This is a genomic window from Streptomyces sp. NPDC001222 (genome assembly GCF_042896945.1).
Classification (GTDB): Bacteria; Actinomycetota; Actinomycetes; order Streptomycetales; family Streptomycetaceae; genus Streptomyces; species Streptomyces gibsoniae.
The window spans coordinates 1-44,423 of record NZ_JBIAXT010000052.1 but is presented as its reverse complement, the minus strand read 5'-3'; the positions used below and the strand labels follow the sequence as shown (position 1 = coordinate 44,423).

The window sequence follows — 44,423 nt, the reverse complement described above, 5'->3', positions numbered from 1 at the left end:
ACGCTCGGCTTCGCTCGCGCGGGCGGTGCCCCCTCCGCCGCACCGGGCGAAACCCCACGTACCTCCAGTACGAGGGCTTCCGCCCGGCACTCCCCCGAACTCTTCGAGCAGGGGGTACCCGCAGAGCACGCACCTGACGCCGCAGGTCCGCCCTCCGGGCGACGACACGAGTTCGACGACAGACCCTAGCCGACTGCTGTCCGATACGCCGGGCGGCGTCAGGGCTGCTCCGGGGCCGCCCTGCGCAGGGCCGCGATGCAGGTACCGATGGCCGTCTGCAAGTCCTCCAGACGCTGGAGCATGTCGTCCTCGTACAGGTCGTCGAGGTCGTCCGCGTCGTCCAGGGTCAGTTCCTCGAAGACCTTCGTCGCCCGCTGCAGGCTGCCGTAGAACTTCGTACGGCGCTCCTGGCGGCGCAGCTCCGGGTCGGCCTCGACGGTCTGGACGACGAGTTCCTTCACCGTGTCGTAGGCCTCCGTGGCCCACTGTCCGGTGTCCTCGCCGTCGTCCAGCTCGTCGATGAGGGACAGATGGCGCTCGGCCTCCGCGCGGAGTTCGGCGGGCGCGTCGATCGTCTGCCCGGCGGGCGTCTTGACCTGGCCGTTCTCGACGATCTGCCGCACATAGCCGATCCGGTCGGCGGCTCGGCTCTCGGTGGCGACCGCCTTCTTCAGCTCGTCGGTGCGGGCGACGTCACGGGCCAGCTCGGTCTGCAGGACCGGGTCCTCCCTGAGCCGGTCGAGCAGCGCGGCCCGCGCGGTCCGGGCGGTCGCGGGATCGGCGAGGATGGCGGCCCGCAGCGCGGTGGGGTTCTCGGCGACCTCCAGCGCCTTGGTCGGCCGGATGCCCTCGGCCTCGGCCGCCGCGGCGATGGCGGTCCCCCGCTCGGAGGACGCGCTGGAGCGGGCGGTGTAGTACGAGTGCCACGCATCGGAGTCCGGCAGTTCGATGTCCTGGCCGGGGACCAGGATCTCGAGGTGCGGCACCAGACCGTCGTCGGCGGCCTTGTCCCACGCCTTGTAGTAGCGCATGATCCGCTCCGGCGAGCACCCCGCCAGCTCGGCGAACCGCTTGGCGGAGACCTTGGGCGTCTCCCCCGCAGGCTCGCCGCCGGGCCGTACGCTGCGCGCCACCTTCAGCGCGAACGCCCAGCCGCCGGTCCGGGCGTACACCCCGAACTCGCGGGCGTCGCGGACCACGACCTCGGCCACCTCGGGCTCCGCCGGCTCCGCCGGCTCCGGGGCCACGTCATCGGCCGCCCCGGGCTCCACCCAGAACCCCTCGCCGGCGGGGGCCGGTACGACAACCCCGGCGTCGTCGGCCGGCGTCGGGGGGACGGGCCGGTCGTCGGGCGAACCGGCCGTGTCGGACGGAGGGATCGCTACGGTCACTGGGACTCTCCCGGGCGCTCGCGGACTGTGGGGACCGAAGCGAGCAGCCTATATGAACCCGTTGCCATGGGTTTGCGCCCCGCCCCCCGTCCCCTTGAGCAGCGCCGCACCCGGTCACGACCCGCCCGCGAGGTCGAGCGCGGCGATGTACCCGAAGGTCATGGCGGGGCCGATCGTCGAGCCCGCGCCCGCGTAGCTGTGCCCCATGACGGCGGCGCTGGCGTTGCCCGCCGCGTACAGACCCGGGATCACGGAGCCGTCCGCACGCAGTACCCGTGCCCGCGCGTCGGTGCGCATTCCGCCCTTGGTGCCCAGATCACCCGGGACGATCTTGAAAGCGTAGTACGGCGGCAGCCACAGCGGCGCCAGACAGGAGTCGGGGACGACGGCGGGATCGGTGTAGTAGTGGTCGTAGGCGCTGTCCCCGCGGTGGAAGTCGAGGTCGTCGCCGCTCCGGGCGAGGGAGTTGAAGCGGCTCACGGTGGCCCGTAGCGCGGCGGCGGGCACGCCGATCTGCCCGGCGAGCGCGTCCAGCGTCCAGGCCTTGTGCGCGGCGCCGGAGTCGTACCAGGCCCCGGGGAGGGCGAGGAGGGGCGCGACGTCCTTGAAGAGGTAGCGGTTGCGGTAGTTCTGGTCGACGATCAGCCATGCCGGGATGTCCGGGTCGCTGGTGTTGCGGTCGTACATCGTGTGCACCACGTCGCTGTAGGGGGCGGCCTCGTTGACGAAACGGGCCCCGGCGGCGTTGACCAGCAGTCCGCCGGGCAGGGTGCGTTCGGCGAGACAGAAGTACGGGTCGTCCGGCAGCGGGATGGCCGGGCCCCACCAGGCGTCGTCCATCAGGTCGAGGGCGGCACCGGCCCGCTCGCCGGCCCGGATGCCGTCGCCGGTGTTCTCCCGGGCGCCCACGGTCCAGTCGGTGCCGATGGGCCCTCGCTGGTACCGCGCGCGCATGGCCGCGTTGTGCTCGAAGCCGCCGGAGCCGACGATCACACCGCGCCGGGCCCGGAGCAGTGCCGGCGCGCCGTCGCGCGTCACCACGGCGCCCGTGACCGCCCCGCCCTCCACGCTCAGATCGGTGAGCGGCGTGTTCAGCCATAGGGGCACGCCCGCGGCGAGCAGCCCGGCCCGCAGACCCGCGGCCAGCGACTGCCCCATGGTCAGGGGCTTGTGGCCGAGGAGGGCCGCCTTGGTGCCGCGGGCGAGGCATTCGGCGGCGACGGCGGCACCCTTGACGCTGACGGCGGCGAGCGTCAGCCACTTGTAGTCGGCGCTGAAGACGACCAGGCCGGCCGGGACCGCCATGTACGGCGGGTTCAGATGGGCCAGCTCGGCACCGAGGATGTTCCCGTCGAGCTGGTCGGGCTCGATGGAGCGGCCGTTCGGCAGACCGCCGGGCAGTTCGGGGTAGTAGTCGCTGTACCCCTCCATCCAGCGGAAGCGCAGCGGGCTGTGGGCCATGACGAAGGAGATCATGGCGGGGCCGTGGTCGAGGAAGGCCCGCTGCCGCTCGACGGAGACGTCGAGGCCGACGACCGCCGCGAGATAGGCGGCCGCCTTCGCCGGGGTGTCGGGGACACCGGCCGCGAGAAGGACCGGGTTGTTCGGGATCCAGACGCCGGCGCCGGAGCGCGCCGCCGAGCCGCCGAAGGTGGCCGCCTTCTCCACGACCACACAGCTCAGCCCCTGGTGGGCGGCCGTCAGCGCGGCGGTCATGCCCGCCGCGCCGGAACCGATCACGACGACGTCGTACGTGCCGAGCGGGGGCAGGTCGGCCGCGGGCGCCGCGCCGGCGGCCTGCGGCAGCCCGGCCGCGAGGGCGAGCCCGGCGCCGGTCGCGCCGAGCACCTGTCGGCGCGACGGTCCGGCCGCCGCGGGGGATGCGGTGGGTCTCGCGGGGTCCGCGCTGGTGGCCATGGCAGATCGCTCCCGGGATGACGAGGGACGGCGAGGCGTACGAACAGCCGTATCTGACGCAGTGTCAGGGAATGTGGCGCCGGGGCCCCGCGAAGTCAAGGGGCAGGACCTGCCCGGGCGCACACCCGGCGGGCGGTACGGCACCCTACTGCGCCGAGGTTCCCGCACCCGGTTGTCAGTGGCCGCCGCTACGGTGTGAGGCGACCTGGCACCTCACGAGGAATCCGGGAGTCTCCATGACAACCCTGCCGGACCGGCCGAACACGGCGCTGCTCATCATCGACGTGCAGAACGGGGTGGTGGCCGCCGCCCACAACCGCGACGACGTGATCGCGAACATCAACACCCTGATCGGCAAGGCCCGCGCGGAGGACGTGCCGGTGATCTGGGTGCAGCACTCCGACGACAACCTCGTACGGGGCAGCGAACGCTGGCAGTACGTGCCGGAGCTGGAGCGCCACGACCCGGAGCCGCTCGTCCACAAGCGGTACGGCGACTCGTTCGAGGACACGGATCTGGAGGCGCTGCTCGCCGAGCGCGGCGTGGGCCACCTCGTGGTCACGGGCGCCGCGACCGACGCATGCGTCCGCTCGACCCTGCACGGCGCCATCGCGCGGGGCTACGACGCGACACTCGTGGCCGACGCACACACCACGGAGGACCTCACCGCATACGGCGCACCGCCCCCGGCCCAGGTGATCGCCCACACCAACCTGTACTGGAAGTGGCAGACCGCACCCGGCCGCCAGGGCGGCACAGCGGCCACGGCAGAGGTGACCTTCACACCGACCGACGCGAGCTGAACGGCCCGGGTCCGCCGCCTCCGGTCTCCCGGGCGCGGCGGACCGTGTCCCCTCGGGCATGTCCCGTACCTGGGCGACGGCAAGGTGAGCCGCATGCCGGACGTCAAGGGCGAAGCACACGAAAAGGGCCCCCGCCGGCTCTCGCCCACGAAGACCCTTCGCACCGTCGGGACGACAGGATTTGAACCTGCGACCCCTTGACCCCCAGTCAAGTGCGCTACCAAGCTGCGCCACGTCCCGGTGCGCTTCCCGCGGTGGCCCGCGTGATCGCGCGGACAGAACTTTACCCCACGTCGGGGGCTGCCCCGAAGGGGACCGGCGGCGGGGGACAATCGGGGTATGGACGACGCATCGGAGGCCGGCGCGAGCCGGGCGCGGGACCGGGACGCCGAGGGACGGGCCCGCAACGCTCGGCCGCGGGACGGGCTGGGGCGGCCGCTGCCCTACGGGGCGCCGGGCGTGGCGCGACAGCCGGAGGGTGTCGTGCGCACCCCGCAGGACACCGTCGGCGAGGCCCAGGCGCTGCTGGACGCCGGACGGCCGTTCCATGCGCACGAGGTCTTCGAGGACGCCTGGAAGTCGGGGCCGGACGAGGAGCGTGCGCTGTGGCGCGGGCTCGCCCAGATGGCGGTCGGCCTCACCCACGCGGCCCGGGGCAACGCGACAGGCGGCGCCCGGCTGCTGCGACGCGGTGCCGCGGCGGTCGAGGGGTGGGCGGCCGAGACCGGCAAGGACCGGCCGTACGGCATGGACGTGACCCAACTGGTCGCCTGGGCAAGGAAGTCGGCGACGGTCGTGGAGCGGGAGGCGGCCGCGGTGGACGCGCAGGCGTGGGCGCCCCGGCTGCTCGGGGAGCAGCGGTAGGCGGACCGGGGCGGGGGGCCGCGCGGTTCCCCGGTGGCGTACGGCAGACTCGGGGGCGTGCGAACGATTCATGTCATCGGCATCGGGGCGGGCGACCCCGACCAGCTCACCCTGCAGGCGGTCAAGGCGCTGAGGAGCACGGATGTGTTCTTCGTGCTCGACAAGGGCGAGGTGAAGTCGGACCTCGTACAGCTGCGCCGTGACATTCTCGACGCACATCTGCCCGAGGGGACGTACCGGCTGACCGAGGCACGGGACCCCGAGCGCGACCGGGCCGCGGGCGGCAGCGCCTACTCCCCCGCCGTCGGTGACTGGCGCTCGGCGCGCGCCGACATCTACGAGCGGCTGATCGCCGAAGAGCTGGGCGAGGACGACACCGGCGCCTTCCTCGTCTGGGGCGACCCCGCGCTCTACGACAGCACGCTCGGCATCCTTCAGGAGATCCTGGACCGCGGCACGGTGACGTTCTCTTACGACGTCATCCCCGGGATCAGCAGCGTCTCGGCGCTCGTCGCGAAGCACCGCACGGGGCTCAACCGGGTGGCCCGGCCGGTGCAGATCACCACGGGGCGCCGGCTGGCGGAGGGCCTCCCGGAAGGCGTCGACGACGTGGTCGTCATGCTGGACGCCCACCAGACCTTCCGGCAGTACGCGGACCAGGACATCGACATCTACTGGGGCGCGTACATCGGCACGCCGGACGAGATCCTCGTCTCCGGCCCCCTCGCCGAGACGGCGGAGCGCATCGAGCGGCTGCGGGCCGAGGCCAGGGAACGCAAGGGCTGGATCATGGACACGTATCTGCTGCGCAGGAATCCTCGGGACTGAGCCGGACCCGCGGCTCAGCGAGGAGCGAGCCCCAGCCGCGCCAGTGCCGTGGGCACGTCCGGTACCGCCGTGACGCCCTCGGGCAGGGGCGGACGCCGTACGACGACCACCGGGACCCCCTGTTCCCGCGCCGCGGTGAGCTTGGCCGCCGTCGCCGCTCCCCCGCTGTCCTTCGTCACCAGCACCTCGATGCGGTGCTCGCGCAGCAGCGCGGTCTCGTCCTCGACCGTGAAGGGCCCCCGGGCGAGCAGCACATCCGTGTGCGGCGGCAGGGGCGGCCCGGGCGGCTCCACCGACCGTACGACGAAGTGGAGGTCCGTCAGCCGGGCGAAGGCGGCGAGGCCGAGCCGGCCGGTGGTGAGGAACACCCGTCGGCCGAGGGGCGGCAGCAGGGCGGCCGCGTCGTCGAGCGAGGCCGCCTCGTGCCAGTGGTCGCCGGGCCGCGCCCGCCAGCCGGGGCGGCGCAGCACCACGGCGGGGACACCGGTGTCCGCGGCGGCGCGCGCCGCGTTCGCCGTGATCCCGGCGGCGAACGGGTGCGTGGCGTCGACCAGCGCGTCCACACGGTGCTCGCGGAGCCACGCCGCCAGCCCCTGCGCACCCCCGAACCCGCCGACCCGTACATCCCCGTCCAGCGACCCCGGCCGTGACACCCGCCCGGCCAGGGAGGTGGTCACCCGCACGCCGGATCGGGCCGCGAGCGAGGCGGCCAGTTCACGTGCCTCGGCGGTACCGCCGAGGACCAGGACATGCAGGGACATGGCCATGAGGGTACGGGCTGCCCGGGCGCCCTCCGCCCGTGGCCTCACGGCGCGTGGGCGCCCGGCTCGCTAGGGTCCTGACATGGATGCAGTGCGCGCCGTCCTCATCGACATCGACGGGGTCCTCACCGTCTCGTGGCAGCCGCTGCCGGGCGCGGTCGAGGCGCTGCGGCAGATCCGCGCGTCGGGACTCGCCGTCGCCCTGGTCACCAACACGACGTCCCGCACCCGCGCGTCGGTCGCCGAGACCCTCTCGGGCGCCGGTTTCCCGGTGGCCGCGGAGGACATCCTCACCGCGCCCTCCGTCACCGCCCGGTATCTCGCCGAGCACTGTCCGGGAGCGCGGTGTGCGCTGCTCAACAGCGGTGACATCCGGGCTGACCTGGTCGGCGTCCCGGTGGTCGACGACGAGGCCGACGAGGACTCCGCCCCGGACGTCGTGCTCCTCGGCGGTGCCGGACCGGAGTTCGACTACACAGCCCTCAACCGCGCGTTCGGTCATCTCCAGCGGGGTGCGCGACTGATCGCCATGCACCGCAATCTGTACTGGCGTACGGACCAGGGGCTGCAGCTCGACTCGGGGGCGTTCCTGCTCGGGCTGGAGCGCGCCGCGGGGATCGAGGCCGAGGTCACGGGCAAGCCCTCGCCCGCGTTCTTCGAGGCGGCGCTGGCCCTCCTCGGCGTCGACGCCGGCCGGGCGCTGATGGTCGGCGACGACATCGAGAACGACGTCCTCGCGGCCCAGCGGGCCGGGATCACCGGGGTCCTCGTCCGGACCGGCAAGTACCGTCCGGAGACCCACCGGGCCGCGAGCGGCGAGCCCGACCACGTCCTCGACTCCTTCGCGGACCTTCCCGCGCTGCTGCGCTAGGGCCTGTCGTCAGACTCCCGCCTGTCCCGCGGGGCCATGCACGCTCCCCCACGCTCGGCTTCGCTCGCGCGGGCGGTGCCCCCACCGCCGCACCCGGCTCAGCTCTCCCATGACTGCGCCACCAACTCTCGGCACAGATCATTGGTCGGGCCCATCAGGGCGACCGCGCGGGCATCAGCGATCAACCGGTTGAGCCGGTGATCGACGACGTAACCGGCAGAGCCGAGCATGCCGGGCTCGGACCCGAGTACGTCCAGTACGAGAGTCCGAGCCCGGCACCCCCAAGCTCTTCGAGCAGGGGGTACCCCAGAGCACGCACCTGACGCCGCGGGGCCGCCCTCCGGGCGACGACGCGAGTTCGACGACAGGCCCTAGCCCGGCGGTCCCGCTCAGCGCAGCAGCAGTTGGGCCGCGCCCACCACGGTGGCCACGATCACCAGTTGCTCGAACAGGCGCTGGTTGATCCGGTCGAGCGCCCACCGCCCGATGAACGCGCCCGGCACCACGAACACCGCGAGCGCCGCGTCCAGCAGCAGCGAGCGGCCGTCGATCAGGCCGAGGCCCGCGCTGAAGGGCACCTTGGAGACGTTGACGATCAGGAAGAAGAAGGCCGAGGTGCCAAGGAAGCCCAGCTTCCGGAAGCCCGCGGACAGCAGGTACATCGACATCACCGGGCCGCCGGCGTTCGCGACCATCGTGGTGAAGCCGCCGAGGACGCCGTAGGAGCGGGCCTTGACCCGGCCGGCGCGGGTGGTCACCGCGTCCGGGTCCTCCTCCCGGTCGGCGGTGCGCCGGCGCCACAGCGTGACCGCGGTCATCAGCAGCAGGATCGCGCCGATCGACGTCCGTACGACCCCGTCGTCCGCCCACACCAGGAACAAGGTGCCGAGGACGACGCCCACGGCGACCGCCGGGAACAGGCGCCACAGGGTGGGCCAGTGGGCGTGCCGCCGATAGGTGAGGACCGCGAGGACATCGCCGACGATCAGCACCGGCAGCAGGACACCGGTGGAGGCACGGGCGGGCAGGACCGCGGCGAAGATCGCGAGGCTGATGGTGTTGGCGCCGCTCACGGCGGTCTTGGAGAAGCCGACGAGCATCGCCGCGCCGGCCAGCGCGACGAACCCCCAGGTCGACATGTTCCAGAGCGACATCGTGTTCATGCGGAGACCGGTCCTCCGCCCACGCATCGCCCCCTGGTGGATATCAGCGGCTCATGCCCGACAAACCGCGCCGACCGCATCAAAGGCTCCCGCCCGAAACGCCGAGCCAGCGGTCGTCCTGGAACTCAGCGGGGATCTCATCGTTCCACGGATCGATGCCACGGCTCTCCAACTCCTCGAACCACCGGTCCCGCTGCGACTCGGGGAGCCGCTGCCCGCACCAGGGACAGAAGTCGATCCCGATGCTCGACGTACCGCCGTCGTGGACGACGAGCCCGTACTCCCGGAACCGCGCGGTGAACAGAATCAACGCGTCCGGGCAGGCAAAAGCGTCGTCGTGCCGCTCGCACTCCCGGTTCACCCGGTCCGTCATCGCCGCGCAGCAGTGTCGGGTCATCGCCTCGGCTTCTCGTCGATCGTCGGTGTCGTGGCAGTAGATCACGACCGCGACGACCGCCGAGCGGGGGCCCGCGCTCTCCGTCGTCCACCGGCCCGCCGCACTGCGCCGGGCGGGGGGCAAGGGGCTACGGGCGTTCCACGAGCACCGTGCTGCCCTGACCGACCCCCACGCACATCGTGGCGAGACCGCGGGCCGCTCCGGTGCGACGCATCCGATGCAGCAGGGTCGTCAGGATGCGTGCGCCCGAGCAGCCGAGCGGGTGCCCGAGGGCGATGGCGCCGCCGTCGGGGTTGACCAGCTCCGGGTCGATGCCCAGACGGTCGACGCAGGCGAGGGTCTGGGCGGCGAACGCCTCGTTGAGCTCGGCCTCCTCGATGGAGCCGATCGTCCAGCCGACACGGGCGAGGGCCTTCTCGGTGGCGGGGACGGGCCCGATGCCCATCACGTCCGGGTGGACACCGGCCGAGGCGCCCGCGACATAGCGGCCGAGGGACTCCAGGCCCAGCTCGTCCAGGGCTTCCTCGCTGACGAGGAGAAGTCCGGCGGCACCGTCGTTCATGGGCGAGGCGTTGCCCGCGGTGACGGTGCCGTCCTCGCGGAAGACCGGCCGGAGCCTGGCGAGTTTCTCGTACGAGGTGTCCTCGCGGACGCATTCGTCGGCGGCGACCACCACCCCGTCCGGCCTGGTCACGGGCAACAGTTCGCCGTCGAACCAGCCGTTCTTGCGGGCGTCCGCGGCCCGGCGGTGGCTGCGCAGCGCGAACTCGTCCTGGCGGGCGCGCTCGATGCCGTACCGCTCCGCCACCTCCTCAGCGGTCTCCCCCATGGACAGCAGTCCGTGGAGGTCCTTCATCGCGGGGTTGACCAGGCGCCAGCCGAGACGGGTGTCGGCGGTCTCCATACGGTGCGGCAGGACCTCGTCGGGGCGGGGCAGCACGAAGGGAGCGCGGCTCATGGACTCGGAGCCGCCCGCGAGCACGATGTCCGCCTCGCCCGCCGCGATCGTGCGGGCGGCGGCCGTCACCGCCTCCAGGCCGGAGGCGCACAGCCGGTTGACCGTGGCGCCCGGGACGGATGCGGGCAACCCGGCGAGGAGGACGGCCATGCGGGCGACGTTGCGGTTGTCCTCGCCGGACTGGTTGGCGGCGCCCCAGTAGACGTCGTCGACACGGCCCGGGTCGAGGCCGGGCACCTGCGCGACCAGGTCGCGGATCACGGCCGCGGCCAGGTCGTCGGGCCGTACGGAGGACAGCGCGCCGCGCAGCTTGCCGATGGGGGTGCGGCGGGCTGCCGCGAAGTGGACGGTACGCACGACGGGACTCCTGACCGGCCTCAACCATTAATTAGCACCGCTAGTTTTGAACTATAGACCGCGGACGGCCCGCCGGGAAGTTCCCCGATCCGTTCCCGGGCGTGCCCGCACCGGGTTTCACCCCATCCGCCTCGGGCACCCGGGCGGCCATGGAGTGGTTGCGGCACGCGGCATGCGTGGGCGAGGACCCCGACCTGTTCTTCCCGGTGGGGTCCTCAGGGCCCGCACTGGAGGAGACCGCCGCCGCCAAGCGCGTCTGCCGTCGCTGCCCGGTGATCGGCGAGTGCCTGGACTGGGCGCTGCGCAGCGGGCAGACGGCGGGCGTCTGGGGCGGCACGGGTGAGCAGGAACGCGACGAGCTGCTCCGGACCGCGAAAGACCGCACGCCGAGTACACAGAGGACAAGGAGAAGCGCGCGATGACCGTGGTGCACGGCACGCTGACCGAACCCGCACGCCGGGTCACGGGGGACGCCCTGCAGGAGACCCTGGTGGATCTGCTGGGGTTGTCGCTCGTCGGAAAGCAGGCCCACTGGAACATCGTCGGACCGAGGTTCCGTTCGATCCACCTCCAGCTGGACGAGGTGGTGGCCACGGCACGCTCGTACGCCGACACGGTGGCCGAGCGGGCCGCCGCGCTGGGCGTCCCGCCGGACGGGCGGCCGGAGACCGTCGCGTCCGCCTTCGGTCTGCCGGGCGTGAAGGACGGCCGGCTGCGGGACACGGACGTCGTACGACTGATGGCGGAGTCGCTGCAGACGGCGATCGGACGGCTGCGCACCCGGATCGACGCCACGGAGAAGGCCGATCCGGTCACCCAGGACCTGCTGATCGGTCTCACCGCGGAGCTGGAGAAGCAGCGCTGGATGTTCGACGCCGAGAACTGGCCGCGGGAGGACTGAACCGGAGCGGCCGGGCCCGTCCCTCCGGGGACGGACAGGGCCCCGCCACCGAGGGCGGAGAGGAGTACGCCATGACCGACGCCCTGGAGATGGACGCGCTGTGGGCCGAGTTCCACCGCGTGGTGAACATGACGTCCCAGGAACTCGCGGCCTGGCTGCGGGTCCGGGACGCGGGCGAGGACACCGAGCCGCTGCCCGAGCGGGCGGGCCCGCCGACGGGGCGGCATGTCCTCGCGATCCTGCAGAAGCGGCGCACGGATCTGACCGACGACGACGTCGAGGTGATGCGCGAGGTCGTGGACACCGTGACGGACGGGCAGGACCTGGAGAACGAGCCCGAGGTGGTGGACGACGAGCGGCGCCACCGGTTGATGACGATCGGCCACGACCCGCTCAGGCCGGGGCGGTGAGACCCCGTGCCTCGCCAGGACAAGGCGGACCGTGTCGTCGCGGAACTGCTCGGCGAGCACGGTCACACGTATGCCGAGGAGGCCGGCATCCCGCTGAAGGACACCCCGCAGCCGCTCTATCGGCTGCTGCTGATGTCCCTGCTGCTCAGCGCCCGCATCCGCACCTCGATCGCCCTCGAGACGGTGCGGGCGCTGCAGGAGGCGGGTCTGCGGGATCCGCGGCGCATGGCCGGGGCCGACTGGCAGGAGCGCGTGGACGCGCTGGGGCGCGGCGGCTACCGGCGCTACGACGAGCGCACGGCGACCCAGCTCGGCGACGGCGCCGAGCTGTTGACGGAGCGTTGGGGTGGCGATCTGCGGCGGATGCGGAAGGAGGCGCACGGGGACGTTCCTGAGCTGCGCCGGTTGCTCCAGGAGATACCGGGGATGGGGCCGGCGGGGGCCGACATCTTTCTGCGGGAGGTGCAGCGGGTCTGGCCGGAGGTGGGGCCCTATCTGGACGCCAAGGCCCTGTCCGGGGCGGAGCGGCTCGGTCTGCCCAAGGACCCGCAGCGGCTGGTGCGGCTCGCCGGGGACACCGAACCGGCCGTGCTGTCGGCCGCGTTGGTGCGTGCGGCTCTGGACAAGAACGTGGCGCAGGAGGTCCTGGAACACGCGGCCTAGGGTCGTCGTCGACGCTGGGGCGACCGTTGGGTGAAGTCTTGCCCGAAGCGGCAGAAAGCGCATTCCCTCACAGCTTCGGCCGCTACGTTGGCCGCTGCGTTTTGGCATGCGCGCAACATCCCCCTCGTCACCCCAGGAGCCGTACCCCCATGCGCAGACTCCTCGCCACCCTCGCGGCGACGGCCGCCGTGTTCGGTGGACTCACCACCGCCGCACCCGCCGCTCAGGCGGCCGACTCGGGCACGTTCCGCGTGCTCAGCTACAACGTCGCGGGCCTCCCCGAAGGCCTCTCCAGCGCCCCGACGCCCCGTCAGTCGAGCACGACGACGATCGGCGGGCGGCTCGGCCCGTACGACATCGTCCATGTGCAGGAGGACTTCAACTACCACTCCTACCTGTACGCCTCCGACACACACCCCTACCGCACGCCCACCAGCGGCGGGGCCGGCATCGGCAGCGGCCTCAACACCCTGTCCGACCTGCCGTACGACACCGATGACTTCGAGCGCGTCCACTGGAACTCGTGCCAGTACGACTCGGGCGACTGCCTCACCCCCAAGGGCTTCACGTTCATGCGGGAGCGGCTCGCCGAGGGCGTGTACGTCGACTTCTACAACCTGCACACCAACGCGGGGACGAACGCCGGCGACCTGGCCTCGCGCGCGGACAACCTCAGCCAGCTGACGGACTTCATCCGCACCCACTCCGCGGGCGACGCCGTCGTGGTGATGGGCGACACCAACACCCGCTACACCCGCTCCGGTGACACCATCGCGGAGTTCGCCGCGGCCAACGGCCTCACCGACGCCTGGGTCCAGCTCATACGCGGCGGCACCCCGCCCGCCAAGGGCAGCGACGCGCTGGTCTGCGACGAGAACGCGGCCACGAACAGCTGCGAGGTCGTCGACAAGGTCCTCTACCGGGGCAGCACGCTCGTCTCACTGAACGCCACCTCGTACAACAACGAGCACGCGAAGTTCCTCACCGACGACGGGCTCATGCTCTCCGACCACGACCCGATCACCGCGACGTTCGGCTGGTCGCGCAACTCCGCCTTCCAGCTCAGTGACCAGTTCGGCGGGCCGCACGGGGACTACTTCGACGACATCGACAGCGTCCCGGCGGGCGCGCGCGCCACGAGCATCACCCTGCGCAGCGGCTCCCGCGTCGACCGCATCGGCCTGACACTGAGCAACGGCACCACGCTCGCCCACGGCGGCACCGGCGGCACGGCCTCGTCCCTCACCCTGGGCAGCGGCGAGTACGTGACGAGCGCGCAGCTGTGCGAGGGCCAGTACGACGGCCACACGAGGATCTTCTACGCCAAGTTCACGACCAATCTCGGAAACAGCCTGGCGGGCGGCACCACGACCTCCGACTGCGTGACACGCACGGCGCCCAGCGGCTGGCAGATCGCCGGATTCCACGGCCGCTCCGGCGACGAGGTCGACAAGACCGGCTTCATCTACACCCGGCGCTGACACGGCACGTCGTAGAGCAGAAGGGCCGCTGCAGGATCCGGCAGTGGCCCTTCCGTATGGCACATCCCAGGGCTCGGGTTAACCTTGCCGCCGTACCGGACACGGGGTGCCCCGCCAGGGGCTGAGATCACACCCGTCGAACCTGAACCAGTTCGTACTGGCGGAGGGATGTCTTTCATGCCTTTGGCGCATGTTCCCGGCGGGCTGCCCGCCGACAGCCGGCGAGCCGTCTTCGACGGCCGGATGCCCAGCGCTCCCGGCGATCTCCGGATCGAGGGGCACGGCATCGAACCGGTCCCCGAGACCCATCGCTACGGCGGCGCGGGCCGGCTGTTCACCGTGTGGTTCGCACCCAATCTGACCATGACCGGTGTGTTCACCGGCACCATAGGCATCGCGCTCGGCCTTGACTTCACCACCGCGCTCGCCGCCGTCGTCCTCGGCACACTGATCGGCGCGGTGCCCACCGCCTATCTGAGCACCTGGGGCAGTCGCACCGGCGCGGGGCAGCTCCCCCTCGCCCGGCTCGCGTTCGGGCGTGCGGTCGCGCTGCCCGGTGTGCTGCAGTGGCTGTCGTCGGTCGCCTGGGACGCCCTGATCGGGCTCTTCGGCGGGGACGCGCTGGCGCGGCTGTGCGGCTGGCCGTTCTGGCTGGGTGTCCTCGTCATCATGCTGGCGCAGGGGGCCCTGGGCGTCCTCGGCTACGAGGCCATCCACCGCCTCCAGATCGTCATGACCTTCGTGCTCGCGGCCGCCTTCACGCTGATCGCCCTGCGGATGTCCGGCAGCGTCCAGGTGGCCGCGACGGGCAGCGCACACGGCGCCGACCGGGCGGGCGCGTTCGTGCTGACCAGCACCATCGCCCTCAGTCTGGCCCTGTCCTGGGCCCCGTACGCCAGCGACTTCAGCCGCTATCTGCCGCGTGCCACGTCCCGCTCCCGGATGTTCTGGTGCACGCTGCTCGGGCTCGTGGTGTCCTACGTGGCCGTCCAGGCCCTCGGGCTGTGGGGCGCGTCCGCGCTGACCGACCAGACGGCCACAGGGGTGGACACGCTGCTGGGCGGCGGCACGGCGGGCGCCTTCGGACTGCTGGCCGTGGCGCTCGCGGCCCTGTGCAGCAACGCGATGAACGACTACAGCGGCTCCCTGGCGCTGCAGACCGTGGGCGTGCGCATACCGCGCCCGGCGGCGGCCGCGCTCGCCGTGCTGCTCGGCTTCCCACTGGTGCTGTGGATGCACGCGGCCGACACGACGGCCCGCTTCCAGAACGTCCTGCTGTTCGTGAGCTACTGGATCCCCGGGTTCGTGGCGATCGTGGTCGTGGACTGGCTCGCCCGGCGCGGCAGCCGCATCGATCTCGCCGCCGAGGCGGCCCGGCCCCGGCCGGCCTGGCTCCCGGTGCTGGCGTTCGCCGTCGCCTTCGCCGCGGCGGTGCCGTTCATGGACACCGGACTGTACGTGGGCCCAGTCGCCCACACACTGCACGGCGCCGACATCTCGTACTACGTGGCGTTCGTGGTGGCGCTCGCGGTGTACGCGCCGCTGCGCGCCCGGCAGGCCCGGGAGCACCGAGAGACCACCCAGACCCGAGAGGAGGGTCGCGCATGACCGCGCCGTCCCGTGTGCTCACGATCGCCGGATCCGACTCCGGCGGCGGTGCCGGGATCCAGGCCGACCTCAAGACGATGCTGGCGCTCGGCGCCCATGGCATGAGCGTGATCACCGCGGTCACGGCGCAGAACTCCGTCGGGGTGCAGGGCGCCTGGGAACTGCCCGCGGAGGCGGTCCGCGCGCAGTACCGCAGCGTCGTCGACGACATCGGCGTCCAGGCGGTCAAGACCGGCATGCTCGCCTCGCCCACGCTGGTCACGACGGTGGCCGATCTGCTCACCGATGAGGCGGCCCCGGTCGTCGTGGACCCGGTCAGCGTCTCCAAGCACGGGGACCGGCTGCTCGCCGACGACGCGCTGGACGCCGTACGCACCCGGCTGCTGCCGCTCGCCACGGTCACCACGCCCAATCTGGACGAGGTCGCGGAGCTGACCGGGCTGCGGGTGACCGACGAGCCGGGGATGCGCCGCGCGGCCGAGCACCTGCTGTCGTACGGGCCCCGATGGGTCCTGGTCAAGGGCGGGCATCTGCCCGGGGCGGCCGTGGACCTGCTGACGGACGGCCGAGAGGAGCACTGGCTGCGCGCCGAGCGCCACGACAACCGGCACACCCACGGCACGGGCTGCACGCTCGCCTCGGCCGTCGCGGTCGGGCTCGCCCAGGGCCTAACGGTGCCCGACGCGGTCCGCCGGGCCAAGGAGTACGTCACGGCGGCCATCGCGGCGGGGTTCGCACTGGGCGCCGGCATCGGGCCGGTGGACCACGGGTGGCGGCTGCGGGAGCAGGGAGGACGGTGACGGCGGTGGCGCGCGGATACCCGCGGGCACCTTCCGCCGAGTCACGCTGACCGGCCTGCCGCGCCGAAGCCGACCCACCGCACTGGCGCCCCGGAGCCGACCCACCGGCCTCGCGTGGCCGCGCCCGGCCGTCCGGCCCGGCGTGCCGCAGCCGGCCGTCGAGCCTGGTGTGATGGACCGTGAACGGCCTGGTGTGATGGAAGGGCAGCACCGGCCCGCTCAAGGCCCCGCCCCCGCTCAAGGTAAGGACCGCACCCTGAACACCCCGCTCGCCGAGGCCCTCTCCGTCCTTCTGCTCATCGCAGTGCTGGCCGGCGCGGTGATCCGTCCCTTCGGGCTGCCGGAGGCGGTCGTGGCGGTTCCCGCCGCCGGGATCGTGGTGGCGACCGGCGCACTCTCGCTGGACCACGCGCGGGCCGAGGCCGAGCGCCTGGGGCCGGTGGTCGGGTTTCTGGCCGCCGTTCTGGTGGTGGCGCACTTCTGCGACGCGGAGGGGCTGTTCCGGGCCTGCGGCGCATGGATGGCGCGCTGGGCGGCGGGCCGTCCCGGCCGGCTGCTGACGGCCGTCTTCGCGCTCGCCTCGGTGATCACCGCCGTGCTCAGCCTGGACGCCACGATCGTGCTGCTCACCCCCGTGGTGTTCGCGACGGCGGCCCGGATGGGCGCGCGCCCGAAGCCGCATCTGTACGCCTGCACTCATCTGTCGAACACGGCCTCGCTGCTGCTGCCCGTCTCCAACCTCACCAATCTGCTCGCGTTCGGCGCGGCCGGGCTGAGCTTCACCCGCTTCGCCGCCCTGATGGCCCTGCCGTGGCTGGTGGCCATCGCGGCGGAGTACGTCGTCTTCCGGCGCTTCTTCCGCCGTGACCTCGCGGCCGCTGCCACGGCCGAGGAGCCCGGCGAACCGCCGCACCTGCCGCTGTTCGCGCTGGTGACCGTCGCCTGCACGCTCGCCGGGTTCGTGGTCGCCTCGGCGGTCGGCATCGACCCGGCGTGGTCGGCGCTGGGCGGAGCGCTGGTCCTCGCCGGCCGGGCGCTCGTCCGGCGCCGGGCCACCCCGCTCACGGTGGCGCGGGCGGCGGCGCCGTCCTTCCTGGCGTTCGTGCTGGCCCTGGGCATCGTGGTGCGCGCGGTCGTCGACAACGGCCTCTCGGACGCCCTCGGCCGGCTGATCCCGGGCGGCACCGGACTGCCCGCCCTGCTGGGGATCGCGGCGCTGGCGGCCCTGCTGGCCAACGTGATCAACAACCTGCCTGCGGTCCTGGTCCTGCTGCCGCTGGCCGTCCCGTCCGGGCCCGGCGCGGTGCTCGCCGTGCTGCTCGGCGTGAACATCGGCCCCAATCTCACCTACGCCGGGTCGCTGGCCACGCTGCTGTGGCGGCGCATCGTCCATCAGCACAGCCATGGCGTGGACCTCAGGGAGTTCACCCGGCTCGCGGCGATCACGGTGCCGACCGCCCTGGCGGCGGCGGTGGTCGCGCTGTGGGCCTCCCTCCATGTCGTCGGGACGTGAGCACCGCATTCGCCCCGCGGCCGACGCGGCCTTCCTCCAGATCCCGCCCCTGCGGTGAGCAACCGGTGCCCCCTCGTCCGTACTTGACCGGTACAGCGGCACAAGCCGTACGGAGCGACATCCGCCGCACCCGCCGGACACGCGGGCCGGGGCGGATCCGGACCCAAGGAGCACAGCATGCAGGCGACCGCCCAGATCGGCGTCACCGGACTCGCGGTGATGGGCCGCAACCTGGCCCGGAACTTCGCCCGGCACGGGTACACCGTCGCCGTGCACAACCGCACCCCGACCAGAACCAAGGCACTGGTCGAGGAGTTCGGGCACGAGGGCGCGTTCGTGGCCGCCGCGACGGCCGAGGACTTCGTGGCGGCGCTGGAGCGCCCCCGCCGCCTCATGATCATGGTGCAGGCGGGCGCGGCCACCGACGCGGTGATCGAGGAGTTCGCCCCGCTCCTGGAGCCCGGTGACATGATCATCGACGGTGGCAACGCGCACTTCGCGGACACCCGGCGCCGTGAGCGGTCCCTGCGCGACCGCGGTGTCCACTTCGTCGGCGCGGGTGTCTCCGGCGGCGAGGAGGGCGCGCTCAACGGGCCGAGCGTCATGCCCGGCGGGTCACCGGAGTCGTACGCCGCGCTCGGTCCGATGTTCGAGAAGATCAGCGCGAAGGTCGACGGCGAGCCGTGCACGACGCATGTCGGCACGGACGGCGCCGGACACTTCGTGAAGATGGTGCACAACGGGATCGAGTACGCCGACATGCAGCTCATCGGGGAGGCCTACGACCTGCTGCGCCAGGTCGCCGGATTCTCTCCCGCGGAGATCGCCGAGATCTTCCGAGAGTGGAACAAGGGGCGCCTGGACTCCTATCTGATCGAGATCACGGCCGAGGTGCTGTCCCACGTGGACGCGACGACCGGCAAGCCGTTCGTGGACGTGGTCGCCGACGCCGCCGGGCAGAAGGGCACCGGGCGCTGGACCGTGCAGACCGCGCTGGAGCTGGGCTCCCCGGTGACCGCCATCGCCCAGGCCACCTTCGCCCGCGCCGCCTCCGGCCAGTCCGCGCTGCGGGACGCCTACCGCGGACTGCCCGGCGGCTCCGGCTCGGACCTCACCCCGTACGAGGCCGAGCGCTTCACCGCGCAGGTGGAGCAGGCCCTGTACGCGTCGAAGCTGATCGCCTACGACCAGGGCTGGAAGATGATCCTGGACGCCGCACAGGAGTTCGGCTGGACCATCGACCTCGGCGCGGTCGCCAGGATCTGGCGCGGGGGCTGCATCATCCGGGCCGCCTTCCTGGACCGTATCCGCGCCGCCTACGCCGCGGACCCGGGCCTGGTCAGTCTGCTGTCCGACGAGGGCTTCGCGGCGGAGATCACGGACGCGCAGGTGCCGTGGCGCGAGGTGATCGCCGTCGCGGCCCGTCGGGGCGTGCCCGTGCCGGCGTTCTCGGCGGCGCTGTCGTACTACGACTCCCTGCGCGCCGAGCGCCTGCCGGCCGCGCTCACCCAGGGGCAGCGCGACTACTTCGGCGCCCACACCTACCGGCGTGTCGACCGCGAGGGCAGCTTCCACACGCTGTGGGGCACGACCGACCGCGCCGAGACCCGGTCCTGACCCGGACCCCGCGCGACGGCTCGCCCCGACCCGCAGGCCCGGCCCCCGCCCGGGCCTGCGGTCGCCGTCAGGGCACCACTGTTCCCTCCGCGATGTGCGGCATCCCCTCGCCCGACGCGTTCCAGCTGCACATGTACACCTGGTAGTGGTGGCCAGGGGTCAGGCCGGTGATGCGGCGCAGCGGGCTCACCGTCGGGGCGTAGCCGTAGACCTTGGCGAAGACGAACGGGGTGTCCGTGTCGTAGACGTAGACGGCGTAGCGGGTGAGGGAGTCGTCGTGGACCGGGGTCCAGCTGACGTCGATTCCCCCCGGCTCCGCGGCGTGGGCGGTCACCTCGTCCGGCGGCTTGGGCGTGGTCGGGTGGGCGATGCCCGAAACCGGCTGCGACCAGGCCGACTTCAGGTCGTCGGCGTCGCCCGCGACCTCGCGCACCCGCACCTCGTAGCGGTGGCCGTCGACCGGCTGGAAGCTGAACTGCCAGGGCAGATCCCACCGGTTGAACTGGGCCGACGGGACGGCGTCCTCCCAGGGTTTCTCCGCGCCGTCGACCACCTCCCGCCACTGCACGTCGTAACTGTGCGCGCCGACGATCTTGTCCCAGGTCACGGTGACACCCTGCTGGCTGCCGTCGAACACCAGGTTGGTGGGTGCGGTCACCTGCCGGTCGGGAACGCTCGCCGGGGCCTGGGGCGCCGCCGTGCCGATGCCGAACGCGTCGTGCAGGGCGGTGCCGAAGGCGGCCGCGAGGCGGTACTCGCCCAGTGGGTTGGGGTGGAGGCCGTCGTAGGCGGTGGCACAGGTCTTGGAGGACGGGTCGCAGCCCATCGCCTTGTCGATGTCGGCGATCACGACCGGTGAGTCCGGGGTGGACCAGTCGGGTGCCGCCTGGGCGAGGGCGGCGTCGTAGTCCCTTGTGCGCTGCGGGAGTTGCGGGTTGGCGTCGCCGAGTGTGGTGCGCTGCGGGACGTTGGCCAGCACGATCTTCACATGCGGGTTGGCGTTGCGGGCGTTGTCCACGAACTTCTTCATGGTGTCGACCAGGCCGGCACCGGCGCCCTGCCAGCCGATGTCGTTGAAGCCGAGCTCGACCAGGAGCACGTCGGGCAGATGCCCCTGGGCGCCCTGGGCGGCCATGACCAGCTCGATGGTGCCCACGTCCTGCCCCAGGGCGCGGCCCCACATCGCGTAGTGGCCCGAATCGCCCTGGACGAAGCCCGGGGCGTCGCTCTGGGCGTAGGCGCCGGTGAACTGCGACGGGTCGGGCTGCGCCGGTGGCGGGTCAGCGGCGTCCTCCACCAGCGGCGGCGGCTCCGGCGGGTGCGCCGCGTTCTGCTTCTCGGTCCCGGTCAGCGGTCCGACGAAACGGGCCTGCCAGTTCTGGTCCTGGGCCCACTCCCACAGCCGGTACCGCCATGTGCTGTCGCCCTCGTACCCGTTGCTGATCGAGTCGCCGACGACCATCACGTTGCACGTCGTGCCGTCCGCCGCGCCGCACTGCTCGCTGGAGGTGGAGACGTCCGACTTCCTCAGCCCTGTCTCGAAGTTGCAGACGTCGTTGTACGGTTCCGGCCGTCCCGGCGAGTAGCCGCCCTGGTAGTTGTAGACCTGGATGAGGTACGGCCGTCTGTCACCGCTGTGGAGGAACCACGCGATGAGCCTGTCGGTATGGTTCACGTGGTAGCTGGGCTCATTGGGACCGCTGTCATCGGGTTCGATCGAATACTGGTACCCGTGGGCGTTGGGATCCACCTTGGAGTCCCGCTTCCCGAACCAGGGCTCACCTCCGATGTACGCCCAGCCGCCCAGCAGATAGCTCCAGCTGTCCTCCCCCGCCTCGTCGTAGTGCCGCCACCTGAAGCCTTCTTCGATGTCCTGCTCGTCGAACGGGACGCAGGCCAGCGCGGCTTTGTTGTGCAGGTGCACCTGACTCCTGCAGGTACCGCCCCACCACCACGCGTTCCAGTACAGCGTCTCGTGGGCGAGGTCACCCGCGTCGATCTCCCAGATGCACTTGACCTTGCCGCGGTTCTCCAGCTCGGGCAGCTCGCGGGTCTCCCAGGTGTTGCCCTTGCGTACGCACTTGCCCTTGATCACCCACGCCTGATCGGAGGTCTGCCGGGCGTATTCGGCCGAGGCGAAGCGCCAGATCTCCTTGGCGTTGTTGTCCGGGGTGTCGAACGGCGGCATTTTGAGACCCGCGTCGGCGAGGCGCATCTCCAGCGTCTTCTGGCCACGCAGCTTCGCGTACTTCTCGGTCAGCGGTTTGACACTGTCGGCCTCGCTCTGGCACGAGCCCATCCGCCCGGTCCAGAACAGGTTGCTGCCCGGCGCGCTCACCAGCGCCGCCCGCACCTGGTCCTGCGTGGGGATGCCGTCCGCGCTCGCGTGGGGGGCCAGAGCGGTCTGCCCGAGACCGAGCAGGGCGCCGACCAGCATGAGAGTCAGCCATCTTCGCCATTCGAGCCGCGGGCGGCTGTCTCGCCGCCGGGGATGCACGGTCAGCACCCGAAGCACCCCGCTCCCGGCCGGCTGGGCACGAACGCACGCTGAAGCACCGCCGTCCGTAAGGGGCGTGTGGCCCGCCCTGACGCGCCTGAGAACGCGTCTGGGGTGGTGAATGCAGTCAAGGCAACTCCTCGGTGTGGGTGACCGCAAGGGGGGTAGAGACGACGCGCATTATTGCCGCCCCGCCGGCCCCGTGCCGGGCAATGACGGAGTGCTTGTCGCGGCGTGGGACCGCGCCTGCAGTGTTCAAGTGCCGTTGGTAATGGGGACCCTGGACGTTCAGGAGACGATGCGGGATCCCTCGGCGCAGAGGATATGGGCCTTTCGCACTTGACACACGAAAGGCCATACGTCAGAGAATGCCGCGAAAACGCCGGTTTTCCACTGCGCCCCACAGCCGGTCTGATTCGTCGTCGTGCCCTGCAGAATGACCTTTATGCCCGGGGAGCCCGGGGTGCGGAACCGCGATTTCCGGCCAGTGCGACGGGGAAGTCCAAAACCCCTCGCACCCAGCGAGAGGCTACCGATCCCTCAATGCGTCCAGCCGACCATTAATGGCGCTTTTCATTCATGGGCACTCATCACTTCGCTTTCAGGAGGGGGTGCCGGTCAGACACCGACCGGCGTCGACATGCCGTGCGGCCGGGCCACGCTTAGGCTGACGAGGGCCGCCGCCAAATGTGCGCGTCGTCAACCGTGAGGCCGGATCATGAACACAGAGTTCGACGTGGTGGTCCTGGGCGCGGGCCCGGGTGGGTATGTGGCAGCCATTCGATGCGCCCAACTGGGACTGCGAACCGCCATCGTCGAAGCACGGTTCTGGGGCGGGATCTGCCTGAACATCGGCTGCATCCCGGCGAAGTCTCTGCTCAGAAACGCGGAAGTGGCCCATCTCGTGGTGCAGGAGCGGGACACGTTCGGCGTGCGGGTCGACGGTTCGGTGAGTCTCGACTACGGGGCGGCGTTTCTCAGGAGCAGAAAGGTGGCCGACGGCCGCGCGAAAGGCGTCACCTATCTGATGCGCAAGAACGGCATCGCGCAGTACGAGGGGCAGGGCGTCTTCGTCGACCCCCACACCCTGAACGTCCGCATGCCCGACGGGGACACCACCCTCGCCTTCGCCCACTGCATCATCGCCACCGGTTCCACCGTGAAGCTGCTCCCGGGAACCCGCCTCGGCAGGCGCATCGTGACGTACGAGGAGCAGATCCTCTCCGACCACATACCCGCGAGCATCGTCATCGCCGGGGCGGGCGCCATCGGCGTGGAGTTCGCCTACCTGCTGCGGGCCTACGGCGTCGACGTCACCCTGGTCGAGTTCTTCGACCGCGTCGCCCCCCTGGAGGACGAGGAGGTCTCCGCGGAGCTGGCCCGGCAGTTCCGTCGGCAGGGGATCAAGCTGATGACGTCCACCCGCGTGGAGTCGATGGAGGAGACCGCGAACGGCGTCCGCGTCGTCGTCTCGCAGGACGGTCGGCAGCAGATCCTGGAGGCGGACAAGGTGCTCCAGGCACTGGGCTTCCAGCCGCGCACGACCGGGTACGGGCTCGGGCAGGCCGGGGTCCGGCTGACGGACCGCGGCGCCATCGACGTCGACGCCCGGTGCCGTACCGGGCAGCCGCACATCTTCGCCATCGGTGACGTCACGGCGAAACTGATGCTCGCGCACGCCGCCGAGGCGATGGGGGTCGTCGCCGCGGAGACCATCGCCGGGGTGGAGACGATGGAACTCGACTACCGCATGATCCCCCGGGCCACGTTCTGCCGACCCCAGATCGCCAGTTTCGGCTGGACCGAGACCGAGGCCCGGGACGCGGGGTTCGACGTCCAGGTCGCGAAGTTCCCGTTCACCGCGAACGCGAAGGCGCACGGTTTCGGTGAGACGGCCGGCTTCGTGAAGCTCCTCAGCGACGCACGCCACGGCGAACTTCTGGGCGGCCATCTGATCGGCCCGGACGTCACCGAGCTTCTCCCGGAACTGACCCTGGCGCAGAAGTGGGATCTGACGGTGACCGAGCTGGTGAGGAACGTGCACGCGCACCCCACGCTGAGCGAGGCGGTCCAGGACGCCCTGCACGGGCTGGCCGGGCACATGATCAATCTGTGAGCGAAGGCCATCGGCGGACTTATGGCCAGGGCCGGCGCGGACAGCCGGATCCAGCTCGGCCGGCCGCTCACAACGGCTGGGCCCGAACGATCCGGTAGCCGAAGGGGCCGAGCCGGGCGCCCGAGGATGTCCCGGTCGGCCGATGAGCCGCCGACCGGGACTGTCGGGTCAGGCGAGATCGAACCGATCGAGGTTCATCACCTTGTTCCACGCGGCCACGAAGTCACGCACGAACTTCTCTCCCGCGTCCTGAGAGGCGTAGACCTCTGAGACAGCTCGGAGCTGGGAGTGTGAACCGAAGACGAGATCGACGGCGGTGGCGGTCCACCTGACCTCGCCCGTGGCGCGAGCCCGGCCGTCGAACACGTTGTCAGCAGAGGCTGACGCCTTCCACTCCGTGCCCATGTCGAGCAGGTTGACGAAGAAGTCGTTGGTCAGTGTCTCCGGACGCTGGGTGAGGACGCCGTGGGGGGATCGCCGGAAGCCTGTGTTCAGGGCCCGCATGCCGCCGATCAGAACCGTCATCTCGGGAACGGTCAGTGTCAGCAGGTTGGCGCGGTCCAGCAGGAGAGTCTCCGGCGACAGTTTCTCTCCCGCCCGGACGTAATTCCGGAACCCGTCCGCCCTGGGTTCGAGCACGGCGAACGACTCCACGTCGGTCTGCTCCTGCGAGGCGTCCGTGCGCCCCGGTGCGAAGGGGACCGTGATGTCGTGCCCGGCGTTCTTCGCGGCTTGCTCGACAGCCGCGCACCCGCCCAGGACGATCAAGTCAGCGAGCGAGACCTTCTTCCCGCCGACCTGCGAACCGTTGAAGTCCTGCCGGATCTCCTCGAGGGTCCGCACGACCTCGGTCACCGCGGGCAGGTCGTTGACCTCCCAGCCCCGTTGCGGCTCGAGCCGAATCCGTGCCCCATTGGCCCCGCCGCGCCTGTCGGTGCCGCGGAAGCTCGCCGCCGAGGCCCAGGCGGTGGTGACCAGCTGGGAGACGGACAGTCCCGAGGCGAGGATCCTGGCCTTTATGGCGACGATGTCCTCGTCCGCCACCAGTTCGTGATCGACCTCAGGGACGGGGTCCTGCCACAGCTGGGGCTCGGGAACCCACGGGCCGAGGTAACGCGATCGGGGTCCCATGTCGCGGTGCAGCAGCTTGTACCACGCCTTGCTGAACGCCACCGCGAGCTCGTCCGGGTTCTCGTGGAAGCGCTTAGCGATGGGCGCATAGACCGGATCGACCTTCAGCGCGAGGTCCGTCGTCAGCATCATGGGAGCGTGCCTCTTCGACGGATCATGAGCATCAGGCACGGTGTTCCTGGCCGCCGGATCCGTGGGAGTCCACTGCTTCGCACCGGCAGGGCTGGTCGTCAGCTCCCAGTCGTACCCGAACAAGTTGTCCAGGTACCCGTTGTCCCACTTCGTCGGCTCGTTGGTCCACGCGCCCTCAAGCCCACTGGTGAGCGCGTCGGCACCCTTGCCGCTGCCGTACGTGTTCCTCCAGCCGAGGCCTTGCTGCTCCAAGGGGCTGGCCTCGGGCTCCGGGCCGACGTACTGGGCGTCGACCGCGCCATGACACTTGCCGAACGTATGGCCGCCTACGATGAGCGCAAGCGTCTCCTCGTCGTTCATCGCCATACGCCCGAATGTCTCGCGAATGTCCCTCGCGGCAGCCATCGGATCCGGGTTGCCGTTGGGCCCCTCCGGATTGACGTAGATCAGTCCCATCTGCACGGCACCGAAAGGACCGGCGAGTTCCCTGTCGCCGCTGTAACGCTCGTCTCCGAGCCATGTGTCCTCGGGCCCCCAGAAGATTTCCTCGGGTTCCCAGATGTCCTCTCGCCCGAATCCGAACCCGAAGGTTTTGAATCCCATCGATTCCATGGCGCAGTTGCCGGTGAAGATGAGAAGGTCGGCCCAGGAGATTTTGCGGCCGTACTTCTGCTTGACCGGCCAGAGCAAACGGCGCGCCTTGTCGAGGCTCGCGTTGTCCGGCCAACTGTTGAGGGGGGCAAATCGCTGAGCGCCCGTGCCGCCGCCGCCCCGGCCGTCGGCGACGCGGTACGTTCCCGCAGCATGCCAACTCATCCGGATGAAGAGCGGCCCGTAGTGGCCGTAGTCGGCAGGCCACCAGTCCTGCGACTCCGTCATCACCCTGAAGACATCCTGTCTCAGCGCGTCGAGGTCGAGGGTGGCGAATTCCTCGGCGTAGTCGAAGTCCTCGCCCATCGGATTGGACCGGGGACAGTGCTGATGGAGAACCTGAAGGTCCAGCTGATTCGGCCACCAGTCCCGGTTCGTCTTGGGTCGGGTCGGCGTGGCGGCTGGGGAGGGGATTACCGGGTTCTCGCTTTCACTGCCGGACACGTCCGTCCTTCTTTCTGTCTCGGTGTTTCCTTCTGCCGACCGCTTGCTCTTGACGTTGGTTGCTCTGCTGGTGTCACACACTGCGACCCCGCACCCGTGGCGCGCCATGGCGCCCGCCGGCTGGGAACGCCTGCCCAGACCCGCGGCGTGAGGACGGGGCCGGCGGCCAGCGAGAACCCTTCCTCACGCACGACGCCGATGATCGAGCCTGTGTCGGCGTCCGTATGGTCGCGCACCACAGAGCGCACCGCTGGGAGAACACGCAGTGCACCCGCCTGAAGTCGTTCGGGCGTACGGAGTGTCTGCACCAGCTCTGAGCGGGCACGACGGCCGTGGTCTCCGGTGGAGCAGTCCGGGTGCATACGCTCGTACCTCTGCTCTACCTGTTCGCAGCCCGCTCTGCCGGGACACCCGTCCCTGTCCGAGCGTCTGCGCGAGCTGCTCCCGGGCCTGCCGAATCCGGCAAACCTGCTGGTCACCGTCGGAGTCGGCCGCGGTGGCCGTTCGTGCGTCTGCCGGGGAAGCTGGGTGTACGGGAGCGGCCGAGCGGACCGGGGTGATCGCCGATGGCGGACGAGAGTGTGGACTATCCGGGCCTCATCATCCCGGTCGGGCACGTCGAGCCGGTGCCGCGGCGCATCCGCGCGCAGGTCGGCGGCCGGTGGGTGCTCGACACCCGGCGCGCGCTGTACGTGTGGGAGTGGCCCGGCTATCCGCAGTACAGCATTCCGCTGCGGGATCTGGTCGAGGGCGTCCTCGCCGACGACGGCCGCGCCGGCCGGCTGAGCCCCGGCCCCGCGCGGCGGCACTCGCTGCGGGTCGGCTCCGAGGTCCGCGAGGGTGCGGCGTGGGTCTGGGACGAGGGAGCCCCGCAGGCGCTGATCGGCACCGCCCGATTCCGGTGGGACGCGATCGACGCCTGGTTCGAGGAGGAAGAGCAGGTCTTCGTGCACCCGAGGAGCCCGTACACACGGGTGGACGCGCTGCGCTCGTCCAGCAGCGTGCGCGTCGAGGTGGACGGCACCGTCCTGGCGGACGCGCCGTCCTCGGTGAAGCTCTTCGAGACCGGCCTGCCGACTCGCTACTACCTGGAGCGCGCCTATGTCGACTGGACCCGGCTGCGCCCCTCGGACACGGTGACGGCGTGCCCGTACAAGGGGAGGACCAGCGGGTACTGGTCCTTCGTGAGCGGGGCCGCCGCCCATGACGACCTCGTCTGGGCGTACGACTTCCCGACGGTGTCCTGCGCCGCCATCGCGGGGAAGGTCGCCTTTTACAACGAGCACGTCGACCTGTACGTGGACGGAGTCCTGCTCCCGCGGCCCACCGCCCTCTCGCGGGACCAGTGGGACAAGCAGCAGCGGGCGGCGCGTTCCTGAGCCGCTTGCCGGAGCCCATAGGGTGGACGCATGCCCGTGGTGAAAGTCGTGCAGCTGTTGGTGTCGCCGGTGCACCGGTACCTGGGGCGGCCGTCCGAGGGGCCCTCGGCCGCGGCCGTGGAGGAGCTGGTCCAGAGCGTCGAGGTGCGGCGGAACCTGGGTGTCGCAGGCGACCGCTACTACGCGCGCCCGGCGCATCGCGACGCCGCCGTCACGCTCATGTCGGCCGAGAACCTGCCGCTGGACATCAATCCGGCGGCCGATCTCCGGCTCACCCGCCGGAACGTCCTGCTCCGCGGCATCGACATCGACGCGTACGTGGGCTCGACGGTGTCGCTGGACACCGGCGCCGGCCCCGTCCTGCTGGCCGTACGCCGCCTGGCCCGGCCCTGCGCGTGGATGGACGCCGTCATCGGTCCGGGCGCGCAGCGCGCCCTGCGGGGCAAGGGCGGCGTGCGGTGCACGCCGCTGACGGACGGCGTACTCACCATGGGAGAGGCGGAGTTCGCGGTCGTGGAGGAGGAGCGGAGCGCGTCGTAGCGGACGCGCGCCGAGGGCGGCCGGGAACCGGATCAAGAGCTGGGGCGCCGTCGTTCCGTGCGACCACTCCGCGACCCTCATACGCAGAGTCCGCCGGAGGTCGGACGATTCCGGGGCCGCCGGTGTGCGGTGTCGGACCGTGGCCCCCGGCGGCCGCGGGGAGTGATGGGAGGCACCGCCCGGCCGGAAAAAACGACTCAGCGGGTCTGCCGAATCCGGCAGACCCGCTGGTCACACGTGTCGGGACGACAGGATTTGAACCTGCGACCCCTTGACCCCCAGTCAAGTGCGCTACCAAGCTGCGCCACGTCCCGTTGCCCGTCTGACCTGGGGTTTCCCCGGGCCGAACGTGCACAGAAACAATACCGCACTCGGGACGATGGTCGCGCACCCGTTGTCCGCCGTCCCCCGTCCTGTCACTCTCCGGCGGGCAGGCCCAGCTCCGGGTGGTGCTCCAGAAGCCGGGGCGAGGCCGCCTGGCGCCAGGAGTCGGCGAGGATGTCCCGCAGCTCGGCATCGTCCTCCAGGGCGGCGAGACGTACCCGGATCCAGGCGAACTGCGCCTCGTGCCCGGCGACCCAGAACTTCCCGGGCTCGGCGAGCACCAGCTCGTCCCGCTCCTCCTTGGGGCAGCGCACCGCCATGGAGGTCTCGTCCTCGGGCAGCGTGGCGAACATCTTCCCCGCGACCCGGAACGTGGGCATGCTCCAGGCGGTCTTCTCGGCCGTCTCGGGCAGCGACAGGGCGATACGGCGTACGTCTTCGGCATCCGGCATGTCTGGCACCGTAGCCAATGCCACTGACAGCGGGCCCGTGCTCAGGGGAGGATGCCGGCGGCCCGCTCGACCCGCTTGTAGAAGATCGTGGTCGGGCTCAGCGCTCCGGCCGGTGTCGCCGCGTAGTCCGGAATCATCCCGGCGCGCGTCCAGCCCGCGGTGCGGTACAGGGCCTCGGCCGGGCTGCCGGTCTCCGTGTCCAGATGGAGCAGGGTGATCCCGGCCTCGGCGGCGGCCCGCTCCGCGGTGGCCAGCAGCGCACGCCCCAGGCCCCGGCCGCGCGCCTCCCGGTGCACCATGAGCTTGACCAGTTCGGCACGGTGGCGGCTGTTCGGCTTGTCCGGGAAGACGAGGCTCACGGTGCCCGCCACCCGCTCCCCCGCCGTCGCCGCCCACACCGCGAGACCTCCCGCGTCGACCGCGGCCGCCCGCCCCTTCCACCAGGTGAGGGCCTCCGCCCGGTCGAGCGGGGCGAGGAATCCCACGGAGGCACCGCCCTCGACGGTGTCGGTCAGCAACTCGGCCAGTTCCCCGGCGCGGGCGAGCAGGTCCCCGGCGGCGAGCCGGACGATCGGGGTCATGGGAGCACCACCACGAGCGCGTAGCGCACCTCGCCGGGGCCCGGGCAGCGGAACCGCGTCGGACCCCACACCCGCAGCCGCAGGCAGTCACCGGCGGCGAGCCGGTGCTCCACGTCCTGGGCGGTGACCTCCAGCGTCCCGTCGAGGACCCAGATGTGCTGTTCGAGTCCGGGCACGGGCGGCCGGTCGTAGGCGATGTCCGCCCCTGCCGCGAGCCGCCCCTCGACGAGTTCGCCGCGCAGGCCCGGGTGCGGAGGCGACACGGACCGTCGTACGAAGCCGGCGGCCGCGTCCTGCCATCGGGCCTGGTCGGCGGCGCGCACCACCTGGGCGGGCTCGCTCTCGACCTCGCTCAGCAGCTGGGACATGGTGCGGCCGTAGACACCGCACAGCCGGTTCAGCATCGAGGCGGTGGGACTGATCTCGGCGCGTTCCGCCCGGGACAGGGTGGACCGGCTGACTCCGCTGCGGTCCGCCAGCTCGCCCAGCGACCAGCCGTGCTCCGCCCGCAGCTCGGCGAGGCGCGCGGCGAGCCGGGCGTCGACGGGATCCATGACGTCACTTGCCATGGCGGGAGCATATCCCGTATCCGGGATGGCGTGCCAGATATGGGATGAGCTCGACCGGCCGTGACGCGCTGTCCCGGTCCGGCCCGTCAGTTCACCGTCGCGGCCTCCGCCAGTGTGTCCAGCACCGGGCGGATCAGCGGGTGCGCCTCCGCCCCGCGGCGCACCGCCGCGAAGACCCGGCGGGTGGGGGCGACCCCGTCGACCGGGCGGACGACCACGCCCGTCAGGTCCATTCCGCGCAGGGCGGAGCGGGGAACGAGGGCCACGCCCGCGTCGGCCGAGGCCAGCGCCACGACCGCGCGGAAGTCGTCCGAGGAGTGCTCCAGGCGGGGCTGGAACCCGGCGTGCTCACAGGCCAGCACGACGACGTCGTGGCAGGGATTACCCGGGTAGGGGCCGATCCACGGGTCCTTGGCCAGCTCGGCCAGCGGCACCTCGGTCGCGCCGGCCAGCCGATGGGTGACCGGCACGACCGCGTCGAAGGGTTCGGCGTAGAGCGGGACGGGCGTGAGCCGGGGGTCGTCCGCGTCGGGCGCGCCCCGGTACTCCACTGCGACGGCGACGTCGACCTGCCGGTCCAGGACCATGGGCAGGCTCGCGTCGCCCTCGGCGTCCTGGACCCGGACCCGGATGCCGGGCGCGGTGCGGGCGAGCCGCGCCAGCGCGGGGGCCACCACCAGGCCGATGCCGGTGGCGAAGGAGGCGAGGGTCACCGTGCCCGCCGAGCCGGCGCCGTAGGCGGCCAGCTCGGCTTCGGCCCGCTCCAGCTGGGCGAGGACGGCGTTGGTGTGGCCGAGCAGGATCTCACCGGCCGGGGTCAGCCGTACCCCCTTGGCGCCCCGCTCGACCAGCCGGTGACCGGTCTCCTGTTCCAGTGCGGCGAGCTGCTGGGACACGGCGGAGGGGGTGAGATAGAGCGCGGCGGCGGCGGCCGTCACCGTGCGGTGGTCGGCCACCGCACGGAGGATGTGCAGCCGCCGCGCTTCGATCATGCAGACGATTATCGCAAGAAGCGCGGGCTGCTCAGCCCTCCAGCTCCGCCCGGGCGGACACGAACGCGTCGACGGCGCGGTTGACGTCGTCCGTGGAGTGCGCGGCCGACAGTTGCACCCGGATACGGGCCTGGCCCTGCGGGACCACCGGGTAGGAGAAGCCGATGACGTACACGCCGCGCTCCAGCAGCAGCTCGGCCATGCGTCCGGCCTTCGAAGCGTCGCCGATCATCACCGGGGCGATCGCGTGGTCGCCCGGCAGGATGTCGAAGCCCTCCTCGGTCATCCGGCGGCGGAAGAGCGCCGTGTTCCCGGCCAGCTTCTCGCGCAGGTCGCCCGCCGACTCCAGCAGGTCGAGCACCTTGAGCGAGGCCGCCGCGATCACCGGGGCGAGCGTGTTGGAGAAGAGATACGGCCGGGAGCGCTGGCGCAGCAGGGCGACGATCTCGGCGCGGGCGGCGACATAGCCGCCGGAGGCGCCGCCGAGCGCCTTGCCGAGGGTGCCGGTGATGATGTCGACGCGGTCCATGACCCCGTGCAGTTCGGGGGTGCCGCGGCCGCCCGGGCCGACGAAGCCGACGGCGTGCGAGTCGTCGACCATGACCATGGCGTCGTAGCGGTCGGCGAGGTCGCAGATCTCCCGCAGCGGGGCCACATAGCCGTCCATGGAGAACACTCCGTCGGTGACGACCAGCTTGCGGCGGGCACCGCCCTCCGAGGCCTCCTTGAGCTGCCGCTCCAGATCGGCCATGTCCCGGTTGGCGTACCGGAAGCGGCGCGCCTTGGACAGGCGGATGCCGTCGATGATCGAGGCGTGGTTGAGGGCGTCGGAGATCACCGCGTCCTCCGGGCCGAGGAGCGTCTCGAAGACACCGCCGTTGGCGTCGAAGCAGGAGGAGTACAGGATCGTGTCCTCCTGGCCGAGGAACGCGGACAGCCGCGCCTCCAGCTCCTTGTGCACCTCCTGCGTACCGCAGATGAACCGCACGGACGCCATGCCGTAGCCCCAGCGGTCCAGCGCCGTGTGGGCGGCGGCGATGACCTCGGGGTGGTCGGCGAGGCCGAGGTAGTTGTTGGCGCAGAAGTTGAGCACCTCGCCGGGGCGGCCGCCCGCGGTGACGTTCACGGTCGCGGACTGCGGGGTGCCGATCACACGCTCGGGCTTGTGCAGACCGGCGGCCCGGATCTCGTCGAGGGTGGCGCGCAGGTCGTCGCGCACGGAGTCGAACATGGGGAAGCTCCTCAAAGTGCTTACGCGGTAAGGCGGGAAGTCGCGGGGCAGGGCTACGCGGTCCAGTCCAGGATGATCTTGCCGCCCCGGCCACTCGCCGCGTCCTCGAACGCCGCCTCGTGGTCGCGGTAGTCGTATCGGCCGGTGATCACGGGCGACAGGTCGAGACCGCCCTCCAGCAGGACCGACATCGCGTACCACGTCTCGAACATCTCGCGGCCGTAGATGCCCTTGATCGTGATCATGGAGGTGACGATCCGGGCCCAGTCGACGGGGAACTCCTGGGACGGCAGTCCGAGCATGGCGATCCGGCCGCCGTGCGTCATGTTGGCGATCATGTCGCGCATCGCCTCGGGGCGACCGGACATCTCCAGACCGATGTCGAAGCCCTCACGCAGGCCCAACTCACGCTGGCCGTCCGCGATCGACGCCTCGGAGACGTTCAGCGCGAGGCTAGCGCCGATCTTGCGCGCCAGCTCCAGGCGCTCCTCGCTCACATCGGTCACGACGACGTTGCGGGCGCCCGCGTGCCGGGCCACGGCCGCCGCCATCAGACCGATCGGACCGGCACCGGTGATCAGGACGTCCTCGCCGACCAGCGGGAACGACAGGGCCGTGTGCACCGCGTTGCCGAACGGGTCGAAGATCGCGGCCACGTCGAGGTCCACGGGGGCGCGGTGCACCCAGACGTTGCCCGCGGGCAGGGCCACATACTCGGCGAACGCGCCGTCGCGCCCGACTCCGAGCCCGACCGTCGCCCGGCACAGATGGCGGCGCCCGGCCAGGCAGTTGCGGCACTTCCCGCACACCAGATGGCCCTCGCCGCTGACCCGGTCACCCACCTTGATGTCCGTGACGTCACGGCCGGTCTCGACGACCTCGCCGACGAACTCGTGCCCGACCACGAGCGGAGTGCGGATCGCCTGCTGCGCCCAGCCGTCCCAGGCCCGGATGTGCAGGTCGGTGCCGCAGATGCCGGCCCGCAGGACCTTGATCAGTACGTCGCCGGATCCGATGGCGGGTTCCGGGACGTCCGCGAGCTGGAGCCCGGGCTCCGCCTTCTCCTTGACCAGCGCCTTCAACGCTACGGCTCCTGTGAGTGAGGTCCCGGTTCCAGACACGCCGAAGGAGCCCGCACCGGGGAGAGGAGTGGAATCGCGTAGCAATCTGCCCTACGGCGACGCACCGGTCCATCGAGGATTTCTTAAGCGCCGCCACAGCTTTCCTTCACGCCCCCCGTGTCACCTGCGGCATCGCTCCCCGTTCCGCGGACGCGACCGGCTCAGGATCGAGCGGGACACGCAGTCAGCGGGGCCCGGAAGGACACCATGCCGCCCGCACCCAGCGGGCGCCCGGAAAGACACGATGCGGCCCGCACCCAGCGGGCGCCCGGAAAGACACCATGCCGCCCGCACCCAGCGGGCGCCCGGAAAGACACCATGCCGCCCGCACCCAGCGGACGCCCGGAAAGACACCATGCCGCCCGCACCCAGCGGACGCCCGGAAAGACACCATGCCGCCCGCACCCAGCGGACGCCCGGAAAGACAGCGCGGGGACGCCACGGCAGGGCGGTCCCGGCGCACGCCGTCTCAGGTCGTGCCGCCCTCCCGGCGTGCGATGTCCTCCGTCAGCTCGGCAGCCAGCGCCTTGATGGTGTCCAGTCCTTCCCGGCCCCAGGGACGCGGCTCCACGTCGGCGGCACAGACCGTGCCGAGGACGGTGCCCGTGCGGTCCACGAGCGGCGCGCCGAGATAGGAGCGGATCCCGATCTCGTCGACGGCGGGGTTCTGGGCGAAGCGCGGATAGTCGCGGACGTCCTCGAGGACGAGCGCCTTGCGCCGGACGACGACATGCGGACAGAAGCCGTACTCGCGACCCAGCTGACGGGCGGGCGCGCTCGTGCCGTCCGAGGTGGGGAGCGCGGTGAGCGGGCGGTCGTCGGGCTGGTGGAGGCCCGCGAAGAACTGCCGGTGCTCGTCGACGAAGGTGACCATCGCGTACGGCGCCGCGGTGAGCTCCGCCAGCCGGTCCGCGAAGGCGTCGAACTCCGGTTCGGCGCGCTCGCCCAGGCCGAGCAGGCGCAGTCGGCGGACGCGCTCGGGGGCATCCCGGTCCTCGGGGGTCAGCAGCAGTCGGCTCAGGGTCATGTCCGCGCTCCGGGCCTCGGGGCCGGTGTCGTCGCCGGGGTGTGTGCGAGGAGGTGGCGGACGAGCGTGAGCAGCGTCTGCACCCCCGAACTTGAGATCCGGGCGTCGCAGCACACCACGGGGATCTCCGGGTCGAGATCGAGAGCGGCCCGCACCTCCCCGGAGTCGTAGCGATGGGAGCCGTCGAACTCGTTGAGGGCGATGATGAAACCGAGTCCACGCTGCTCGAAGAAGTCGACGGCGGCGAAGCAGTCCTCCAGCCTGCGGGTGTCGGCGAGGATGACCGCCCCCAGCGCGCCTTCGGACAACTCGTCCCACATGAACCAGAACCGTTCCTGTCCGGGCGTGCCGAACAGGTACAGCACATGCTGTGGGTCGAGGGTGATGCGGCCGAAGTCCATGGCCACGGTCGTCTCGACCTTGTTCTCGATCCCGTCGAGGCTGTCGGTCGCGGCGCCGGCCGTGGTGAGCAGTTCCTCCGTGCTCAGCGGTGAGATCTCGCTCACCGCGCCCACGAAGGTCGTCTTGCCTACTCCGAACCCTCCCGCCACCAGGATCTTCAGCGCGGTGGGAAAGGGGTCAGAGCTGTCGTCGTAGTCCATCGAGCACTGCCTCCAGCAGAGACCGGTCAGTGGGGTTGTGGTGGAAGGCGGGGGGTTTGGTGGTGAGGGCCCCGCAGTCGACGAGGTCGGCGAGCAGCACCTTGGTGACCACCGCCGGCAGCTTCAGATGCGCGGCCACCTCGGCGACCGAGACGGGGACCGCGCACCGGCCGAGCGCCTCGGCGTGCTCGGGGCCGAGCGTGCCGAGCGGGCTCGTGCCCGTGGCCATCACCTGGGAGAGCAGATCGAGGGCGGTGCTCGGCCGGGTGCGGCCGTTGCTGACCGTGTAGGGACGGATCAGTCGTCCGGCCGCGTCGTCGAGCCAAGGGCCGTCTCCGGCCGCGGTCACGTTCAAGGCCCGGTCACCGAGGGCTGCTCGGCGCTCCGGCGGGGCGCGGTGACCAGATAGGGCCGCACGCTCTTCACGAGCATCGCCATCTCGTAGCCGAGGACGGCCGCGTCGGCCTCGCGGTCGGCGAGCACGGCGAGACAGGTGCCGGAACCGGCGGTGGTGACGAAGAGCAGGGTCGAGTCGAGTTCGACGACGATCTGCCGTACGTCGCCGCCGTCCCCGAAGCGGACGCCCGCGCTGCGGCCGAGCGAGTAGAGGCCCGAGGCCAGGGCGGCCATATGGTCGGCGCTGTCCGTGTCGAGGCCGTGCACGGACTTCACCAGCCCGTCGCAGGAGAGCAGGACCGCGCTCTTGGTGTGGGGTACGCGCTGCACGAGGCCGCTCATCAGCCAGTCGAGGTCGGAGACATGGGCAGTCGGCATGTCGCTCGCCATGGTGGATCGACTCCTTGGGGTACGCGGGTTCGCGAGAGCGGGTGGGACGGGGGCCGTCGTCCGGCCGATGTGTTCGGCGGTCATCCGGCCGAGGAGTTGCCACGATGACGAGCCGTCAGCTCCGGTCCGGGTGGGCGTGGGACGTCGGGCTCGGGGTGGGCGGCCGCCTCGACGGGGTCCGGGTCCGCCTGCTGTCGCGCTTCCGCGAGGGAGATGCCCCGCTGGAACGCGGCCATCAAGCCCGGGTCGTGGCCGACGAGTTGCCCGGCGTCCTGGTGGACGGGGGCGGCGGGGCCGCCGCGGAGCTGGGGCGCGATGTGCTCCTGGGCCCGTCTGCGTGGCAGTCGGGGCTTGCCCATGGTGCCGCGCACGGTGCCCGGCTGCGGTGCCGGGGGTCTGCCCGGGGCGCCCGCGAGTCCGTCGGGGGGCGATGCGAGTCCGCCCTGAGCCGAGACGACACCGAGCGGGGGCGGTACGAATCGGCCGGGAGCGGGCGCGACACCGCCGGGAGCGGGCGCGAAACCGCCGGGGGCCGGCTCGGCGTCGCCCGGGGCCGGCACGAGTCCGCCGGGCTCCCCTGCGACTCCGCCAGGGCTCTCAGCGCCCCCGCCGGAAGTGCTCACGAAGGTCGGACGGTCACCTGGCCGGACTCCGGGCTGCGCCTCGGCCGGGTTGGGGCGCGGGGCGCCGGCGTCCCGCACCGGCAGCGGTGTCCGGGCCCGGCTGCCCGGGATCCGGACGTCCCCCGGCTGCCGGGGTCCTGGCGGCACTGGGTGCTCCGAGGCGCCGGACGAGGCGCGGCCGGTGCGACTGTCCCACGGTGGCGGGGCCTGGGTGGGCGTGCCGACGCCCTCCGTCTCCCGGGGGTCTGTCGTCCCGGAGGCCGTGAGCGGTGCCGTCCCGATGACCGTGCCCTGCACCACGCCCGGATTCATGGCCCCGGCCGTGCCGCAGTCCTCCCCGAGCAGGCCCTGCGGCAGCACGAGCACGGCTTGCACACCGCCGTAGATATTGGTCTGCAGCCGCACATGGATGCCGTGCCGGCGGGCGAGTTGGGAGACCACGAACAGGCCGATGCGGCCGTCCGCCAGCAGGCCGGCGACATTGACCTGGTCGGGGTCGGCGAGCAGGGCGTTCATCCTGCTCTGCTCGGCCGGTGGCATGCCGAGCCCGCGGTCCTCGACCTCCACGGCGAGCCCCGAGGTGACGAGGCCGGCCCGCAGCAGCACCTGGGTGTGCGGAGGCGAGAACACCGTGGCGTTCTCGACGAGTTCGGCGAGCAGATGGATCACATCGGCGACGGCGTGTCCGCGCAGGGTGCCCTCGACCGGTGGGACGAGTCTGACCCGTGCGTACTGCTCGACCTCGGCGGTGGCGGAGCGCAGCACCTCGGTCATGGGCACCGGCGTGCTCCACTGGCGGCGGGAGACGGCGCCGCCGAGCACCGCGAGGTTCTCCGCGTGGCGCCGGATGCGGGTGGCGAGGTGGTCGACATGGAAGAGGCCCTTGAGCAGGTCGGGGTCCTCGATCTCGTTCTCCAGCTCGTCGAGGATCGAGATCTCCCGGTGCACGAGGGACTGCAGTCGCCGGGCGAGGTTGAGGAACACCTCCAGCTTCTGTTCGCTGCCGGCCCGGCTGGAGAGCTGTGCGGCCTGGACGACCGCGGCGACGGCGCCGTCGTGGGCGCGCGCCAGCTCCGCGGCGAGCTGCTCGAAGTCGTCGGCGCCCGCGCCGCGTTCGGCGCGGGGTCCGCGTGCGGGCGGTGCCTCCCCGCGGCGCAGCGCCTCGACGAGACGGTGCAGGTCGGCCGCGCCGCGGGCGCTGGCCCGGCGCAGCTCGTGGAGGCGGTCCCGCACGGACACGGCGGTGCGTTCGGCGGCCACGGCGGCGATCACGATGGCCGCGAGGGTCACGGCGAGGGCGCCCGCGAGCACGATCCAGAGGATGGGGGTGAGGCGCGCGCCGGTGGTGCGGACGGTGAAGAGCACGGCGGCGCACGCGCTGAGGGCCACCGCGACCGGCGGCAGGATCGCCAGGCGCAGCAGTTGGTGCCGTATGGGGGTCTCGGCCGGTGTGGGGGCGGGCTGGGCGGCCGGCCGCCCGTGCCGGCCGCCCTCACGGCGGTCTGCGCGTGCGGCCGGTGCGCGGAGGTGAGACATCGGCGTCCTCGTACTGGGTGCGTCGGGGCGTGGGGCTCCCGCGGGGTCTGCGCGACTCGGGCGTGCGGCATCGCGGCGCCGGTCGAAAAGAGCCGCATCTCCCGTCTCTGCGTCGACCGACGGCAACTCAGAGTAGTCGTCTTTCGGATGGCTGCGATGGCCTGTTGACAAAGTCCTCCGCAGAGCTTCCCGCCCTGGTATGAGGCCTCGTACGACAGACCGATAACCGCTCCCTACATACGCTCACGGACGCTCTGAATCGGTCAGAGCTGGTCAGAAGCGGCCGCAAGAGAAGGGCGAGCGCCCGGAGAGCCACCACCTCCGCGCCTCACCCATCGAGACATCGACCGGGGCCCGCCTCCGCCCCGGGGAACCCCCAGCCCTCCCCCGGGGGAGTCACGCGGCGTATCGAGGTGACCGTCCGCCACCCCGGACCACCCGAGGCGTCACACCCATTGATTCGCCGTACACCTATATGCATAATGCAGTTATGCATAAGCCGGTTATGGACTCCGATCCGCCCGAGGTCTCGTCCGAGGACCTGATGATCGCCTGGGAGCGGATGGTCCGTTATGTCCGTCACAGAGCCACCACCGCCGGTCTGAGTACCGCGGCCTCCTCCGCCCTGGGCCGTCTGGGGCGGGAAGGTCCGCACCGGCTGACCGAGCTGGCCCGGGCCGAGGGTGCCTCCCAGCCCAACATGACCCAGCTCGTCACCCGCATGGAACGCGCCGGCCTCGTACGGCGAAGCGCGGACAGCACCGACGGACGGGGTGTACTGGTGGAGATCACCGAAACCGGTCTGGACGTCTTCCGGCAGCGGCGCGCCGAACGCGCGCAGGCCTTGCAGGAGCTGATCGAGGAACTGACCGAGCCCGAGCAGCGCGCGGTGAACGTCGCACTGCCTGCCCTCGCCCGTGCGATCCAGGACCGCCAACGAGGTTCCTGAACCACCCCACCCACCCCCGCAGCTTCCGGAGGACACATACGTATGAGTGCTTCGCACGGAGGGGCCGCGAGCCCCTTCAAGCAGCCCAAGGCCGTCTGGGCGGTCGCCTTCGCCTGCGTCATCTCGTTCATGGGCATCGGTCTGGTCGACCCGATCCTGCCCGCCCTGGGCAAGAGCCTGCACGCCTCGCCCAGCCAGGTCTCCCTGCTGTTCAGCAGCTACCTCATCGTGACCGCGGTGGCGATGCTCATCGTCGGCTGGGTCTCCAGCCGCATCGGCGCCAAGCGCACCCTGATCACCGGCCTGGCGCTCATAGTCGTCTTCGCCGCCCTGGCCGGCACCTCCGACTCCATCAACGGGATCGTCGGCTTCCGCGCGGGCTGGGGTCTGGGCAACGCACTGTTCATCGCCACCTCGTTGGCCGTCATCGTGGCCTCCGCCAGCGGCGGCTTCGGCGGCGCGATCATCCTCTACGAGACCGCGCTCGGACTCGGTATCGCCGTGGGCCCGCTGCTGGGCGGCGAGTTGGGCGCCATCAGCTGGCGCGGCCCGTTCTACGGCGTCGCCGTACTGATGGCCATCGCCCTGATCGCGACCCTCGCCTTCGTCCCGGCCCTGCCCAAGCCGAAGCGCCCCACGTCACCGATCGCCCCGCTCCGGGCGCTGCGCCACCGCGGACTGCTCACCATGGGCATCATGGCGCTGCTGTACAACTGGGGCTTCTTCACGATGCTCGGCTACGCGCCCTACCCCATGAAGCTGGGCGCCCATCAGCTCGGTCTGGTCTTCACCGGCTGGGGTCTGCTCGTGGCCGCGTTCAGCGTCTTCTTCGCCCCGCGTCTGCAAGCCCGTCACGGCACCGCTCCCGTGCTGTACGCCAACCTGCTGTGCCTCGGGGTCGTGATGGCCGTCATCGCCGCCGGCGTCGGCACCCCGGCGGTGGTCATCGTGGCGGTCATCGTCAGCGGCGCCTTCATCGGCATCAACAACACCCTCACCACCCAGGCCGTCATGCTGGTCTCGCCCGTCGAGCGCCCCGTGGCCTCCTCCGCCTACGGCTTCCTGCGCTTCATCGGCGGTGGTCTGGCCCCGTACGTCGCCGGCAAGCTGGCCGACGCCACCGACCTGAGCGTCCCCTTCTACCTCGGCGCCGCCACCTTCGTCGGGGCCATCCCGGTCCTGGCCAGCGGTCACCGTCTGCTCGGCCGGGCCGAGCAGCGCGCCGGTGAAGGACGGCCCGTAGCCCCGGCCTTCACCCCCGTCGGCACCCCGGTGGCGGCCGACACGCCCGCTGTGGTGGTCGCCGTGGGAGACCACGACCGGGCCGCGATCATCGTCGACACCGCCGCCCGCCTCGCCCACGACACCGACAGCCCCTTGGAGGTCGTCCACGTCCTGCAGACCGCCGTCGTCGAGGAACAGGCCGTCGACACCGAGGACTTCGACCAGGCTCGTACGGCCGTCATCGCCCATCTCGACCGGCTGGCCGCGCACGGCATACCGGCCAGCGGCCAGATCCTCGCCTCTGTCGGCGACCACGCGGCGGCGGGCCGGGCCCTCGCCCGGCACGCCGCCGAGATCCATGCGTCCACCGTCGCCGTCGGACGCTCGCCGCGCGGCCCGCTCGCCCAGTTCGCCGACGGCAGTTTCACCACCGCGCTCACCCACGCCGCCGCCTGCACCGTGGTCCTCGTCGACCCGGACCACACCCCCCGTCCGCTGACCGCGTCATCTCTGACGGAGCTGCGCAACAGCCCGGCGTAGAAAGGACTCTGACAGAATTGTGGCCTCCGTCGCAGCGAGGCGGGGTGTGCGCCTGATGGGGTGATCCGCATGACCGACGGAATCACCTGGCTCGCGGAACCGAAGTCGATCGACTGGGGCGGATACAGCGTCGTCATCGCCCTCGACCTCGCCGGAGAGGAACTGGCGGCGCGTGTCGCCGCCAGCCGGTTCGGCCGGAACAAGCAGTTGCCACGGTTCCTGGGAAGCCTCACCGGGTGGCAGGCCGACGACGTGATGAGCGGCCTGTTCGGTGACACCCACCAGGCCATCGCCCTGCGCTACGGCGAGATCGACGAGTGGTCCTACGTCGTCCAACACGGTTTCTGATACGGGGAGTTCGGATCGGAGCCGCCCGTGTCACGAGGTGGCGCCCATGTCTACCGCCTGTGGTACGAGGAGGAGAACGGCAAGCCCGTCCCCCCGTACTTCTCCTACGAGCACGACGGCCGCACCCTGTGTACCTTCAACCTCCACCTCGACGGCTCCTGGGGATACACCGGGGTCGACGGGGACCCGGAGGTCGCGTCCGCCCTCGAAGCGGAACTGAGGGCCGCGGGTCTGCCACCCGAAGATCCCGAGCGGCTCGTCGACGACCACCGCACGGTGCACCGCGCCTGTCTCGGCGTCATCGAACGGCACTTCGGCCTCACCCTGCCCCGCGAGGAGATCCTCAACAGCCCGCTGCCCACACTGCTGATGAAGGCGAACGTCGCCCAGTGCCCCTTCTGCGGCGCCCCGACCACGACACGTACCGCCGCACGGTCCGGGATCTCGGAGTGAAGCCGCTGATCACCCGGCGGGCTACCGAGCACGACTCCGGGCCCGGTACCCGACCCTGCGTCGTGGAACGCGCGTTCGCCCATCGGCACTGCTTCCGCCGCCTGCGGATCTGCGGGGAGACACGCGACGACATCCACGAGGCATTCCTCGCCCTCGGATGCGCACTGATCTGTTGGCGACGCCTGAACTCATTGCCATAGGAGGCCCGAGGGCCGGTCGAGGACGACACGGTGGTGCTCTGGGACGCCGCCACACATCGCCGTATCGGCGAGACTCCCCCCAGTCACACCGCGCAGATCAACGCGGTGACATTCAGTCCCGACGGATCGATATTCGCAACCGCGAGTCGCGACAATACCGTCCGACTCTGGAACGTGGTCACGCGCAAACAGATCGGAGATTCGCTGACCGGCCACCGCAGCGGCGTGACGTCCATTGCATTCAGTCCAACGGGAAAATATTGGTCACCGGCAGCATGGATCATACGGTCCGGCCCTGGGACGTGGCCACTCGGCGACAAATCGACTCGTCGACGCCGACTACCCGCGGCGCGGCGACCTCGGGTTCGGGAAGTGCGTCGACCAGCCGGAGGACCGTGCTGCGTCTGACGGATACGCCGAGAACGCGGGCGAAGCCGGCTCCGGCCCGGACTGCGAGTGCCAGACCGACCGCGGCCAGGGTGGAGCGCAATCGCTCGGTCCGCTGACCGTGCCGGCGCGTCAGGCCGGGTATCTGCTCGACGAAGGTACGGCGTGCGCAGTCCGAGTTCTCGCAGGTGAACCGGCGGACTCTCAACTGGAGGACAACGCTTCGGCCACCGCTCGGCACATCAGCGGGAAACCGCAGGTAGGAACCATGAACTCGGTTCGACCAGACTCCGCAAACTGGACACACAGCGCCGTCCGCGATGCTCTGCGCGTCAACGCGCACTATCTCGATGTCCACGTCCACTGACAGCATCGCGGCGTCCGGGATCGACGGGAACAACAGCTCCTTCAGCCGGAGCGCGACCTCTTCCACGGCCCCGAACTGTCAGCCCAACTGCCTGGTCCACGGACCATTTTCGGGCGACTTCGCGTACGGCTCGAAGGAGTCCGTCTGTCACTCAGAGTGGCCGCATCACAGAAGTTGAGCCAGAACCATTCGACAGCAATTGTTCATCACTTTGGGAGGCGCCCCACGCTCGCCGTGTTCGATGTTCACGAGAATCGGCAGCGCCATTGGGCCGGACACGGGTTGGCCTTTGGGGACTGGTGATCGGAACTGCCGGTGGCAGCGGCGGCCAGCGGGTGAGCCGCCATCCGGGCATTCCCATCACTGAGGACGACGCGGTGGGCGGCAGGACCGCCGGCGGCGCCGTAGCCACCGAGCCACGACCCCGGCCGTCAACAGCGCGGCGGTGGGGACCGCCCACCAGTTGCCGAGCCAGGCGGCGAGCGCGCCCGAGGCCGCGGCGACGATCTCCTCGACGCCTGGTGGCACGGCCGCCCGCTCGAGCGCGGCCACACCAGCCGCCTCGCCCGCCACGAACTCGCCCTCGCGGCTTGTTCGACTCAATGGGCAACAGGGTCCTGGGGACACTCGAACCTGGTCGGGTAGGCCGCTGTGGGCGCAGTTCTCTTCTGGCGCAGGGGCCCGCAGGTCAGGTGGGCGCGCTCTCAAGGTGCAACGAGGTGCCGGACGAGCTTGGTACCCAGGCCGACGGGAGCGCAGCGGCCAGTGCATGCTGCGCACGCCAGCCTGTGCAGTGGCCGGGAACGACCAGGCTCGGCGCGAATTGCGCCAGGGCGGTGATTGTCGGCGCGATGATCGGTTCGAATGCCGGCCCGCTCAGATGGAGTCCGCCGACGAGGGCATGGAGCCGGTCGACCTGGGTGAGGCGTAGGGCGTGTCGAACGATGTTGACCGCGCCGGCGTGGCCGCAGCCGGTCAGCACCACCAGTCCGTGCCCCCGGAGGTTCACGACGAGGGCCTGATCGTCGATGACTTTCGCGTCGTGTGCCCACCGCTCGCCCGTCCACGCCTCATGACTGGGCGGCATGCCCCGTTCGAACTCGGTTGTCCTGTCGACTTCACCGGTGATCAGTACGCTCTCGTCGAGGAGCAGGGAGGGTACGCGCCGTTCCACCACGTCGAATCCCTCCTGGCGCAGAGCCTTCTTGCTGACGGTGGGAAACGGCTGGATCTCTGAACCCGGGAGCACCACGCGACGGCGAGTCCACACCTCGGGATGTACCAGCATCGGCATTGTCGAGGCGCGCCGGCGTACCGCGAGCCCGGCCAGACCTCCGGCGTGGTCGAAGTGGCCGTGACTGAGCACGACCGCTCGGAGATCGTCGAAGCGCACTCCGAGCCGGTCGGCGTTGGCGACCATTGCCGTCGGCGAGAGCCCGGCGTCGAACAGCAGTGAGCTGGTGTGTCCGAGCCGCTTGATCGTGACCAGCGCGGAGAAGCCGTGCTCGGCGACGAGGCCGACGAAGGTCTCGCCCTCCTCGAAGTGCGGCGCCGGCTTGACACCGACGCTGAAGGGAGCGCGGCGCGTGCGCTCATCGCCGCCCAGCAGAGCGTCGTAGACGTTGTCGACGAGAATCGTGATCTCGACCTCGTCGACCGGTTCAAGACGAATGGGGTCCACCGCGGGCCCGAGGGCGGGACGAGGCCTAGCACTGGCCGCTTCGGCGGCGGTACCTGCAGCGAGACACATGGGATCAGCCTTCTGCCGATTGTCGGACTTTTTCGTCGCCGACGAGCCACCCACGACTATTGACGCGGTCCTTAGAACTCCTAACAGAATGCTGCAACTCGCCTTGGAATGACGGCGTCTGATGGCTTGTTAGCCTGCACATGAGAAGGGGTGAGCGGCCGCCGTGGA

Annotated in this window: 42 protein-coding genes, 2 tRNA genes, 1 pseudogene and 1 riboswitch; of the genes and pseudogenes, 21 read left to right on the top strand and 24 right to left on the bottom strand. The window is 71.2% G+C overall.

Translation table 11 applies throughout. The annotated features are described in order from the left end of the window. Positions 1-218 precede the first annotated feature (218 nt). Both ACFY2Z_RS38865 and kstD read right to left on the bottom strand, forming a co-directional pair. The gene (locus ACFY2Z_RS38865; RefSeq protein WP_390748713.1) at positions 219-1,391 is read right to left on the bottom strand and encodes a hypothetical protein; all 1,173 of its coding nucleotides are present in this window, start codon (positions 1,389-1,391) and stop codon (positions 219-221) included. A 114-nt stretch (positions 1,392-1,505) separates the two neighbouring features. Next, positions 1,506-3,308 (bottom strand): 3-oxosteroid 1-dehydrogenase, encoded by a 1,803-nt coding sequence (kstD, locus tag ACFY2Z_RS38860; protein WP_390748712.1) that lies wholly within the window; start codon positions 3,306-3,308, stop codon positions 1,506-1,508. 236 nt (positions 3,309-3,544) lie between these two features. On the opposite strand from kstD, the gene ACFY2Z_RS38855 reads away from it, so the two are divergent. Continuing rightward, positions 3,545-4,111 carry a cysteine hydrolase family protein gene (locus ACFY2Z_RS38855; protein ID WP_390748711.1) on the top strand — a complete coding sequence of 189 codons (567 nt, stop codon included), beginning with the start codon at positions 3,545-3,547 and terminating at the stop codon, positions 4,109-4,111. A 166-nt stretch (positions 4,112-4,277) separates the two neighbouring features. Here ACFY2Z_RS38855 and ACFY2Z_RS38850 read toward each other — a convergent pair. Further along, positions 4,278-4,351 (bottom strand) — tRNA-Pro (locus ACFY2Z_RS38850). A gap of 99 nt (positions 4,352-4,450) precedes the next feature. On the opposite strand from ACFY2Z_RS38850, the gene ACFY2Z_RS38845 reads away from it, so the two are divergent. Both ACFY2Z_RS38845 and cobF read left to right on the top strand, forming a co-directional pair. Further along, a complete protein-coding gene (locus ACFY2Z_RS38845; RefSeq protein ID WP_390748710.1) occupies positions 4,451-4,975 on the top strand; it encodes a DUF309 domain-containing protein in 525 nt (174 codons plus the stop codon). A gap of 57 nt (positions 4,976-5,032) precedes the next feature. Continuing rightward, positions 5,033-5,803, top strand: a complete 771-nt coding sequence (gene cobF, locus ACFY2Z_RS38840) for a precorrin-6A synthase (deacetylating) (RefSeq protein ID WP_390748709.1) — start codon at positions 5,033-5,035, stop codon at positions 5,801-5,803. Between the two features lie 14 nt (positions 5,804-5,817). Here cobF and ACFY2Z_RS38835 read toward each other — a convergent pair whose 3' ends face one another. Further along, positions 5,818-6,564, bottom strand: coding sequence for a cobalt-precorrin-6A reductase (locus ACFY2Z_RS38835; RefSeq protein ID WP_390748708.1), 747 nt, complete (start codon positions 6,562-6,564; stop codon positions 5,818-5,820). An 82-nt stretch (positions 6,565-6,646) separates the two neighbouring features. On the opposite strand from ACFY2Z_RS38835, the gene ACFY2Z_RS38830 reads away from it, so the two are divergent. After that, positions 6,647-7,435 carry a TIGR01458 family HAD-type hydrolase gene (locus ACFY2Z_RS38830; protein ID WP_390748707.1) on the top strand — a complete coding sequence of 263 codons (789 nt, stop codon included), beginning with the start codon at positions 6,647-6,649 and terminating at the stop codon, positions 7,433-7,435. A 389-nt stretch (positions 7,436-7,824) separates the two neighbouring features. On the opposite strand, the gene ACFY2Z_RS38825 is transcribed toward ACFY2Z_RS38830, so the two are convergent. The 3 genes from ACFY2Z_RS38825 to ACFY2Z_RS38815 all read right to left on the bottom strand — a co-directional run bounded on the left by ACFY2Z_RS38825 (position 7,825) and on the right by ACFY2Z_RS38815 (position 10,310). Further along, positions 7,825-8,598 carry a sulfite exporter TauE/SafE family protein gene (locus ACFY2Z_RS38825; RefSeq protein ID WP_390748706.1) on the bottom strand — a complete coding sequence of 258 codons (774 nt, stop codon included), beginning with the start codon at positions 8,596-8,598 and terminating at the stop codon, positions 7,825-7,827. A 79-nt stretch (positions 8,599-8,677) separates the two neighbouring features. Next, positions 8,678-9,118, bottom strand: a complete 441-nt coding sequence (locus ACFY2Z_RS38820) for a DUF6980 family protein (RefSeq protein ID WP_390748705.1) — start codon at positions 9,116-9,118, stop codon at positions 8,678-8,680. 4 nt (positions 9,119-9,122) lie between these two features. Beyond that, positions 9,123-10,310 (bottom strand): thiolase family protein, encoded by a 1,188-nt coding sequence (locus ACFY2Z_RS38815; RefSeq protein WP_390748704.1) that lies wholly within the window; start codon positions 10,308-10,310, stop codon positions 9,123-9,125. 149 nt (positions 10,311-10,459) lie between these two features. Between ACFY2Z_RS38815 and ACFY2Z_RS38810 the strand changes: the two genes are divergently transcribed. The 9 genes from ACFY2Z_RS38810 (at position 10,460) to gndA (ending at position 19,303) form a co-directional block, all read left to right on the top strand. Further along, a complete protein-coding gene (locus tag ACFY2Z_RS38810) occupies positions 10,460-10,732 on the top strand; it encodes a WhiB family transcriptional regulator (protein ID WP_390748717.1) in 273 nt (90 codons plus the stop codon). Beyond that, a complete protein-coding gene (locus ACFY2Z_RS38805) occupies positions 10,729-11,211 on the top strand; it encodes a Dps family protein (RefSeq protein ID WP_390748703.1) in 483 nt (160 codons plus the stop codon). The genes ACFY2Z_RS38810 and ACFY2Z_RS38805 overlap by 4 nt, the downstream gene beginning before the upstream one ends. Before the next feature lie 71 nt (positions 11,212-11,282). Then, entirely contained in the window at positions 11,283-11,621 is a 339-nt protein-coding gene (locus tag ACFY2Z_RS38800) for a DUF3140 domain-containing protein (protein ID WP_390748702.1), read from the top strand. A 6-nt stretch (positions 11,622-11,627) separates the two neighbouring features. Beyond that, entirely contained in the window at positions 11,628-12,284 is a 657-nt protein-coding gene (locus ACFY2Z_RS38795) for an endonuclease (RefSeq protein WP_390748701.1), read from the top strand. 149 nt (positions 12,285-12,433) lie between these two features. Beyond that, positions 12,434-13,765 (top strand): jacalin-like lectin, encoded by a 1,332-nt coding sequence (locus ACFY2Z_RS38790; RefSeq protein WP_390748700.1) that lies wholly within the window; start codon positions 12,434-12,436, stop codon positions 13,763-13,765. 92 nt (positions 13,766-13,857) lie between these two features. Next, positions 13,858-13,951, top strand: a riboswitch (TPP riboswitch). Then, entirely contained in the window at positions 13,943-15,373 is a 1,431-nt protein-coding gene (locus tag ACFY2Z_RS38785) for a purine-cytosine permease family protein (RefSeq protein ID WP_390748699.1), read from the top strand. Its footprint overlaps the riboswitch before it by 9 nt. Further along, on the top strand, positions 15,370-16,173 hold the full coding sequence (gene thiD, locus ACFY2Z_RS38780; protein ID WP_390748698.1) for a bifunctional hydroxymethylpyrimidine kinase/phosphomethylpyrimidine kinase: 804 nt from the start codon (positions 15,370-15,372) through the stop codon (positions 16,171-16,173). The genes ACFY2Z_RS38785 and thiD overlap by 4 nt, the downstream gene beginning before the upstream one ends. A gap of 196 nt (positions 16,174-16,369) precedes the next feature. Further along, a complete protein-coding gene (locus tag ACFY2Z_RS38775) occupies positions 16,370-17,686 on the top strand; it encodes an arsenic transporter (RefSeq protein WP_390748716.1) in 1,317 nt (438 codons plus the stop codon). A gap of 177 nt (positions 17,687-17,863) precedes the next feature. After that, positions 17,864-19,303 (top strand): NADP-dependent phosphogluconate dehydrogenase, encoded by a 1,440-nt coding sequence (gene gndA, locus ACFY2Z_RS38770; protein ID WP_390748697.1) that lies wholly within the window; start codon positions 17,864-17,866, stop codon positions 19,301-19,303. A 67-nt stretch (positions 19,304-19,370) separates the two neighbouring features. Here the strand turns inward: gndA and ACFY2Z_RS38765 are convergent, their stop codons facing one another. Next, positions 19,371-21,740 (bottom strand): GDSL-type esterase/lipase family protein, encoded by a 2,370-nt coding sequence (locus ACFY2Z_RS38765; RefSeq protein ID WP_390748696.1) that lies wholly within the window; start codon positions 21,738-21,740, stop codon positions 19,371-19,373. A gap of 778 nt (positions 21,741-22,518) precedes the next feature. On the opposite strand from ACFY2Z_RS38765, the gene lpdA reads away from it, so the two are divergent. Next, positions 22,519-23,916, top strand: coding sequence for a dihydrolipoyl dehydrogenase (gene lpdA, locus ACFY2Z_RS38760; protein ID WP_390748695.1), 1,398 nt, complete (start codon positions 22,519-22,521; stop codon positions 23,914-23,916). A 168-nt stretch (positions 23,917-24,084) separates the two neighbouring features. Here lpdA and katG read toward each other — a convergent pair whose 3' ends face one another. After that, positions 24,085-26,274 carry a catalase/peroxidase HPI gene (gene katG / locus ACFY2Z_RS38755; RefSeq protein ID WP_390748715.1) on the bottom strand — a complete coding sequence of 730 codons (2,190 nt, stop codon included), beginning with the start codon at positions 26,272-26,274 and terminating at the stop codon, positions 24,085-24,087. A 566-nt stretch (positions 26,275-26,840) separates the two neighbouring features. Between katG and ACFY2Z_RS38750 the strand changes: the two genes are divergently transcribed. Both ACFY2Z_RS38750 and ACFY2Z_RS38745 read left to right on the top strand, forming a co-directional pair. Further along, a complete protein-coding gene (locus ACFY2Z_RS38750) occupies positions 26,841-27,653 on the top strand; it encodes a DUF427 domain-containing protein (protein WP_390748694.1) in 813 nt (270 codons plus the stop codon). A gap of 30 nt (positions 27,654-27,683) precedes the next feature. Continuing rightward, positions 27,684-28,193, top strand: a complete 510-nt coding sequence (locus ACFY2Z_RS38745) for a molybdenum cofactor biosysynthesis protein (protein ID WP_390748693.1) — start codon at positions 27,684-27,686, stop codon at positions 28,191-28,193. Between the two features lie 240 nt (positions 28,194-28,433). On the opposite strand, the gene ACFY2Z_RS38740 is transcribed toward ACFY2Z_RS38745, so the two are convergent. The 12 genes from ACFY2Z_RS38740 to ACFY2Z_RS38685 all read right to left on the bottom strand — a co-directional run bounded on the left by ACFY2Z_RS38740 (position 28,434) and on the right by ACFY2Z_RS38685 (position 38,037). After that, positions 28,434-28,507, bottom strand: a tRNA-Pro gene (locus tag ACFY2Z_RS38740). A gap of 102 nt (positions 28,508-28,609) precedes the next feature. Continuing rightward, positions 28,610-28,969 carry an MmcQ/YjbR family DNA-binding protein gene (locus ACFY2Z_RS38735; RefSeq protein WP_390748692.1) on the bottom strand — a complete coding sequence of 120 codons (360 nt, stop codon included), beginning with the start codon at positions 28,967-28,969 and terminating at the stop codon, positions 28,610-28,612. 41 nt (positions 28,970-29,010) lie between these two features. Then, positions 29,011-29,550, bottom strand: a complete 540-nt coding sequence (locus ACFY2Z_RS38730) for a GNAT family N-acetyltransferase (RefSeq protein WP_390748691.1) — start codon at positions 29,548-29,550, stop codon at positions 29,011-29,013. Next, on the bottom strand, positions 29,547-30,119 hold the full coding sequence (locus ACFY2Z_RS38725) for a helix-turn-helix domain-containing protein (RefSeq protein WP_388978534.1): 573 nt from the start codon (positions 30,117-30,119) through the stop codon (positions 29,547-29,549). Before ACFY2Z_RS38725 ends, ACFY2Z_RS38730 begins: the two co-directional genes overlap by 4 nt. Before the next feature lie 86 nt (positions 30,120-30,205). Further along, positions 30,206-31,111, bottom strand: a complete 906-nt coding sequence (locus ACFY2Z_RS38720; RefSeq protein WP_390748690.1) for a LysR family transcriptional regulator — start codon at positions 31,109-31,111, stop codon at positions 30,206-30,208. A 31-nt stretch (positions 31,112-31,142) separates the two neighbouring features. Next, positions 31,143-32,342 carry a glycine C-acetyltransferase gene (locus ACFY2Z_RS38715; protein ID WP_390748689.1) on the bottom strand — a complete coding sequence of 400 codons (1,200 nt, stop codon included), beginning with the start codon at positions 32,340-32,342 and terminating at the stop codon, positions 31,143-31,145. Positions 32,343-32,395: 53 nt separating this feature from the next. Then, entirely contained in the window at positions 32,396-33,424 is a 1,029-nt protein-coding gene (gene tdh / locus ACFY2Z_RS38710; RefSeq protein WP_390748688.1) for an L-threonine 3-dehydrogenase, read from the bottom strand. A 508-nt stretch (positions 33,425-33,932) separates the two neighbouring features. Further along, positions 33,933-34,490, bottom strand: coding sequence for a GAF domain-containing protein (locus ACFY2Z_RS38705; RefSeq protein ID WP_390748687.1), 558 nt, complete (start codon positions 34,488-34,490; stop codon positions 33,933-33,935). Then, positions 34,487-35,092 (bottom strand): ATP/GTP-binding protein, encoded by a 606-nt coding sequence (locus tag ACFY2Z_RS38700; RefSeq protein ID WP_311694297.1) that lies wholly within the window; start codon positions 35,090-35,092, stop codon positions 34,487-34,489. Before ACFY2Z_RS38700 ends, ACFY2Z_RS38705 begins: the two co-directional genes overlap by 4 nt. Continuing rightward, positions 35,070-35,441 (bottom strand): DUF742 domain-containing protein, encoded by a 372-nt coding sequence (locus ACFY2Z_RS38695; protein ID WP_390748714.1) that lies wholly within the window; start codon positions 35,439-35,441, stop codon positions 35,070-35,072. The genes ACFY2Z_RS38700 and ACFY2Z_RS38695 overlap by 23 nt, the downstream gene beginning before the upstream one ends. Before the next feature lie 2 nt (positions 35,442-35,443). Next, positions 35,444-35,878, bottom strand: coding sequence for a roadblock/LC7 domain-containing protein (locus tag ACFY2Z_RS38690; protein ID WP_390748686.1), 435 nt, complete (start codon positions 35,876-35,878; stop codon positions 35,444-35,446). A gap of 80 nt (positions 35,879-35,958) precedes the next feature. Further along, the gene (locus ACFY2Z_RS38685) at positions 35,959-38,037 is read right to left on the bottom strand and encodes an ATP-binding protein (protein ID WP_390748685.1); all 2,079 of its coding nucleotides are present in this window, start codon (positions 38,035-38,037) and stop codon (positions 35,959-35,961) included. A 490-nt stretch (positions 38,038-38,527) separates the two neighbouring features. Here ACFY2Z_RS38685 and ACFY2Z_RS38680 point away from each other — a divergent pair, with 490 nt between their 5' ends. The 5 genes and pseudogenes from ACFY2Z_RS38680 to ACFY2Z_RS38660 form a co-directional block, all read left to right on the top strand. Next, positions 38,528-38,986 (top strand): MarR family winged helix-turn-helix transcriptional regulator, encoded by a 459-nt coding sequence (locus ACFY2Z_RS38680; protein ID WP_390748684.1) that lies wholly within the window; start codon positions 38,528-38,530, stop codon positions 38,984-38,986. Between the two features lie 42 nt (positions 38,987-39,028). Further along, positions 39,029-40,750: an MFS transporter gene (locus tag ACFY2Z_RS38675; protein ID WP_390748683.1), complete on the top strand. Its 1,722-nt coding sequence runs from the start codon at positions 39,029-39,031 to the stop codon at positions 40,748-40,750. A gap of 69 nt (positions 40,751-40,819) precedes the next feature. Further along, a complete protein-coding gene (locus tag ACFY2Z_RS38670) occupies positions 40,820-41,098 on the top strand; it encodes a hypothetical protein (RefSeq protein ID WP_390748682.1) in 279 nt (92 codons plus the stop codon). Between the two features lie 27 nt (positions 41,099-41,125). Next, positions 41,126-41,551: a hypothetical protein gene (locus tag ACFY2Z_RS38665; RefSeq protein WP_390748681.1), complete on the top strand. Its 426-nt coding sequence runs from the start codon at positions 41,126-41,128 to the stop codon at positions 41,549-41,551. Positions 41,552-41,781: 230 nt separating this feature from the next. After that, a pseudogene (locus ACFY2Z_RS38660) lies at positions 41,782-41,985 on the top strand (WD40 repeat domain-containing protein); the annotation flags it as partial. Between the two features lie 46 nt (positions 41,986-42,031). Here ACFY2Z_RS38660 and ACFY2Z_RS38655 read toward each other — a convergent pair. The 3 genes from ACFY2Z_RS38655 to ACFY2Z_RS38645 all read right to left on the bottom strand — a co-directional run bounded on the left by ACFY2Z_RS38655 (position 42,032) and on the right by ACFY2Z_RS38645 (position 44,309). Further along, the gene (locus ACFY2Z_RS38655; RefSeq protein WP_390748680.1) at positions 42,032-42,571 is read right to left on the bottom strand and encodes a transposase family protein; all 540 of its coding nucleotides are present in this window, start codon (positions 42,569-42,571) and stop codon (positions 42,032-42,034) included. A gap of 294 nt (positions 42,572-42,865) precedes the next feature. Next, on the bottom strand, positions 42,866-43,108 hold the full coding sequence (locus tag ACFY2Z_RS38650; RefSeq protein WP_390748679.1) for a hypothetical protein: 243 nt from the start codon (positions 43,106-43,108) through the stop codon (positions 42,866-42,868). An 85-nt stretch (positions 43,109-43,193) separates the two neighbouring features. Continuing rightward, positions 43,194-44,309, bottom strand: a complete 1,116-nt coding sequence (locus tag ACFY2Z_RS38645; protein ID WP_390748678.1) for an MBL fold metallo-hydrolase — start codon at positions 44,307-44,309, stop codon at positions 43,194-43,196. Positions 44,310-44,423 lie beyond the last annotated feature (114 nt).

What these genes read in the sequence shown, in the direction of transcription:
- kstD (WP_390748712.1), bottom strand. Translation starts at nt 3,308, where the DNA reads ATGGCCACCAGCGCGGACCCCGCGAGACCCACCGCATCCCCCGCGGCG.
- ACFY2Z_RS38855 (WP_390748711.1), top strand. Translation starts at nt 3,545, where the DNA reads ATGACAACCCTGCCGGACCGGCCGAACACGGCGCTGCTCATCATCGAC.
- ACFY2Z_RS38845 (WP_390748710.1), top strand. Translation starts at nt 4,451, where the DNA reads ATGGACGACGCATCGGAGGCCGGCGCGAGCCGGGCGCGGGACCGGGAC.
- ACFY2Z_RS38835 (WP_390748708.1), bottom strand. Translation starts at nt 6,564, where the DNA reads ATGTCCCTGCATGTCCTGGTCCTCGGCGGTACCGCCGAGGCACGTGAA.
- ACFY2Z_RS38830 (WP_390748707.1), top strand. Translation starts at nt 6,647, where the DNA reads ATGGATGCAGTGCGCGCCGTCCTCATCGACATCGACGGGGTCCTCACC.
- ACFY2Z_RS38825 (WP_390748706.1), bottom strand. Translation starts at nt 8,598, where the DNA reads ATGAACACGATGTCGCTCTGGAACATGTCGACCTGGGGGTTCGTCGCG.
- ACFY2Z_RS38810 (WP_390748717.1), top strand. Translation starts at nt 10,460, where the DNA reads ATGGAGTGGTTGCGGCACGCGGCATGCGTGGGCGAGGACCCCGACCTG.
- ACFY2Z_RS38805 (WP_390748703.1), top strand. Translation starts at nt 10,729, where the DNA reads ATGACCGTGGTGCACGGCACGCTGACCGAACCCGCACGCCGGGTCACG.
- ACFY2Z_RS38800 (WP_390748702.1), top strand. Translation starts at nt 11,283, where the DNA reads ATGACCGACGCCCTGGAGATGGACGCGCTGTGGGCCGAGTTCCACCGC.
- ACFY2Z_RS38790 (WP_390748700.1), top strand. Translation starts at nt 12,434, where the DNA reads ATGCGCAGACTCCTCGCCACCCTCGCGGCGACGGCCGCCGTGTTCGGT.
- ACFY2Z_RS38785 (WP_390748699.1), top strand. Translation starts at nt 13,943, where the DNA reads ATGCCTTTGGCGCATGTTCCCGGCGGGCTGCCCGCCGACAGCCGGCGA.
- thiD (WP_390748698.1), top strand. Translation starts at nt 15,370, where the DNA reads ATGACCGCGCCGTCCCGTGTGCTCACGATCGCCGGATCCGACTCCGGC.
- ACFY2Z_RS38775 (WP_390748716.1), top strand. Translation starts at nt 16,370, where the DNA reads ATGGAAGGGCAGCACCGGCCCGCTCAAGGCCCCGCCCCCGCTCAAGGT.
- gndA (WP_390748697.1), top strand. Translation starts at nt 17,864, where the DNA reads ATGCAGGCGACCGCCCAGATCGGCGTCACCGGACTCGCGGTGATGGGC.
- ACFY2Z_RS38765 (WP_390748696.1), bottom strand. Translation starts at nt 21,740, where the DNA reads ATGCTGGTCGGCGCCCTGCTCGGTCTCGGGCAGACCGCTCTGGCCCCC.
- lpdA (WP_390748695.1), top strand. Translation starts at nt 22,519, where the DNA reads ATGAACACAGAGTTCGACGTGGTGGTCCTGGGCGCGGGCCCGGGTGGG.
- ACFY2Z_RS38750 (WP_390748694.1), top strand. Translation starts at nt 26,841, where the DNA reads ATGGCGGACGAGAGTGTGGACTATCCGGGCCTCATCATCCCGGTCGGG.
- ACFY2Z_RS38745 (WP_390748693.1), top strand. Translation starts at nt 27,684, where the DNA reads ATGCCCGTGGTGAAAGTCGTGCAGCTGTTGGTGTCGCCGGTGCACCGG.
- ACFY2Z_RS38735 (WP_390748692.1), bottom strand. Translation starts at nt 28,969, where the DNA reads ATGCCGGATGCCGAAGACGTACGCCGTATCGCCCTGTCGCTGCCCGAG.
- ACFY2Z_RS38730 (WP_390748691.1), bottom strand. Translation starts at nt 29,550, where the DNA reads ATGACCCCGATCGTCCGGCTCGCCGCCGGGGACCTGCTCGCCCGCGCC.
- ACFY2Z_RS38725 (WP_388978534.1), bottom strand. Translation starts at nt 30,119, where the DNA reads ATGGCAAGTGACGTCATGGATCCCGTCGACGCCCGGCTCGCCGCGCGC.
- ACFY2Z_RS38720 (WP_390748690.1), bottom strand. Translation starts at nt 31,111, where the DNA reads ATGATCGAAGCGCGGCGGCTGCACATCCTCCGTGCGGTGGCCGACCAC.
- ACFY2Z_RS38715 (WP_390748689.1), bottom strand. Translation starts at nt 32,342, where the DNA reads ATGTTCGACTCCGTGCGCGACGACCTGCGCGCCACCCTCGACGAGATC.
- ACFY2Z_RS38705 (WP_390748687.1), bottom strand. Translation starts at nt 34,490, where the DNA reads ATGACCCTGAGCCGACTGCTGCTGACCCCCGAGGACCGGGATGCCCCC.
- ACFY2Z_RS38700 (WP_311694297.1), bottom strand. Translation starts at nt 35,092, where the DNA reads ATGGACTACGACGACAGCTCTGACCCCTTTCCCACCGCGCTGAAGATC.
- ACFY2Z_RS38690 (WP_390748686.1), bottom strand. Translation starts at nt 35,878, where the DNA reads ATGGCGAGCGACATGCCGACTGCCCATGTCTCCGACCTCGACTGGCTG.
- ACFY2Z_RS38685 (WP_390748685.1), bottom strand. Translation starts at nt 38,037, where the DNA reads ATGTCTCACCTCCGCGCACCGGCCGCACGCGCAGACCGCCGTGAGGGC.
- ACFY2Z_RS38680 (WP_390748684.1), top strand. Translation starts at nt 38,528, where the DNA reads ATGCATAAGCCGGTTATGGACTCCGATCCGCCCGAGGTCTCGTCCGAG.
- ACFY2Z_RS38675 (WP_390748683.1), top strand. Translation starts at nt 39,029, where the DNA reads ATGAGTGCTTCGCACGGAGGGGCCGCGAGCCCCTTCAAGCAGCCCAAG.
- ACFY2Z_RS38670 (WP_390748682.1), top strand. Translation starts at nt 40,820, where the DNA reads ATGACCGACGGAATCACCTGGCTCGCGGAACCGAAGTCGATCGACTGG.